Annotated in this window: 53 protein-coding genes (1 of these 53 running past the window's edge); 16 read left to right on the top strand and 37 right to left on the bottom strand. The window is 69.0% G+C overall.

From position 1 onward, the window contains the following. A protein-coding gene (locus G1H10_RS03375) for an SIS domain-containing protein (protein ID WP_163733307.1) crosses the window boundary here: on the top strand, window positions 1-987 show its 3' portion. It extends 63 nt beyond the left edge of the window; only the last 987 of its 1,050 coding nucleotides appear in the window; the start codon falls outside the window, past its left edge; its stop codon occupies window positions 985-987. 30 nt (window positions 988-1,017) lie between these two features. Here the strand turns inward: G1H10_RS03375 and G1H10_RS03370 are convergent, their stop codons facing one another. The 3 genes from G1H10_RS03370 to G1H10_RS03360 form a co-directional block, all read right to left on the bottom strand. After that, complete coding sequence (locus G1H10_RS03370) at window positions 1,018-1,704, bottom strand: TrmH family RNA methyltransferase (RefSeq protein ID WP_163732683.1); 687 nt, start codon at window positions 1,702-1,704, stop codon at window positions 1,018-1,020. A 119-nt stretch (window positions 1,705-1,823) separates the two neighbouring features. Continuing rightward, window positions 1,824-2,258 carry a hypothetical protein gene (locus G1H10_RS03365; protein WP_163732680.1) on the bottom strand — a complete coding sequence of 145 codons (435 nt, stop codon included), beginning with the start codon at window positions 2,256-2,258 and terminating at the stop codon, window positions 1,824-1,826. After that, on the bottom strand, window positions 2,255-4,030 hold the full coding sequence (locus tag G1H10_RS03360) for a carbon starvation CstA family protein (protein ID WP_163732675.1): 1,776 nt from the start codon (window positions 4,028-4,030) through the stop codon (window positions 2,255-2,257). Before G1H10_RS03360 ends, G1H10_RS03365 begins: the two co-directional genes overlap by 4 nt. A gap of 107 nt (window positions 4,031-4,137) precedes the next feature. Between G1H10_RS03360 and G1H10_RS03355 the strand changes: the two genes are divergently transcribed. After that, window positions 4,138-5,106, top strand: coding sequence for a pyridoxamine 5'-phosphate oxidase family protein (locus G1H10_RS03355; RefSeq protein WP_216852855.1), 969 nt, complete (start codon window positions 4,138-4,140; stop codon window positions 5,104-5,106). Between the two features lie 28 nt (window positions 5,107-5,134). On the opposite strand, the gene pyrE is transcribed toward G1H10_RS03355, so the two are convergent. Next, complete coding sequence (gene pyrE / locus G1H10_RS03350) at window positions 5,135-5,674, bottom strand: orotate phosphoribosyltransferase (protein ID WP_163732672.1); 540 nt, start codon at window positions 5,672-5,674, stop codon at window positions 5,135-5,137. Between the two features lie 204 nt (window positions 5,675-5,878). Between pyrE and G1H10_RS03345 the strand changes: the two genes are divergently transcribed. Both G1H10_RS03345 and G1H10_RS03340 read left to right on the top strand, forming a co-directional pair. Further along, a complete protein-coding gene (locus tag G1H10_RS03345) occupies window positions 5,879-6,805 on the top strand; it encodes a pyridoxamine 5'-phosphate oxidase family protein (protein WP_163732670.1) in 927 nt (308 codons plus the stop codon). A 59-nt stretch (window positions 6,806-6,864) separates the two neighbouring features. Next, a complete protein-coding gene (locus G1H10_RS03340) occupies window positions 6,865-7,548 on the top strand; it encodes a hypothetical protein (protein ID WP_163732167.1) in 684 nt (227 codons plus the stop codon). 28 nt (window positions 7,549-7,576) lie between these two features. Here G1H10_RS03340 and G1H10_RS03335 read toward each other — a convergent pair whose 3' ends face one another. Further along, entirely contained in the window at window positions 7,577-8,344 is a 768-nt protein-coding gene (locus G1H10_RS03335; protein ID WP_163732667.1) for an SDR family NAD(P)-dependent oxidoreductase, read from the bottom strand. Window positions 8,345-8,443: 99 nt separating this feature from the next. Here G1H10_RS03335 and G1H10_RS03330 point away from each other — a divergent pair, with 99 nt between their 5' ends. After that, complete coding sequence (locus G1H10_RS03330; RefSeq protein ID WP_163732664.1) at window positions 8,444-9,859, top strand: serine hydrolase domain-containing protein; 1,416 nt, start codon at window positions 8,444-8,446, stop codon at window positions 9,857-9,859. Between the two features lie 68 nt (window positions 9,860-9,927). After that, the gene (locus G1H10_RS03325) at window positions 9,928-10,683 is read left to right on the top strand and encodes a siderophore-interacting protein (RefSeq protein WP_246219138.1); all 756 of its coding nucleotides are present in this window, start codon (window positions 9,928-9,930) and stop codon (window positions 10,681-10,683) included. 64 nt (window positions 10,684-10,747) lie between these two features. Here G1H10_RS03325 and G1H10_RS03320 read toward each other — a convergent pair whose 3' ends face one another. After that, window positions 10,748-11,296, bottom strand: a complete 549-nt coding sequence (locus G1H10_RS03320; RefSeq protein ID WP_163732658.1) for a CGNR zinc finger domain-containing protein — start codon at window positions 11,294-11,296, stop codon at window positions 10,748-10,750. 87 nt (window positions 11,297-11,383) lie between these two features. On the opposite strand from G1H10_RS03320, the gene G1H10_RS03315 reads away from it, so the two are divergent. Further along, window positions 11,384-12,298: an alpha/beta fold hydrolase gene (locus G1H10_RS03315; RefSeq protein WP_163732655.1), complete on the top strand. Its 915-nt coding sequence runs from the start codon at window positions 11,384-11,386 to the stop codon at window positions 12,296-12,298. Here G1H10_RS03315 and clpB read toward each other — a convergent pair. Beyond that, window positions 12,295-14,880 (bottom strand): ATP-dependent chaperone ClpB, encoded by a 2,586-nt coding sequence (gene clpB, locus G1H10_RS03310; protein WP_163732652.1) that lies wholly within the window; start codon window positions 14,878-14,880, stop codon window positions 12,295-12,297. The genes G1H10_RS03315 and clpB overlap by 4 nt on opposite strands. A gap of 253 nt (window positions 14,881-15,133) precedes the next feature. Here clpB and G1H10_RS03305 point away from each other — a divergent pair, with 253 nt between their 5' ends. Further along, window positions 15,134-15,625: a hypothetical protein gene (locus G1H10_RS03305; protein WP_163732649.1), complete on the top strand. Its 492-nt coding sequence runs from the start codon at window positions 15,134-15,136 to the stop codon at window positions 15,623-15,625. Here the strand turns inward: G1H10_RS03305 and G1H10_RS34395 are convergent. Continuing rightward, the gene (locus G1H10_RS34395; RefSeq protein ID WP_163732647.1) at window positions 15,616-16,257 is read right to left on the bottom strand and encodes a TetR/AcrR family transcriptional regulator; all 642 of its coding nucleotides are present in this window, start codon (window positions 16,255-16,257) and stop codon (window positions 15,616-15,618) included. The genes G1H10_RS03305 and G1H10_RS34395 overlap by 10 nt on opposite strands. 45 nt (window positions 16,258-16,302) lie before the next feature. On the opposite strand from G1H10_RS34395, the gene G1H10_RS03295 reads away from it, so the two are divergent. Continuing rightward, window positions 16,303-17,880 (top strand): serine hydrolase domain-containing protein, encoded by a 1,578-nt coding sequence (locus G1H10_RS03295; protein WP_216852854.1) that lies wholly within the window; start codon window positions 16,303-16,305, stop codon window positions 17,878-17,880. Window positions 17,881-17,928: 48 nt separating this feature from the next. On the opposite strand, the gene G1H10_RS03290 is transcribed toward G1H10_RS03295, so the two are convergent. After that, the gene (locus G1H10_RS03290; protein WP_163732641.1) at window positions 17,929-20,076 is read right to left on the bottom strand and encodes an MMPL family transporter; all 2,148 of its coding nucleotides are present in this window, start codon (window positions 20,074-20,076) and stop codon (window positions 17,929-17,931) included. A gap of 138 nt (window positions 20,077-20,214) precedes the next feature. Between G1H10_RS03290 and G1H10_RS03285 the strand changes: the two genes are divergently transcribed. Then, the gene (locus G1H10_RS03285) at window positions 20,215-20,829 is read left to right on the top strand and encodes a TetR/AcrR family transcriptional regulator (RefSeq protein ID WP_163733301.1); all 615 of its coding nucleotides are present in this window, start codon (window positions 20,215-20,217) and stop codon (window positions 20,827-20,829) included. Window positions 20,830-20,839: 10 nt separating this feature from the next. Then, window positions 20,840-21,250: a hypothetical protein gene (locus tag G1H10_RS03280; protein WP_163732638.1), complete on the top strand. Its 411-nt coding sequence runs from the start codon at window positions 20,840-20,842 to the stop codon at window positions 21,248-21,250. 7 nt (window positions 21,251-21,257) lie between these two features. Here the strand turns inward: G1H10_RS03280 and G1H10_RS03275 are convergent, their stop codons facing one another. From G1H10_RS03275 to G1H10_RS03260, 4 genes are all read right to left on the bottom strand, one after another. Then, window positions 21,258-22,730, bottom strand: a complete 1,473-nt coding sequence (locus tag G1H10_RS03275) for an alpha/beta hydrolase family protein (RefSeq protein ID WP_163732635.1) — start codon at window positions 22,728-22,730, stop codon at window positions 21,258-21,260. A 3-nt stretch (window positions 22,731-22,733) separates the two neighbouring features. Next, complete coding sequence (locus G1H10_RS03270; RefSeq protein ID WP_163732632.1) at window positions 22,734-23,018, bottom strand: hypothetical protein; 285 nt, start codon at window positions 23,016-23,018, stop codon at window positions 22,734-22,736. A gap of 79 nt (window positions 23,019-23,097) precedes the next feature. Then, window positions 23,098-23,724, bottom strand: coding sequence for a TetR/AcrR family transcriptional regulator (locus tag G1H10_RS03265; RefSeq protein WP_163732629.1), 627 nt, complete (start codon window positions 23,722-23,724; stop codon window positions 23,098-23,100). 19 nt (window positions 23,725-23,743) lie between these two features. Then, on the bottom strand, window positions 23,744-24,604 hold the full coding sequence (locus G1H10_RS03260) for an SDR family oxidoreductase (protein WP_163732626.1): 861 nt from the start codon (window positions 24,602-24,604) through the stop codon (window positions 23,744-23,746). Between the two features lie 123 nt (window positions 24,605-24,727). Here G1H10_RS03260 and G1H10_RS03255 point away from each other — a divergent pair, with 123 nt between their 5' ends. Next, window positions 24,728-25,120, top strand: a complete 393-nt coding sequence (locus tag G1H10_RS03255; RefSeq protein ID WP_163732623.1) for a winged helix-turn-helix transcriptional regulator — start codon at window positions 24,728-24,730, stop codon at window positions 25,118-25,120. Here the strand turns inward: G1H10_RS03255 and G1H10_RS03250 are convergent. The 16 genes from G1H10_RS03250 to G1H10_RS03175 form a co-directional block, all read right to left on the bottom strand. Beyond that, the gene (locus G1H10_RS03250; protein WP_163732620.1) at window positions 25,117-26,523 is read right to left on the bottom strand and encodes an HNH endonuclease signature motif containing protein; all 1,407 of its coding nucleotides are present in this window, start codon (window positions 26,521-26,523) and stop codon (window positions 25,117-25,119) included. The genes G1H10_RS03255 and G1H10_RS03250 overlap by 4 nt on opposite strands. A 178-nt stretch (window positions 26,524-26,701) precedes the next feature. Continuing rightward, a complete protein-coding gene (locus tag G1H10_RS03245; protein ID WP_163732617.1) occupies window positions 26,702-28,192 on the bottom strand; it encodes a DHA2 family efflux MFS transporter permease subunit in 1,491 nt (496 codons plus the stop codon). Next, the gene (locus G1H10_RS03240; protein ID WP_163732614.1) at window positions 28,189-29,241 is read right to left on the bottom strand and encodes an ACP S-malonyltransferase; all 1,053 of its coding nucleotides are present in this window, start codon (window positions 29,239-29,241) and stop codon (window positions 28,189-28,191) included. The genes G1H10_RS03245 and G1H10_RS03240 overlap by 4 nt, the downstream gene beginning before the upstream one ends. A gap of 12 nt (window positions 29,242-29,253) precedes the next feature. Next, window positions 29,254-30,600: an acetyl-CoA carboxylase biotin carboxylase subunit gene (gene accC / locus G1H10_RS03235; protein ID WP_163732611.1), complete on the bottom strand. Its 1,347-nt coding sequence runs from the start codon at window positions 30,598-30,600 to the stop codon at window positions 29,254-29,256. A gap of 11 nt (window positions 30,601-30,611) precedes the next feature. After that, the gene (gene accB, locus G1H10_RS03230) at window positions 30,612-31,118 is read right to left on the bottom strand and encodes an acetyl-CoA carboxylase biotin carboxyl carrier protein (protein WP_163732608.1); all 507 of its coding nucleotides are present in this window, start codon (window positions 31,116-31,118) and stop codon (window positions 30,612-30,614) included. After that, window positions 31,115-32,884, bottom strand: coding sequence for an acetyl-CoA carboxylase carboxyltransferase subunit alpha (locus tag G1H10_RS03225; protein ID WP_163732605.1), 1,770 nt, complete (start codon window positions 32,882-32,884; stop codon window positions 31,115-31,117). The genes accB and G1H10_RS03225 overlap by 4 nt, the downstream gene beginning before the upstream one ends. 4 nt (window positions 32,885-32,888) lie before the next feature. Further along, on the bottom strand, window positions 32,889-34,472 hold the full coding sequence (locus G1H10_RS03220) for a phytoene desaturase family protein (RefSeq protein WP_163732602.1): 1,584 nt from the start codon (window positions 34,470-34,472) through the stop codon (window positions 32,889-32,891). Next, entirely contained in the window at window positions 34,469-35,578 is a 1,110-nt protein-coding gene (locus G1H10_RS03215; protein ID WP_163732599.1) for a 3-oxoacyl-ACP synthase III family protein, read from the bottom strand. Before G1H10_RS03215 ends, G1H10_RS03220 begins: the two co-directional genes overlap by 4 nt. Window positions 35,579-35,592: 14 nt before the next feature. Next, window positions 35,593-36,414 carry an SDR family NAD(P)-dependent oxidoreductase gene (locus G1H10_RS03210; protein WP_163732596.1) on the bottom strand — a complete coding sequence of 274 codons (822 nt, stop codon included), beginning with the start codon at window positions 36,412-36,414 and terminating at the stop codon, window positions 35,593-35,595. Window positions 36,415-36,421: 7 nt separating this feature from the next. Next, window positions 36,422-38,776, bottom strand: coding sequence for a beta-ketoacyl-[acyl-carrier-protein] synthase family protein (locus tag G1H10_RS34390; RefSeq protein WP_216852852.1), 2,355 nt, complete (start codon window positions 38,774-38,776; stop codon window positions 36,422-36,424). 202 nt (window positions 38,777-38,978) lie between these two features. Then, window positions 38,979-40,268, bottom strand: a complete 1,290-nt coding sequence (locus tag G1H10_RS03200; RefSeq protein ID WP_163732592.1) for a beta-ketoacyl-[acyl-carrier-protein] synthase family protein — start codon at window positions 40,266-40,268, stop codon at window positions 38,979-38,981. Beyond that, window positions 40,265-40,687: a 3-hydroxyacyl-ACP dehydratase FabZ family protein gene (locus tag G1H10_RS03195; protein WP_216852851.1), complete on the bottom strand. Its 423-nt coding sequence runs from the start codon at window positions 40,685-40,687 to the stop codon at window positions 40,265-40,267. Before G1H10_RS03195 ends, G1H10_RS03200 begins: the two co-directional genes overlap by 4 nt. A 1-nt stretch (window position 40,688) precedes the next feature. Next, window positions 40,689-41,966, bottom strand: coding sequence for a beta-ketoacyl-[acyl-carrier-protein] synthase family protein (locus G1H10_RS03190; RefSeq protein WP_163732589.1), 1,278 nt, complete (start codon window positions 41,964-41,966; stop codon window positions 40,689-40,691). Beyond that, a complete protein-coding gene (locus G1H10_RS03185; RefSeq protein WP_163732587.1) occupies window positions 41,963-42,439 on the bottom strand; it encodes a hotdog family protein in 477 nt (158 codons plus the stop codon). Before G1H10_RS03185 ends, G1H10_RS03190 begins: the two co-directional genes overlap by 4 nt. A gap of 11 nt (window positions 42,440-42,450) precedes the next feature. Continuing rightward, window positions 42,451-42,846 carry a holo-ACP synthase gene (gene acpS / locus G1H10_RS03180; RefSeq protein WP_163732584.1) on the bottom strand — a complete coding sequence of 132 codons (396 nt, stop codon included), beginning with the start codon at window positions 42,844-42,846 and terminating at the stop codon, window positions 42,451-42,453. Between the two features lie 31 nt (window positions 42,847-42,877). After that, entirely contained in the window at window positions 42,878-43,285 is a 408-nt protein-coding gene (locus tag G1H10_RS03175) for an acyl carrier protein (RefSeq protein WP_163732581.1), read from the bottom strand. Between the two features lie 377 nt (window positions 43,286-43,662). On the opposite strand from G1H10_RS03175, the gene G1H10_RS03170 reads away from it, so the two are divergent. Continuing rightward, window positions 43,663-43,836 (top strand): hypothetical protein, encoded by a 174-nt coding sequence (locus G1H10_RS03170; RefSeq protein ID WP_163732579.1) that lies wholly within the window; start codon window positions 43,663-43,665, stop codon window positions 43,834-43,836. A gap of 35 nt (window positions 43,837-43,871) precedes the next feature. Here G1H10_RS03170 and G1H10_RS03165 read toward each other — a convergent pair whose 3' ends face one another. The 5 genes from G1H10_RS03165 to dnaK all read right to left on the bottom strand — a co-directional run bounded on the left by G1H10_RS03165 (window position 43,872) and on the right by dnaK (window position 49,206). Beyond that, entirely contained in the window at window positions 43,872-44,477 is a 606-nt protein-coding gene (locus G1H10_RS03165) for an RNA polymerase sigma factor (RefSeq protein ID WP_163732576.1), read from the bottom strand. A gap of 470 nt (window positions 44,478-44,947) precedes the next feature. Continuing rightward, window positions 44,948-45,388, bottom strand: a complete 441-nt coding sequence (locus G1H10_RS03160; RefSeq protein WP_163732574.1) for a heat shock protein transcriptional repressor HspR — start codon at window positions 45,386-45,388, stop codon at window positions 44,948-44,950. Between the two features lies 1 nt (window position 45,389). Continuing rightward, on the bottom strand, window positions 45,390-46,544 hold the full coding sequence (dnaJ, locus tag G1H10_RS03155) for a molecular chaperone DnaJ (RefSeq protein ID WP_163732572.1): 1,155 nt from the start codon (window positions 46,542-46,544) through the stop codon (window positions 45,390-45,392). Window positions 46,545-46,639: 95 nt separating this feature from the next. After that, window positions 46,640-47,329, bottom strand: coding sequence for a nucleotide exchange factor GrpE (gene grpE / locus G1H10_RS03150; RefSeq protein WP_163732569.1), 690 nt, complete (start codon window positions 47,327-47,329; stop codon window positions 46,640-46,642). After that, window positions 47,326-49,206 carry a molecular chaperone DnaK gene (gene dnaK, locus G1H10_RS03145; protein ID WP_163732566.1) on the bottom strand — a complete coding sequence of 627 codons (1,881 nt, stop codon included), beginning with the start codon at window positions 49,204-49,206 and terminating at the stop codon, window positions 47,326-47,328. Before dnaK ends, grpE begins: the two co-directional genes overlap by 4 nt. Window positions 49,207-49,587: 381 nt before the next feature. Here dnaK and G1H10_RS03140 point away from each other — a divergent pair, with 381 nt between their 5' ends. After that, on the top strand, window positions 49,588-50,757 hold the full coding sequence (locus G1H10_RS03140; protein WP_163732563.1) for a heparan-alpha-glucosaminide N-acetyltransferase domain-containing protein: 1,170 nt from the start codon (window positions 49,588-49,590) through the stop codon (window positions 50,755-50,757). A gap of 9 nt (window positions 50,758-50,766) precedes the next feature. Here the strand turns inward: G1H10_RS03140 and G1H10_RS03135 are convergent, their stop codons facing one another. Next, window positions 50,767-51,273: a ferritin gene (locus G1H10_RS03135; RefSeq protein ID WP_163732560.1), complete on the bottom strand. Its 507-nt coding sequence runs from the start codon at window positions 51,271-51,273 to the stop codon at window positions 50,767-50,769. A gap of 73 nt (window positions 51,274-51,346) precedes the next feature. Then, on the bottom strand, window positions 51,347-52,048 hold the full coding sequence (locus G1H10_RS03130; protein WP_174264022.1) for a nucleotidyltransferase family protein: 702 nt from the start codon (window positions 52,046-52,048) through the stop codon (window positions 51,347-51,349). 127 nt (window positions 52,049-52,175) lie between these two features. Here G1H10_RS03130 and G1H10_RS03125 point away from each other — a divergent pair, with 127 nt between their 5' ends. Then, window positions 52,176-53,204 carry a lactonase family protein gene (locus G1H10_RS03125; RefSeq protein ID WP_163732557.1) on the top strand — a complete coding sequence of 343 codons (1,029 nt, stop codon included), beginning with the start codon at window positions 52,176-52,178 and terminating at the stop codon, window positions 53,202-53,204. 20 nt (window positions 53,205-53,224) lie between these two features. Here G1H10_RS03125 and G1H10_RS03120 read toward each other — a convergent pair whose 3' ends face one another. After that, entirely contained in the window at window positions 53,225-56,008 is a 2,784-nt protein-coding gene (locus tag G1H10_RS03120; RefSeq protein ID WP_163732554.1) for a LuxR family transcriptional regulator, read from the bottom strand. 169 nt (window positions 56,009-56,177) lie between these two features. Here G1H10_RS03120 and G1H10_RS03115 point away from each other — a divergent pair, with 169 nt between their 5' ends. Then, window positions 56,178-57,104, top strand: coding sequence for an NAD-dependent epimerase/dehydratase family protein (locus G1H10_RS03115; RefSeq protein WP_163732552.1), 927 nt, complete (start codon window positions 56,178-56,180; stop codon window positions 57,102-57,104). Window positions 57,105-57,123: the final 19 nt, after the last annotated feature.

Raw genomic sequence — 57,123 nt, 5'->3', positions numbered from 1 at the left:
GAACGGACGGCGCTACGCAAGCTGGCCGCCGACCGACGGATGGTGCTCTTCGTCGCCCGCGGATCATCGGACAACGCCGCCATCTACGGCCGCTATCTGCTCGAGGTGCATGCCGGCATCGCCAGCGGCTTGGCCGCGCCGAGCGTGGCCACGCACTACCACGCACAGCTCGACCTGTCCGAGGCGTTGGTGGTCTGTGTCTCACAGTCCGGCGAGACCCAGGAGATCGTCGAGACCCAAGCATGGGCCGCCGAACGCGGCGCGCGTACGGTCGCGGTCACCAACGACGGCGGCAGCTCGCTGGCCGGTGCCGCGGACGTCGCTCTGGTCACCCAGGCCGGTACCGAGATCGCCGTTCCGGCCACCAAGTCCTACACCGCGCAGCTGGCGGCGATGGCGGTGCTGGCCGGGGCGCTGGCACCGGAACCTGAGGCGCTGGACCGCGATCTGGACCAGGTACCGGACGAGGTGGAGCGACTGATCACGCAGCGCGCCGGCGTGGAGGATGCAGCGGAGCAGCTGGCCTCGACCGCCGAAGCTCTGGTCAGTGGGCGCGGCATCGTGTTCGGCACCGCGCTGGAGGCCGCGCTGAAGATCGAGGAGACCTGCCTACGGCCGGTGCGCGGCCTTTCCTACGCCGACCTCCGGCACGGCCCGATCGCGGTGGTGGATGCCGAACACGTCGCGCTGCTGCTGTCCGCGGCCGACGGCCCGATGGTGTCCGGTATGACCGATCTCGCGCACGACCTTGATAACCGCGGTGCGGCCTCGGTCATCGGCATCGGCGGGGACGACGGCTTCGCCGACGCCGTGGACGTGCATGTGGCGGGCCCGGCGCTGCCGGAGCTCATCGCCCCGCTGGCGCTCATCGTGCCGGCGCAGCTGATCGTCGAGACGCTGGCGCGCCGACTGGGACTCAACCCGGACGCGCCGCGCGGCCTGAACAAGGTCACCCAGACCGACCCCTCCGATGATCATGAACACTAACCGTGCCATGTGAACGGTTAGTGTTCATGATCATGGTTCGGCGTGCTGGACGATCCACGTGTGCATCGCGATCGCGGCGGCCGCACCCGCGTTGATCGAGCGCGTGGAGCCGAACTGAGCGATCGACAGGCAGACGTCGACGTGCTTCCGAGCCGCCTCGGAGAGTCCCGGCCCCTCCTGTCCGAACAACAGCACACAGGCACGCGGTAGCCGGTAGGTCTCCAGCGGCACCGATCCGGGCAGGTTGTCGATGCCCAGCACGGGCAGGTCGCGGGTGTGCGCCCACGTCGCCAGTTCCGCCAGGTCGGGGTGGTGTCGGACGTGCTGATACCGGTCGGTCACCATCGCACCCCGCCGGTTCCACCGTCGCCGCCCGACGATATGCACCTCGGCCGCGAGAAACGCGTTGGCCGTCCGGACTACCGATCCGATGTTGAAGTCGTGCTGCCAGTTCTCGATCGCGACGTGGAACGGGTGCCGCCGCCGATCCAGATCCTCGACGATCGCCTCGTGCCGCCAGTAGCGGTACTCATCGACGACGTTGCGCCGGTCACCGTGCTCGAGCAGCTCGGGATCAAGCCGCGGATCGTCGGGCCAGGGCCCTGCCCACGGCCCCACGCCCAGGCTCAGGTTCTCGTCACCGTTCTGGTCCTCCGGATCCCGGCGCTCCGGGCCACTCTGCTCCACGACAGACCACCGTAGCGCCAGCGGAGCCATATGCTTCCTTGGTGCTGTCCGGCCTCGGCCGCAAGGAGGCATGGTGCTGTCGTGGTGGCAGCAAGGAAGCTTGGTGTCGCCGCCGAGCAGTGGGAGCAACGCATACGTGGTGCGGAAGGCTACACCCGCTCGCCGTCTGGGGCGGCTGCCGCACGAACCACACGCAACGCCTCGTCCCGGCTCGGTAACTCCCCGGAACTCACCACGACGCCGTCGACGATGATCGCCGCATACGCGGGGGCACGGATCGCGGCGCGCAAGGCACTCCACCAGCCGATGCCACGTCGCCGGAGATCCCGGACGAGCACCGGCAGCAGGAAGGAGTGATTGCGCGGGTCGACGATCTCCACCTCCGCGTCGGCGGGCAGGCCGTCGCGCAACGCCCGGTATACCTCAGCCAGCGGCGCCCAACCGGTCCGCTCGATATTGCGGGTCCCACCGCGCGGCGGGTGGTGCTCCGGCTCGATGCACAGGCCCTTCGCCGATCCGCCGCTGCAGCATCCCGCACCGACCCCGTCGGACATGTCCCATGGCCGGATCAGCAGAACCCTCACTGCCCGTCCTCCCGCGGGCGCTGCTCTGTCTCGGCGACCGCCTGGCCCGTACCGCCGTCGCTGTCCGCGTCACCGATCGGCGTGGCGGCACGACGCTCGGCCACGGTCCGGCGCATCGCGCCGATCGCCTCGACGATCAGCCAGACGGCGAGGACGAAGATGATCGCGTCCAGCGGCGCCAGCACCCACTCGCCCTCGTCGATGAACTCGAAGAACTGGATGAACAACGCCCAGCTGGTCATGATCAGCAAGAACGCGAGCGGGATGACGGCCGCCAGCGGGTTGCGGCGGTTCCGCGTCACCCACACCGCGATCACAGCCAGTGCCAGGCCGGCGGTGAGCTGGTTGGTGGTGCCGAACAGCCGCCACAGCGTGCCGAACGTGTACCCCGCGTCACCGTCGCCCGGCACGAGAGCCAGGGCCAACGGGACGACGACCGCGACAAGCCCGGCCAGAGTCAGACTGCGGGCCAGCCTCGTCCAGCCCAGCATCGTGGAGATCTCCTGCACGATGTACCGCTGCAGTCGGATACCGGTGTCCATCGTCGTCGCCGCGAAAGACACCACCACCACCGCAGCGAACACGGTGGCCAGCTGGAACTCCACCCCGAGGTTGTTCGCGAACTGCGCGATCCCGTTGACGAAGTTGCCGGTGGCCCCACCCGAGGCGTCGGCGTGCGTGGCGTAGAGCTCGTCCCACTCCACACGCGTGGCGGCCACGCCCGCGCTCACCGCCAGCACCGACGCCAGTGCCAGGCTTCCTTCGCCGAGCGCCCCGAGGTACCCGACGTGCCGGGCGTCGCGCTCGTTGGCGAGCTGTTTCGACGTCGTACCGGATGATACGAGGGAGTGGAAACCCGAGATCGCCCCGCACGCGATCGTGATGAACAGGAACGGGAAGATGCTCGGCGAGCCATCCGGGACGTCGTTCAGCGCGGGCGCCACCATGGTGTCCCACCCGACCAGCACGCCCACGAAGGTGACCGCCAACGCGATGAACAACTGGTGCGAGTTGATGTAGTCGCGCGGCTGCAGCAACAGCCACACCGGCAGCCGGGACGCGATGAACGTGTACACGAACATGATCACGACCCACAGGTCGCGGGTCTGGCCGAAGCCGAGCGCGTCGGCGAGGCCGTCGATCTCGATCGGGACCTCGCTGCCGACCCAGATCAGGAAATACAGCAGGATGACGCCGACGATCGACGGCACCAGCGCCGGACTGCGCGTGCGATAGATGTACTGCCCGATGGCGATGGCCAGCGGGATCTCGACGAAGATCGGGATCACCGCGCCCGGATTCGCCACGAACAGGTTCCCGATGACGACCGCGAAGACGGCATTTACCAGGGTCAGCAAGAAGAAGATCACGCACAGGAAGAGCACCCTGGATCGCTTGCTGATCACATCGGCGGTCAGAGTGCCGATGTTGCGCGCCTTGTGCCGGACCGAGACGACCAGCGCACCGAAGTCGTGCACCCCGGCAGCGAAGATGGTTCCGAGCACGATCCAGGCGAGCGCCGGACCCCAGCCCCAGAACACCGCGATAGCCGGGCCGACGATCGGTGCCGCACCGGCGATCGAGGTGAAATGGTGCCCGAAGAGCACGTGTTTGTTGGTCGGGACGAAGTCCACCCCGTCGGCGAACTCGTGCGCGGGGGTGGTGCGTTCCGGATCGAGGGCGTATACCTTGTCCGCCAGGTACCTCGAGTAATAGATGAACCCGAGTGCGAACAGTGCGAAGACCGCGACGGCGACGACGACGGCGGGCATCAGTCCTCCTTGACTGGCCTCGGCCTCCCCCAATGACCGGGTGACATGTGCCTTGACCGCACTATGGCGTACGTCACCTTCACGGTCAATAGCAACTTCGGTCGCGGATGGACGCTCAGCGGGCGTACCCCTGTTCACCATCCACGCGATCGTCGCCGATCAAGGAATCGTCCTATGATGCTGGGACTCGCGCATCCTGGAGACACGCCCTGACAAGCGACGACGAGACCCGCAAAGCCGTCCAGGCTGCCTCGGTCGCCGAGCTCGCCTGGCTGGGGCCGGCCGGGCAGCCCGGTGCGCGGCCGGTGACGCCGTTATGGCTCGATACGGCGCCGGCCGTCGCGTACACGTACGCCGAACACGAGCTGGCGCGCACGCTGGCGGCTGCGTCCCGCGTGTGCCTGGTGCTCTCCGATACTCGCATGGCCGGCTCCCACTGGCGCCCGCTGGCCTTGAGTGGCCGGTTCCGGCTGGTCGAAGACCGTTCCGGCGAGCTCTTCGTCGACCGGCTACTCGCTCAGGAGCTGCGGAAATATCCGCCCTCGCGCACATACGCCGATTCGCCGCTGCTCCGCCGGGAGCACTGGTGGTTCCTGCCGCGGCTGATCCTCGTTCTCGAGGTCATGGACGCGACGCCGGTCGCCGCGCGCGCCGACGGTACCGGCCACGTCCTCGCCGTCGCGCCGCGGCAGGCCAACCACACAGGCCTCATGGTGGACACGGTCAGAGTCGGCGACGACGACCCTGAAGCGGCCGACGGCGCTGAGGTGGCTGGCCATGGCCTCGTACACACCAGCACCCCCGCCGAACAGGGGCGTCCCGGCATTCTGCGCATCGTCAGCTTGGCCGGAAACGCGCTGCCCGACGGCCCGGCGACCCTGCTGGGGCACGATTTCTCCGTGCCCGATCTGGAGCGCTGGACACCGTGGCTCACACGGGGCGCGATGATCCACGATGCGTTGCACGTCGAGGAGTGGCCGCATCGCACGTCGTTGGAAGCGTCGCCGGGCGTGTGGCGGCGATTCCAGCGTCATCGCCGACTGGAGAGGGCCTGCCGCACCGGGCTGACTGACTGACCCACTGACGCGCGACCACGTTCCACTACTAGAGGTCGAGGTCGGCGACGCCGTAGGCGGCGCGATACTCCAGTTCTTCCGCTTCGATCCGCTCGCGTGCGCCGGTGTCGCGGTCGACGATCACGGCCACAGCGACCACGTCCGCCCCTGCTTTGCGCAGCGCCTCGACAGCCGTCAGTACGCTGCCGCCCGTCGTGGACGTATCTTCGACGGCCAGCACGCGCCGGCCTTCGACTCCCGGCCCCTCGATCTGACGGCGCAGGCCGTGCTGCTTCTCACCTTTGCGGACGACGAACGTGTCCAGACGCTGTCCGCGCCGGTGAGCGGCGTGCATCATGGCCGTCGCCACCGGGTCTGCGCCCAGAGTAAGGCCGCCCACGGCGTCGTACGCCAAACCGTCGGTGAGGTCGAGCATCACTTCGCCGACCAGCGGGGCCGCCGCTCCGTCGAGCGTGATGCGGCGCATATCGACGTAGTAGTCCGCCTCCTTGCCGGAGGAGAGCACAACGGCGCCGCGCACGATCGCCTTCTGATTGATGTGCTGTCTGAGTTCGTCCCGCGCATTCACATCCCTGAGCGTAGTCGCGACCCGTCGTCAGGGCCTCGACCGTCACCACCGGCGGCAGCTCCACAAGCCGCACCTACCACAAAAACGCAGGTAGAGCGTGCACTACGAAGACTTTACCTCAAGATTAGTTGAGGTTCTAACGTTACGAGTGCGAGTGGCCGCTCGCTGTGATGACGACAGACCTACCTAGATGGAGGATGTTCTATGCCGATGGATCCGGACCTGGTGAGGGTTCTGAAGGACGTGCGCGTGCTCGAGTTGAGCACGATCACCAAGGACGGCGGGGTGAACACCAGGCCGATGGCGGCGACGTGGATGCCGGGAACCGGACGTGTCTTCCTCACCACGCCGCTGGCCACCCCGCAGAAGGTGTTCAACATCCGGCGCGACGCCAGGGTGGCGCTGTTCTACTCGGACTTCACCGGTAGCGGCCTCTCCGGGGCTCCTGCCGTTCTGGTGCAGGGAACCGCGGAGGCGCCCGACGTCGTCGCAGCACCGCACGACATCCCCGACTACTGGGGAGAGCTGTTCCGCAAGTACCCGAAGCTGGTCGATGATTTCGCCGACGACGAAGCCCGGAAGGCGATGGACTGGTACTACTGGCGGTTGCCGATCTCAGTTGGCCCGGATCACGTCCACACATTCGACGCGGCCGAGTTCGGCGGCGCCTGGGAGCCGTTCCCACCCGAGAACGCCACGATGAACGAACAGATCGCCGATGCCATCCAGCGTTATCCGACCGCCGTCCTGTGCTCGCGAGACGAGCGAGGGTATCCATTCTCGACCCGCGCGATCGTGACGGGCGACCCGGGGTCGGGCAATCTCCGGGTACAGCCCACGCAGCCGTTCGCCGGCAGGCCCGGGCAGGCGAACCTGTTGTGGCACCGCCACAACGGCCATTCAGGAGAGATGCACTCACTGCTCGTGGCTGGCCGTGTCACGAACGGCGACGGCACGTGGACGTTCGTGCCCGAGCGGCTTCCCGGAGAAGCCGAGTCGGGTCACGAGACGAACTCGTACGAGGCATGGATCGCCGATGCACGCACGCGCTCCCAGCGCTATCTCGAGCGTCGCGGGCTCGAACCGCCGGAGATCGACTGGAAGGCGTTCGCCGGCTACGCCCCTTCCTGAGGCATCCCGGATGGCGACCGCTCTGCCGTCACCGATCGGGCCTGCGGCAGAGTGGAGGGGTGAGACCCGGCGCACTGGTACTGGCAAGCGGACCGCTCGACCCGCCCGATTGGTGGGTGCCCGTCGTACCCGCGCTCCGCGATGCGGGTTTCACGGCGACGGCACCGGTCGACGCCGCCGACACGCCGCCGTTCAGCGTCGGTTGGCTCGCCTCCATCGCGCAGCAGCTGAACACCTCACAGCTCGAGGATCCGCTGGTCATCGTGGGACACGGATCGGCCGGACCGCTCCTTCCCGCGCTGGCTCGCGCTCAGCGTGCAGGCGGCCGGCGCATCGGCGGGTACGTCTTCGTCGACGCCACCCTGCCCCGTCCCGGACAGGCAAGCCACCTCGATCTGCTCGAGGCCGCCGCACCGGACGAGGCGGACATGGCCCATCAGCGGCTACATGCACCCGGCGGCCTGTGGCCCGAGCCGGAGCAGGTCGCCATGGTGGCGGATGCCGGCGGCGCGGAGCGGCCGCCGCCCAGGTCCCGGGATCACCAGTTCTGGACCGAGACCTTGCCGCCGGCGATCGACTGGCCCGATGCCCCGTGCGCGTACGTGCACCTCGGATACCCGGCGGCGGGCTGCGGTGACACCGGGTTCTGGGCGCGCTCGGCCCGATCGCGCGGGTGGACCGTGCACGAGGGTGCCGATCCGGCCGACGGTATCCGCGACGCCGTCTCCCAGCTACCGGGTTAGGCCAGCACCGGACGAGACCAGCACCGGATCAGGCCCGGCGTCGCTGGTCAGGATGGCGGCGACCGGCGGCCCGGACCACTTGTCGGGGAAGCCTCGGCAGCATCGCGGCGGCCACGTTGTACAACGGGCCGGGTACCGAGACGGTCTTGCCGCGGCGCAGATCCCGCAGGGCGACGTCGACCAACCTGTCCGCGTCGAGCCACAGCCACGACGGCAGGCTGCTCATGTCCATCGCGGCCCGGTCGTGAAACTCGGTGCGGGTGAACCCCGGCGCAAGCACCATGGCGCGGACGCCGGTTCCGTTCAGCTGGGCGGCGAGGCCCTCGGTGAACGACGTCGTCCACGCCTTGGCCGCGCTGTACGTGCCCCGCGGCGTCCAGGCGGCGACCGAGCTGACATTGACCACGGCGCCCCGTCCGCGTTCGATCATCGGCGGGAGCGCCGCGTGGGTGAGCCGCAGCACCGCGCGTACATGCACATTGAGCAGTTGTTCCTCATCGGCGATGTCGTTGGCGAGAAACGGCTTGCGTAGCGCGTGCCCGGCGTTGTTGACCAGCAGATCGATGGGCCGAACGGCGTCGGAGAGCCGGAGCTCCACGTCTTCGGTCTGCTGCGCCAGATCCGCGGGCAGCACCTCGACGTCGACACCGTGCGCCGCCCGGAGCTCGTCCGCGGTCGCCTCGAGCCGTCCCTGGTCGCGTGCGACCAGGACCAGATCGAACCGCTGCTCCGCGAGCTTGCGCGCGAACGCCAGCCCGATTCCCGCGGTCGGGCCGGTGACCAGTGCCGTAGGCATACCTCGCACCCTACCGACCCGCATTGTGCCGCGTCCGGCAAGGTCAGCGCCGTGGGCCTCGATCCGAGGTACGCAAACGGATCGATAGGGTGAGCAACCGTGACTGATCTTTCCCGTGCCGCCGTCCGCGATGCTGTCGGCTACTTCGATTCCTGGCTGGCCTTCCGGCAGCGGTACTCGCGCATCCCCGGGGTCCAGGCGGCCGTGCTGCACGGCGACGAGATCCTGCTGTCCGCGGCGTACGGGCACGCCGACGTGGAGGCGGGTGTCGAGCTGACGCCGCGGCACCTGTTCCGGATCGCCTCGCATTCCAAGACGTTCACCGCCACCGCTGTCCTGCAATTGGCGGAGCAGGGCACTCTCCGGCTCGACGACGCCGCTCGCCGCTGGCTGCCGTTCCTGGATGGCGCCCCGCTGAGCAGCGTGACCGTGCGGGAGTTGCTCGGCCACAGCGGCGGCGTCGTCCGGGACGGCCACGACGGCGACTTCTGGCAGCTGTACCGTGAGTTCCCCGACGAGGCGACGCTGCGGAAGATCGCGACCGACGGGGCGGACATCATCCCGCCGAACGAACGCTTCAAGTACTCCAACATCGGCTACTCGCTGCTCGGCTCGATCATCGCCGCCGCATCCGGACAGGACTACAACACCTACGTCCGCCGACACATCGTCGACCGGCTCTCGCTAGCCGACACCGGACCGGAGTACGACCCGGCACGCGCCGGCGAGTACGCCCGCGGCTACACCTCCCTGGCGTATGCCGACCGGCGCATCCCTGTGGACCACGTCGACACCGCGGCCATGTCCGCCGCTACCGGCTTCTACAGCACCGCGCAAGACGCTGTCCGGTACTTCTCCGCCCATTTCCACGGCGACGACCGCCTTCTGTCCGATGCGTCCAAGCGGCTGATGCAGCGCGCCGAGTGGCAGGTCGACGGTTCAGACGGGGAATATGGGCTAGGCCTGGACCGAGCCGAGATCGGCGGCCGGCGGGTCTTCGGCCACGGCGGCGGCTATCCGGGCCACATCACCAAGACCTACTTCGATCCGGAGGCCAAGCTGGCCGTCTCGGTGCTGACCAACGCGATCGACGGCCCGGCCGAGCCGCTGGCATCCGGTCTGATCCGGATGGTGAACCTGGCCGTGGAGAGCTCGGGCGGGAACGGCGACGAGCGCCGGTCCGACGTCGATCTCGACCGGTTCACCGGCCGGTTCGCCACCATGTGGGGCGTACAGGACGTGGTCAGGCTGGGCCGGCGGCTTTACCTGTTCCGGCCGGTGGCCGACGATCCCACGCAGCCGACCACCAAGCTGGACGTCGTGGACGACAGCACGCTGCGCGTCGTCGGCGGGATCGGCTTCGGCTCCTACGGAGAGACGGTGCGCTACGAATTCTCCGGCGCCGAGGTCGTCTCCGTCCGGGGCGGCAGCGCCACGACGGCGTACCCGATCGAGCGGATCACGGCGGCCGTCGCCACTCAGGAACGCGTCTCGGTCGGCGACCCGCTCCGCTGACGCCCTTGAAGGGTGCCACACCTGGGACGGTTTACTCCCCAGTGGCTATGCTCCAATGCGTGGTGCAGATGCGACAGGCGACCGGGACCGACACCCGGCAGACCAGCGGGCTCCTACGCGTGATCGGCAAAGAGCCGGTGACCCCGAAGATGCTCCGGCTCACCGCCGAGATCGACGTCCCGCATCTCCCCGTCGATCCGGACTGCCCGAACCAGGTCGTACGACTCAGCCCGCCTGCCGACGTCGCCACCGGTGCCACCAGCGGCGCCCGCCCGCCGAGCCGCACTTACACCATTCGCCGGTACGACGACGAGAGCGGCCGACTGGACATCGACGTCGTCCTGCACGGTGACGGGCCGTTCGTGCGGTGGGCGATGGCCGCCGCACCCGGCGCCACCATCCCGTTCACCGGCCCGCGGCCGCATGCCGTTCCGTCGTTCGACGGCGACGCTTTGGTGATCGCCAGCGACGAGACCGGGCTGCCTGCCGTCGCGGCGCTTCTTGAGGTCGCACCGGCCGGCCTACGCGTGCACGCGTTCGTCGAGGTGGCCGACGCCGGGGAGCAGCAACCGCTGCGCACCGAAGCCGACCTCCATCTGCACTGGCTACATCGGGACGGCACGCCCGCCGGCAGCACCGGTGCGCTCGAACGGTCCGTCCGCGAACTGACCTGGCCGGACGGCCGGGTGGAGGTGTGGGTGGCCGGCGAGACTTCGGAGGTGCGGGCCATCCGCCGGCTCGCCGGGTCGGAGCGCGGCGTCGCACGATCCGACATCCACGCCTACGGCTACTGGCGCCTCGGCCGCTCCGGGTCACCCTCTTAAGGCCCATGATCATCGACTTTTCAGACCGGTCATGGTGCGGCCGGCCGTCCGGTGCTCACCGGGCTCAGCCCTTGTGACGTTGGTAGTACCGGGCGACCCGGACCCGGTTCCCGCACAGCTCAGGTGAACACCAGCGTCGTCTGGGGTGCGCCGGTAGGAAGATCATGCGGCATCCCGGCCCCTCGCAGGTGCGGATCGTGCCCGCCTTGGGGTCGGCGAGCAGGCTGACCGCAGCCTCGGCCAGCTGCGCGACGATTTTGTCGAGCTCGTTGCCGGCTCGTGCGGTCCCTGCGGTCGGCTTGCCGTCCTTCAGCGTCAGCTGCACGAATGACGGTGCGCGCTGAGCGGCGTCGTTGATCGCCTCCAGCACGCCTGCCGATACATTCCGGCCGTGCCGGACGTCGTCGATCGCCGTCTCGATGTGACGCCGCAGCTCCCGCACAGCGGCCAGCTCCGGCATCGTCAGCGGCGCCTTCGGCGGCACGAGCCGATCTGACTCCGCGGCCAGCCATCCCTCGAATTCCTGTGCCGACGCGAGGACGTCGTGTTCTCCATCGGGCGTCGATGACCTGGTATTCACCAGATCGATTGCGAGGTGCTCACCGGTCAGCATCACCGCTAATGATACATCGCCATCTTGACGCATTAGGCATGGCAACTCTAGCCTCTAATGCATCTTCCTTGACGAAAGGCATGTGACATGACGGCTCCTGCCATCGCACACCGCTACGTGAACGTCGACGGCGTCCGGGTCTTCTACCGGGAAACCGGGCCTGCCGGCGGCCTGCCGCTGCTCCTGCTGCACGGCTTCCCGACCGGATCGCACCAGTACCGACGGCTGATGGACGCCTTAGGCGACCGATACCGGATGATCGCGCCGGATTATCCCGGGTTCGGCCACACCGAGACTCCCGACGGATTCAGTTACACGTTCGACCGGCTCGCCGACGTGACGGAAGGGTTCACCCGAGAGCTGGGCCTGGACAGGTTCGTGCTCTACATGTTCGACTTCGGCGCGCCGGTCGGCTTCCGCCTGGCCACCCGCGATCCCGACCGGATCGCGGGCCTGATCGTGCAGAACGCCAACGCCTACGACGACGGCCTTTCCGACCTGGCCCGCACGACCATCCACACCGCCACGGCCGACGAGATCCGGACCACCCTCTTGGCGGAGTCCACCACGCGCAGCCAGTACGAGGAGGGCACCGCGGATCCGTCGCTCGTCGATCCCAGCGCGTGGACGCTCGACCAGCACTTTCTCGACCGGCCGGGACGGGCGGACGCCCAGGTGGCCCTAGCGCTCGACTACCGGACCAACGTGGCCCTGTACCCGCAGTGGCAAGCCTGGCTCCGCGAGCACCGTCCGCCCACGCTCATCGTGTGGGGCAGCCGCGACCCGTTCTTCACCGCCGACGGCGCCCGCGCCTACCTGCGCGACCTTCCCGGTGCCGAACTGCACCTGTTCGAGACCGGTCATTTCGCACTCGAGGAACACCTGGCCGATATCGCCACGCTCGTCTCGGGCTTCATGGACCGGATCACGGCGACCGCGCCGGCCGACGGCTCCGGCGTCGCCCACCAGCCGAGCGTCGCCGGAGCTCCAGTTGCGCGCTAGGCGGGCCTGACGGTGAGTTGGTCCGCGCCTTCATCCAGGTCGACGTCGACGGTGTCGCCGTCGCGGATGTCACCGGCAAGGATCGCGCGGGCCAGCCGATCCCCGATCGCCGTCTCGACCAGCCGGCGCAGCGGTCGCGCGCCGTAGACCGGGTCGTAGCCGGTAAGCGCGAGCCATTCCCTGGCACCGTCGCTGACCTGCAGGACCAGCCTCCGGTCGGCAAGTCGATCGGCGAGCTTGTCCACCAGCAGGTCGACGATCCGGGACAGCTCCGTGCTGCCGAGCGGAGCGAACATGACGATGTCGTCCAGCCGGTTGAGGAACTCAGGCTTGAACGAGCTCCGCACGACTTCCATGACCGCCTTCTCCTTGGCCTCCTCCTCCAGCGCCGGATCGGCCAGGTACGCCGAACCCAGGTTGGAGGTGAGGATCAGAATGGTGTTCCGGAAGTCCACCGTGTGCCCCTGCCCATCGGTGAGCCGACCGTCGTCGAACACCTGGAGCAGGATGTCGAAGACCTCGGGATGGGCCTTCTCCACCTCATCGAACAGGATGACCGAGTACGGGCGGCGTCGCACCGACTCGGTGAGCTGGCCACCCTCCTCGTATCCGACGTATCCCGGAGGGGCACCGACCAGCCGGGCCACGCTGTGCTTCTCGCTGTACTCGCTCATGTCGATACGGACCATCGCCCGCTCGTCGTCGAAGAGGAAGTCGGCCAGCGCCTTGGCCAGCTCCGTCTTCCCCACGCCCGTCGGCCCAAGGAAGAGGAACGTTCCGGTCGGCCGGTCCGGGTCGGACACTCCGGCCCGGGCGCGGCGCACCGCATCCGACACCGCGGAGACGGCCTTCTCCTGCCCGACGACGCGACGGCCGAGCTCCTCCTCCATGCGCAGCAGCTTCCCGGTCTCCCCCTCGAGCAGCCGCCCGGCCGGGATACCCGTCCATGCGGCCACCACGTCGGCGATGTCGTCCGGGCCGACCTCTTCCTTCACCATCGTCTCTGCGGTCGGGCTCTCCGCCACCTCGGTCGCGGCGGCCAGCTCCTTCTCCAGCTGAGGGATGCGGCCGTAGAGGATCTCGCTGGCGCCGGCGAGGTCACCCTCGCGCTGGGATCGTTCGGCCTGGCCGCGCAGCTCGTCGATCTGTTCCTTCAGCGCGCCGACCCGGTTCAGGCTGCCCTTCTCCTGCTCCCATCGGGCCTCCAGGCCGCGCAGCTCCTCCTCGCGGTCGGCCAGTTCGGCCCGCAGTGCCGCCAGGCGCTCCTTGGACGGCTGGTCCGCCTCCTTCTCCAGCGCCAGCTCTTCCATCTTCAGCCGGTCGACCTGACGCCGCAGCGAGTCGATCTCGACCGGCGACGAGTCGATCTCCATCCGTAGCCGGGACGCGGCCTCATCCACCAGGTCGATCGCCTTGTCCGGAAGCTGCCGGCCGGTGATGTACCGGTTGGACAGCGTCGCGGCGGCGACCAGACCGGCGTCCGCGATCTGCACCTTGTGGTGCGCCTCGTAGCGCTCCTTGAGCCCGCGCAGGATGGCCACCGTGTCCTCGACGCTGGGCTCTCCGACGTAGACCTGCTGGAAGCGGCGCTCGAGGGCCGGGTCCTTCTCCACCCGCTCGCGGTACTCGTCCAGAGTGGTGGCGCCGACCATACGCAGCTCACCACGGGCCAGCATCGGCTTGAGCATGTTGCCGGCGTCCATCGCGGAGTCACCGCCGGCGCCTGCCCCCACCACGGTGTGCAGCTCGTCGATGAACGTCACGATCTGCCCGTCACTCGCCTTGATCTCGTCCAGGACGGCCTTGAGCCGCTCCTCGAACTCGCCGCGGTACTTCGCGCCGGCCAGCATCGCGCCGATGTCGAGCGCCACCAGGCGCTTCCCGCGCAGCGACTCCGGCACGTCACCGGCGACGATGCGCTGCGCCAGACCCTCGACGACGGCGGTCTTACCGACACCGGGCTCACCGATGAGCACCGGGTTGTTCTTGGTCCGCCGGGAGAGCACCTGGACGACACGGCGGATCTCCGAGTCACGCCCGATGACCGGGTCGATCTTGCCGTCCCGGGCACGTTCGGTCAGATCGACGCCGTACTTGTTCAGCGCGTCGTACGTGCCCTCTGGATCGGGGGTGGTGACGCGGGCGGACCCCCGTACCTCGGTGAAGGCCGCGCGGATCTTCTCCGCCGTGGCGCCGTGCTTGTTCAGCAGCTCACGCACCGGCGACTCGACATGCGCCAGCCCCACCAGCAGATGCTCGGTGGAGATGTACTGGTCTTCCAGCTCCCGCGCCACCTCACCGGCGTGGGACAGCACCGCGTACGTGGACCGGCCGAGATTGGGCGAGGCGACGGTGGAGCCGGAGGCGGACGGCAGCGCGGCGAAGGCGGCGTCCACGTCGGAGCGCAGCGCCGTGAGATCCACGTCGACCGCTTCGAGCAGCGGACCCGTCAGACCCTCGGACTGGATCAGGAGCGCACGCAGCAGATGGATCGGCTCGACCGCAGGGTTGCCTGCGGTTGCGGCCGTGCGCACGGCCACCGACAGGGCTTCCTGTGCCTTTGTAGTGAGCTGGTCGTTCATTCCTCTCCCAGTTCTCCCCAGAGCCTCTCCCGGCATCGGTGATGAGCAGGGACGAGGCTGCACTCCTCAGGTTCTACCGTTCACCTCAACGAGGGCAAAGTTGAGTCTATTCCACTCAAGTATGCCTCATGCCGCAGATCACCACCACCGGCCCCAGCGGTTTGCTTCACCTCGGCGCGGGTACTGCGTCGCTATATCGCTGACACGGGATCCGCGAGATCGATGGGCGCGGCGACACGGAAGGTTGGCGACGATGGCGACACGAGGGTCAACACAGGGCAGCCGATCGCGAAAGCCGTTCGGCCGCCTCTACACCAGCGAGTTACGACTCTCCCTGCGCATCAACGCCGGCGCCTACGGCTACTCGGTGATGATCACCAGCACGCTGGCGATGGTCTCCGCGATCCACGCACAACCCGAACCGGAGCAGGTCTTGCTCTTCATCGTCGGCGCGGTCGGCAGCTTCGCCGTGATCGAGACCGCGATCACACGCGGGTTCAAGCGCAAGCCAAGCGATCAAGAAAGCGCGGAGGTGGTGGCGCTGGGCAGCTCCCTGAGCCTCGTCTCCATCGCATCCGCCGTCGGCGTCACCTGGCTCGCGGCGGCCGCGTTGCCCGAGGGAGCCGCCTGGATACTCTGCCCGTTCGCCGCGTCTCTCACCTACATCGGCTTACTGGGCGTGGAGATGTCCATGGCGCGCCGCATCGAAGAATCGCGACACCGCGAGGGACGCGCTCAGCCGTAGTGCCGGCATTCACCGGTGAAGATGCCGTCCAGGCAGAATCGGAGCAGTTCGACGGCCGCGTCCGGCAACGGGCGAGCACCCACCAACCGATCCGGTTCCTGGTAATACTGGGCGGCCAGCCCGTCCACCAGCGCCGCGATACGCAGCGCCGCCAGGCTCTCGTCCACGGCCGGCTCCACTTCGCCACACTCCTTGCCGTTGCGGACAGCCGTGGCCAGCTCTGCGTGGATCATGCGCACGGTTTCCCCCGCAATCGCCGACATCGCCGGATTGTCGACTGAGCGCCCGAGGAAGGCCCGGATCACCCGGTACTCGCCCCTCCGGCGGTGGTCGAGCGGCAGCAGCTCCATCATGCTGGCGAACACCACGGCCGAGATCGTCCGCCGCGCTCTCTCTCCGTCTGCGAGGCATCCGGCGACCCGCTCATTGATGTCGGTCACCACCTGGCGATACGCGAACAGGAGCAGGTCGTCCTTGCTACGGAAGTAGTGCTGGACCAACCCGACAGACACGCCGGCCTCGCGCGAGACCCGGGCCACCGTTGCGGCGTCGAATCCTGAGTGTGCGATTAGCCCGATCACCGCGTCCGCGATCTGACGCCGACGCGCGTCGTGATCCGCTACCCGAGGCACGCGATAACCATATCAGTGTATGGTCTCCTTAAACCGTACAACCATATGGTTACCTACGATCCGATTCCGGAGCTTGCCATCGTGAGAACCCAGGCCCGCGCTCTCAGCGCCGTCATGCTCGCGCTCGGCGTCGTACTCACCACGGCGATCGGCGCCACGCCCACCGGCCGCGTCGCACACGCCGATCCGGCCCGCGCGGCGCTCGACGCCGCCATCGCGGAGGTCGAGGCCTACATGAACGAGCGCATGGAAGCCACGAAGACGCCCGGGATGGCTTACGCGGTCGTCACGCCGGAAGCGATCGTGCGCATGGGCGCATGGGGGGAGGACGGCGACGGCCAGCCGATCTCCACCGACACCCCGTTCCTCTGGGGCTCCGTGGCCAAACCCGTGACGGCGACCGCCGTGATGATGCTCGTCGAAGGCGGCGAGATCGATCTCGACGAGCCGGTCCGCACATATCTGCCGGAATTCAGCCTCGCCGACGACGACGCCGCCGAACGGGTCACGGTTCGGGATCTGCTCCAGCAGACCAGCGGCATCCCGGAAGGCACCGGCACCACCGACCGATTCGACCACCGCGACGATTCCTATGGCCACGCCATCGCGGACCTCGGTGACGTCGCACCCCGGTCGGCGCCCGGCGAGGAGTTCGAGTACGCCAGCGAGAACTACCTGGTCCTCGGTGCGGTGGTCGAGGCCGTCACCGACCGCCCCTTCGCCGAGTACCTGCGCACGCACGTCGTACGCCCGCTTCAGATGTCCGGTGCCATCACGACATCCGACGACGCCGCCGAGCGACTCGCCGACGGGCACAGCTACGCGTTCGGACAACCCGTCCGTGTGCCCGCACACTACGATCCAGCCGGGCAGAGCTACGGCTATCTCGGCGGCAATGTCGAGGATCTGGCGCACTTCGCCATGGTTCATCTGAACGACGGCGTGTACCGCTCAGTTCAGGTACTCGAACCGGAGTCCGTCGAAACCATGCGCACCGGCGCTGCCCGGGTCAGCGACACCATCGACTACGGGCTGGGGTGGCGCGTCGACACCCGCAACGACGACCTCGGCACCAGCACCGTCTGGCACAGCGGTGCCGTGCACGGGTTCCAGGCCACATTGGTCCTGCTCCCCGAGTTGGAACTCGGCATCGTCGTGCTGCAGAACATCTACGGCTTCTTCCAGGACTGGCCCCTGGTCGCGACCGGGCTCCACGCCGCCCGGATCCTCGCCGGCGGTGAGCCGGCGCCTATCTCTGCCGACCCCGCCTACGCGTTCACTCTCAGCGGCCTGGTCGCCGTGCTGGCGGTGATCATCGGTGCGATCGGACGACCGGTCTATCAGGTACTACGGGGGCGGAATCCAGCTGGAGCACGGCGCGGTCTCGTGATCGCGACCGCCTGCTGGACTATGGGCGGCCTGGCGCTCGCCTACCTCGTGGGCGTCGCGCTTCCCGACTCATTCGGTGCGAGCCTGAGGCTGATCAGGCTCTGGGCACCGGATGTCGGCTGGCTGGCGACCGGCGTCGTCGTCGGAGCACTCGCGCTGGTCGTCACGCACCTGACCATCGGCATGCTCCGCTACCGGTGGATGTCCACTGACCGGACCGAGTCCGCCCCGTGACCTCACAGCTCGCGCCCCAGGCCGGCATGAGCCGGCCTGGGGCGCGAGTCACGCCTCGCTGAGTCCGATGCGGTCGTGCACGCGCTTGAGCACACCGGGCGAGTACCAGGACCACTGCCCGAGCAGGCGCATCGACGCCGGCACCAGCACTCCGCGGACCAGCGTCGCATCGATCAGGATCGCCACCCCGGCACCCAGGCCGAACAGCTGGAGGAAGCTGACCTGGCTGGTGAGGAAGGAGAAGAAGACGATGGCGATGAGGGCCGCGGCGACGGTGACGATGCGCCCGGTATGGGTGAGCCCGTACGCCGTCGCCTCCTCCACCGAGGCGCCGGCGTCTCGCCGCTCCTTGATCCGGCTCATCATGAACACCTCGTAGTCCGTGGACAGGCCGAAGACGATGCAGAACAGCAGCACGATCATCGCCATGTCCAGCGGCACCGGGGTGAATCCGAGCAGCGACGAGCCGTACCCCTCCTGGAACACCAGGACAAGCAAGCCCAGCGTGGCGCCGAGCGTCAGCACGTTGCTGATCACCGCCCGTATGGGCTGCACGATGCTACCGGTGAACAGGAACAGGATGACGACGGTTGTCAGCACGATCAACGCCGCCGCAAGCGGCAACCGGTCACTCACCGCGCGCAGGCTGTCGACCAAGGTGGCCGTCTCGCCACCCACCAGCGTCGTCACACCCGCCGGCGGCGTCACGCCGCGCACGTCGTCGACGATGGCGCGCGCCTCCTCGGACCTCGGATCGACGTCGGCCACCACCGAGAGCCGCTCGGCCGTGCCGGCGCTGAGCCCCGGGACCACCGGCGCGTCCGGCACCAGCGCGCCGTCGACGAACGTGCCCACGCTGGTGTCCACCCGCTCCACCGCGGACAGGTTGGACAGCTGCTCGCCGTAGCCGGCGAGCGCATCCTCGGCGACGGGTTCCTCGGTCACCACCTCGATCGCCGCCGTGTCATTGGTGGCGAAGTCAGTGCGTAGCGCGTCGCCCACCTGGCGGCTCGCGGTGCTCTCCGGCAGCACCCGATCATCCGGGGTTCCGAAACTGATCTGCAACAAGGGGGTAGCGGCCGCCACGAGGAGCAATGTCACCGCGCCTCCGGCCGCGATCGGCCGTCGCATGACCCGTTCGGCCAGCCGACCCCAGAACGGCGCCTCGCTCCCCCGGGTCACCGAGCGCGCCCAGGGCAGCCGCAGCGCATTCACGCGCGTGCCCAGCAGGGCCAGCAGCGCCGGGAGCACGACGACGGCACCGACGACGGAGATCACCACCACGCCGATGCCGGCATAGCCGAAGGAACGCAGGAAATACAGCGGGAACATCAACAGCACCGCCAGCGCGGCGGTGACGGCCAGCCCGCTGAAGACGATGGTGCGCCCGGCCGTGGCGACCGTCCGGACGACCGCATCGTGCACGGCCAATCCGCGTCCGAGCTCTTCGCGATACCGGCTGACCATCAGCAGCGCGTAGTCGATGCCGAGCGCGAGGCCGAGCGCGGTGGTCAGGTTGATGGCGAACACGGACACGTCGGTGACCCCACCCAGGATGGACAGCTCCCCGAACGTGCCCATGATGGCGATCGCCCCCACGACCAGCGGAAGGACCGCCGCGGCCACGGTACCGAACGCCAAGACCAGGCAGAAGAGAATCAGCGGCACAGCGATCATCTCGGCCGTCAGCAGATCCTGTCCGACCTGCTCGGGTGTGTCCTCGCCGAGCACGGCCCGGCCCCCGACGGTGACCTGAAGCGGACCGTTGGCGCCGGAGTACTCGTCGATGTAGGTCGCCGCCTCACCGTCGGCCAGACTGGCGACGATCATCGCCTTCGAGCCGTCGGTCGATCGCATTGACGGGGCACCCGTCTGCCAATACGACGTCACCCAGCCGAGTCCGGGGTCGGCGGCGAGTTGCTCGGTCAGTTCACCCCCGGCGGCCTGCACGTCCGGATCGTCCACGGTCCCGGCTCCGGCATCGAGCACGAAGACCAGGTCGGCGGAACCGCCGAACCGCTCGTCGATGACATCCGCAGCGAGCGACGACTCTGCGGCGGGATCGTTGAAACCCTCGGTCTGCAGCTTCCCGAACGCCCCCATACCCAGGACGACGGCCCCGGCGAGGGCCGCGGCACCGAGCAGGAGCACGAGTCGGGCGCGACGTACGACGCCGGAAGCAAGCCTGGTCAGCATGGGCATTCCTTCGATGTGAGCGACCGTAAACTTTACAGACGTAAACATTGCACATAATGTTGGCGCATGTCAACATCCGAGCGTCCGGGACCGTCGGGCGTCCGAGACCATGCATCGATACGGTGAGCTGAGGTGACCATGCGCGCCACGTACCACCACGGCGACCTCCGCAATGCGTTGATCGAAGCGGGCATCCAGCTCGCCGCAGACGGCGGACCGGACGCCGTCGGAATCCGGCCGGCCGCGCGGCTCGTCGGCGTGACGCATACCGCCGCCTATCGCCATTTCGGCGACGGTGGCGAACTCCTGGAGGCCGTCCGCGATCATCTGCTCGACCACCTGGCGTCCGCGATGCGGGAGAGCATCTCCCGCATCCCGAGCACCGGCGATCCGGCGACCCGAGCCGTGCAGCGCCTGGAGGCCATCGCTCGCGCGTACATCGAGGTCGCACCGTCGAGTCCCGGACTCTTCCGCACAGCCACCAGCCACGCGGGACTCCCGCCGATGGTGACCACTGATGCCAGGCCATCAGGATTCGGCATGCTCGTTCACGTCCTCGACGATCTGGTGGACACCGGGGTGCTCGCGGCGGAACGCCGCCCGCAAGCCGAAGTGGTGACGTGGTCGGCGGTACACGGTTTCGCCAGGCTGCTCGCGGATGGACCCCTGCACGAACTCCCGCCCGCGGACCGGGAGGTCGCCGCGGCTCGGCTCATCGAGATGATCAGCCACACCTACGCCCGTCTGACCTAGGAGTCACTCCATGTTCGAGCTCAGCACCGAAGCCAGCCGGCTGATCGGGATCCTGCTGCTGGCACTGGTCACCGTCGAGTCCGGCGGCTGGTATCTGACCCGGATCGCTCGGGGCCTGCAGCCCGCGACGGACTTCCAGCGCTCGTTCGCCCGCGCCGGTCACGGCCATGCGGGAGTGTTCCTCACACTCGGAATCGTCGCCGCCGTGCTCACCGACGCCACCGACCTGGAGGGGTTCGCCGCCTGGGTCGCGCGCACCGGCGTCGCCCTCGCTGCGATCCTGATGCCCGCCGGCTTCTTCTTCTCGTCGCTGGGAGCAGGACGCACCAAGCCGAACGCTCTCATCGTCCTGGTGTGGATCGGAGCCGTCGTCCTGGCCGCCGGCCTGATCACGGTCGCCATCGGATTGCTGACGGTCTGATCCGTCGTCACCACTGCGGTGCGAAGATCCCCCAGTACGCCAGGTTGAGCAGCAAGAGGACGACCACCCCGGACCGGCTCGCGAGCACCACGCGGTGAGCTCGGCCGAGCCCGGACCCGCCACGTACCGCACGGATGAGCATGACGGCAGCCAGCACCACGGCCGCGAGCGAGGCGGCGCGGACCAGTCCCCAGCCGAGCTGGTAGACCACGGTGGCACCGTTGCGCGTATAACCCAGGCCGATCAGCACACCGATGTATGCCCATAGGGTGGCGAATGCGCCCACGGCCGCCCGTGTCGCCCACCGTGCCGAGCGATCGGTCATGGACCACCCTGGGGCCGAGGCAGCACGGATGCGCCGACGCATCACCGCGGGGATCGCGGCAGCGCCGACCACGGTCAACACGACCGTGGCAGCCAGCGCGTAGACGCCGCCGTACCAGGGGGCTTTCGGCACCACCGTGGATGCGTATCGCTGCACCGGCAAGGCACCGGCGACGGTCTCCGCCGCGGCCGATGTGTCTGGCAGCCGGGTGATCCAGTCCGTCATCGTGTGCACGTATCCGGGCGCGGGACCGCCGTCCTGGCGCAGGCCGTGATCTGCGTCTGCGAAGAACCGGACCGCATACTCGGTGTTGCCGCCGGCCCGGAGATCGTCGACGATGACGCGCGAGCTCTCGGCCGGCGGAACGAGGTAATCGTCGTTGCCGTAGATGACCAGCGCCGGCTGATGCACGCGACTCCACACGCCCGGCGGCGGGTCCAAGTGCAGGGTGAACAGGTAACCGCCCCCGAGCACGTGCACCGCCAAGCTGCGCGCGCCCTCGGGCGCGTCGTCCGCGGCCAGACCCTCATGAACCGACCATGCCGTATTGCGCAACGGCCCGTTCACGGCGCCGCCGACGGTGATGACGAATCCGACGTCGTCGCTGCGGGAGGCCGCCAGTGGCACCACCCGTCCGCCCTCGCTGAGCCCCCACAAGCCGGCGCGCTCCGGATCCACGTCGGACCGGGCGCGCATCATGTTCACCACCGCGATGGCGTCTTCGGCCAGCTGATCGAAGTCGCGATTCCAGAAATAGGAATAATCGTCGCGCTTGTCATACGCGACGGCGACGATTCCGGCACGCGCGAACTGTTCGCCCAGCCAGAAATGGCTCTCACCATGCCCGGCGCCGGCACCGTGCACGAACGCGACCGCCGGAAAGCGTCCCGGAGCGTCCGGCGAGAATACGGTCGCCGACAATTCCCCGCCTACGACATCGACCGTCGTCTCTTCGCGGTGTACGTCGTACTGGCGTGCCGGCTCCGTTTCTTCCACCGCGTCCGCCACAGCGATGGAGTCGGTCAGCGGTGGCAGGGCGTATGGCCGCGGCTGCCACGAGGGTTTGGGCGCGAGCAGGTCGCCGAGCAGACTCAGTACCGCCACACCCGCCGCCGATACGGAGGCCACGACCAGGGCCTGCTTCCAGCGCGCCATGGATCAGCCGACGTTTCGGTCGCCCGAGGCGGCGACGTCGCGGCGTGGCGCATCCGCGGCGCGGTTTCCGCTCGGGCCACGCCGGCGCCCGAGTGCGCGGCGAAACCAGGCCTGCTTCCATAGAAACAACCCCGTGAGTACGGCCAGCGGAATTCCGACGAACATCAGGAACGGCCGCAATCCGTCGGCAATATGATCCGGGGCGTAAACGTAGGTTCCCAACGTAGCGGCTACAACGAGATGAACAGTGCGTGAAGCATTTCTTTGCATGCGCGGCGTGACATCCATCAGAACTCCATTACACACGATGTAAGTACGACTAACATAGTCGAATCGAAAGGACGCACGCAAGCAATTCTGTTTCACGTCAGCCGTGCCGCATGATCCCGGTGAAGGCGGCACGCAGAACCTCGGCGACATGCTCCGGGCGTTCGGACCGGAACGTCGCCATGTCTCCGATCTTGAGCATGGCGACGCCGTGGGCCAGGCCCCAAGTGACCCGCAGGGCGAGATCAACGTCGACCGAGATCTCGCCCGCGGCATCCGCACGTTCCAGTGCCCGCTGCAGAACCCCCAGCGCGTCCCTACCCGCATCGGCCGCCGGCGCCCGCTCCTCGAGCGAGAACATCAACTGAAAGACCCGCGGGTCCCGCTCCGCGAACCGGATGTAGGCCAGGCCGAGTGCAACCAGGCCGCCGACCGGATCATCGGCTTCGGCCGGCACCGCGTCGAGGGCGTCCCGCAGCTGTTCGTAGCCCCAGTGCGCCACCTCGGCCAGCAGCGCCTCGCGGTCGTCGAAGTGACGGTAGGGCGCGGCCACACTCACACCCACCCGCCGGGCCGCCTCGGCCAGGTTGAAATCGTACGGGCCTTTCTCCCGGACCAAACCGACCGCCGCCTGGACCAGAGCAGACCGGAGGTTGCCGTGGTGATAGCCGGACCTGGCCGGAAGCGGACGACCACCTCCGGCGCGCGGCGATAGTTGAGACGTCATCAATGGGCAGTGTAGGCGCTCATTCCTTGAGCGCCACCGCAACCGCGTCGGCCAGCGGCGTGCTCGGCCGACCGATCAGCCGGGAGAGGTCAACGCTGTCGGTGTCGAGATGGCCGCGGGCGACGTTGACGTCCGAATCGGCGAGGATCTCCGCGAAGCCCTCCGGCAGGCCGGCATCGACTAGTGCCTTCACGTACTCGCTCGGAGGCAGATCACGGTAGACGACCTCCCGGCCACTCTGCCGTGACACCTCGGCGGCGACGTCAGACATGGTGAACGGCACCGATCCACCCAACTCGTAGACGGCGTTCTCGTGCCCTTCGCCGGCGATCACCGCGGCGGCGGCCTCGGCATAGTCAGCCCGGGTCGCGGCCGCGATCCTGCCGTCGCCGGCGCTGCCCAGGATGGCGCCGAACTGCAAGGCGGGCGCGAGGTTCTCCGTGTAGTTCTCGACATACCAGCCGTTCCGCAAGAAGGTATACGTCAGGCCGGATTCCTCGATCGCCTCCTCAGTGGCCTTGTGCTCGGCGGCCAGTTTCATCGGGGACGTCCGCGCACGCAGGATGCTGGTGTACGCGATCAGGTCGACCCCGGCCGCCTTGGCGGCGTCGATCGCATTCTTGTGCTGCGCCAGCCGTTGACCGACCTCGGACGACGAGATCAGCAGTAGTCTGCGCACCCCGGAGAACGCCGTCGCGAGTGTGTCCGGCTTGGTGTAGTCCGCCTCGCGCACCTGTACACCGCGCGCGGAGAGATCCGCGGCCTTCTCCGGGCTCCGTACTGCCGCGACGATGTCGCCGGCTGCCACGCCGCGCGTCAGCAGCGCTTCGACGGCGAGACGGCCGAGGTGGCCGGTGGCTCCGGTAACGGCGATGGTCATGTTCGACTCCCATGTAGACGGCTAAGTACCAACCCAAAGTATAGCACTAACTTTTCGAAAGTACTAGACGAATGTGAGTGCTATCACGCTAACTGGCGCCTGCATCCAGGTATCGTTGATGCCATGAGCAGTGACGTTGTCGACGACAGGGCCGACGCACTGGTCGCCGACGTCTTCAATCGGGACTGCCCGTCACGGCCCGTGCTGGCCGACATCACCGGCAAGTGGGGCGTACTGGCGATGGCAGCGCTGCAGGAGGGACCACATCGCTTCAATGCGCTGCGCCGCCGGGTGGAGGGCGTCAGCGAGAAGATGCTGTCTCAGACGCTGCACGCCCTCGAGCGCGACGGCATGGTCAGCCGAGACGTGCAGACCACCATCCCGCCACACGTCGAGTACAGCCTCACCCCGCTCGGTCAACAGGTCGCCACCCGGCTGATCGGCCTCATCGAACTCCTCGAAGGCGAGTTCGACCAGATCAAAGCAGCCCAGGCCGAGTACGACCAGCGCAGCTAGGGACCGGCCCGATTGTCGGCGCGGTTCCTTCTCCCGGCGCGGCGTCGCTTCCCGGGAGCGCGCGGCGGTGCTGATCGGTAGGTGTGTCCGGTGGGCGTGGTGGTGTCGACGATGTGGCGCTGGGCGTCGACCACGCGGACGTTCCAGCCGGGGATTTGGCGGGTGTGGTTGCCGCGTTGGCATACGCCGCGTCCGTTGGCCGGTATGGTGTCTCCGCCGTCGGCGTAGGGGTGCACGTGGTCGTACTCGCGGATGTCGGCGTCGCAGTACGGATCCCGGCAGACGCCGCCATCACGGTAGTGCAACAGCTTGGCGAGCACGCCGTCGAAGCGGCGCCGGCGGGGGTCGCAGTCACGCACGATGCCGGTGGCGGGGTCGGTGTAGAGCCGCCGGATCCAGATCCGCGCCCGCTCCACGCCGTCGCCCTCGCCCACGCCGTCGCCCACGCCGTCGCCATTGGCGCGGGGGTCGCCGTCGTCGACGTGGGGGTCGCCGTCGTTGGCACGGGCGTGGGCGGTGTGGGCGGCTTGCGCGGCGAGGTTGCGCGCGATCTGGGCCGGGACGGGTCCGTAGCCGGGGATCTCCGCGGGCGTCTCATCGCCGCCGAGCAGGGACGTGTCGGTCATCACCAGCCCGATCTCGGCGGACACCGCGTCGGCTTGTCCGCTCACCCGCGCGATCAACTCGTCGGCCATGATCTGGTGGCGCGAACGCTCATCCCCGGACGACACGGCCGCGTCGGCGTGCCGGCGCAGCGAGGCATACGCCTTCACCCCCTGCTCCACCGGCACCAGCGCGGTCAGGATGGTCATGGTGTCCGGAGCCGGGCGCAGACTCACCCGCCGATCCTTGCGCGCGTTCGACGCCCGCGCGACCGCGGCGGCGGGGTCGGCCTCGATCGCCAACCGCCGCGCCATGCCCGCGGCCTTCTTCGGCCCCAACCCCGCCAACTCTCCCGCCAGCTGGGCGTCGACCGCACGGCGCTCGTCCGCACCCAAATGGGAGGTCTCGTTCACCACCAGGGTGGCCACGAACTCCGAGACCTCACCCCGGCGCAGCAGCGCCAGAGTCTGCGGCATGTCCCGGCTGAGCACCCTCGCGTGGGTCAGCTGCCGGGCCGCCGACGCCGGTGAAAGCCCGCGGGCGAGCCCGATCTGTTCGGCGATCCCGCGCCTGGCCCGCTCCCCACGCAGCCCTCTCGCCTGGTTCGCCGCCTGCTGCGAGGCGTCGAAGTCGACCTGCTCACCCACCTGTGCCGCATACACCGCGGCCTTGAGCTTCTCCAGCGCCGCGATCCGGTCGATACGTTCCGCATCGTCCACCGCACCAGGCAGCCCGGCCAGCCGGTCGATCAGACCGGCCAGCTCGGCAACCACCCCAGCGGGCGACACAGAATCGTTCATACGTTCGAGTGTAGACGATCCGCAGGCGTCTAGCAGCTATCGCGAGTAGTGTTCGCTTTACGAGTACAACTCGAATCAATTGGATGCTGTCGCGCGCCACTGCGCCGGCCAGGAGGAGAGTTCATACGGAACGTCACGCACCTTGTTCATCAGCACCTCAGCAGAGCCCCGATGCGGCCTAGCTGCGCGGCACCTGAACGCCTCGAGGGGGCGGTGCGCTGCCGGACCCGGGTCGGGCCGGGTCCGGGCCACTGTTTTCCTCCCCGCCGCCCGCGGAACCCACCGCCTGGACCCGGCCGGCATCGCGCGGAATGAGCAACGCCACAACCGCACCGGCCAGCACCACAGGCACGGCGACGTGCAACGCATCCACGACGCCATCCGTGAAAGCCTGCGCGTCGCCGTAGCTCCCACGCATCTGGAACACGCTGGTAAGCACCGCGATGCCGAGCGCGCCGCCGAACTCGCGCACAGTCGTGTTGGCACCGGACGCCTTACCGTGCTCCTCCGGGCGCGCCACCGCCAGGACCGTCGTCGCTGTCGGTGCGAACACCAGGCCCATCCCCGCGCCGGCGATCATCATCGGCGCCACGATCTCGCCGAACGCCTGGCCAGGCGCAGCCACAACCGCGATCCACCACAGTCCGACTCCCTGCAACGCCAGCCCTGCGGCCATCAGCCGTCCCCCACCGATGCGTGGAGTCAGGATGCCGGCGAACGGGGACACCAGCATGGGCATCACCGTCCACACCATGGTGCGCAGGCCGGCCTCGAACGGGTCATAGCCGTACGCGACCTGCAACAGCTGTGCCAACAGGAAGATCGAACCGAACACGCCGAAATGCATGCACAGGCAGGCCACATTGGTCAGGGTGAACGCCCGGATACGCAGTAACCGGCCCGGTATCAGCGGGTATCGGACCCGCGACTGCCACGCTACCGCCGCCGCGGTCAGCAACGCGCAGAGACCGAAGGACGTCAGGATGCCCGGTGCCGTCCACCCCTCCTCCGGGGCGTTCACCAGGCCCCAGATGCCTGCGACGATCGCCGCAGAGATGAGCACCATGCCGGCCACATCGACCGGCACGTCGGCTCCGCGGCTCTCGGTGAGCAGCCGGCGTGCGAGCACCAGGGCGATGGCGCCGATCGGGACGTTGATCCAGAACACCCACCGCCACTCGAGCCCGGAAGCGACGGCACCGCCGACCACCGGCCCGAGGGAGATCGCGGCACCGTTGGCCGCACTCCACAGGCCGATCGCGAGTCCGCGACGTCGCTCGGGCACGGCGGCCGCCAGCAGGGTCAGCGACAGCGGAGTGAGAGTTGCCGCGCCGGCTCCCTGCGCCGCCCGCGCCGCGATCAGCTGCGCCGGGGTCTCGGCGAACCCGCACAGCAGCGACGCCACCGTGAACAGCCCGATCCCGACCGTGAACACGGCGCGCCGGCCCAGCCGGTCCCCGAAGCCCGCCGCCACCAGCAGCAATCCGGCGAACGCCACGATGTAGGCGCTGGAGAACCACTGCAGCTCCGCGATGCTCGCGCCGAGATCCTCCCGGATCACGTTGAGCGACGTCACGACCACGAGGTTGTCGAGCGCCGCCATGAACATCGGCACGGAACACGCCAGGAAGACGGCTCCGACCGACCGGCGCGCGACCTGCGAGCTCATGGACGTACCGCCGCACCCACGAACTCGCCGGCGCCCAGCTCGCCGATCGCCTTCTCCATCCGACGGACGTCCGACGTGGGATGGCAGGGCACCTCCGGGTGGCTCCGCCGAGCCAGCCCGGACAGCACCCGGCCGGGTCCTAACTCGACGAACGTCTCCACACCAAGGTCGACCAGGGTACGCATGCTCTGCCGCCACCGCACCGACCCGGCCAGCTGAGCCTGCAGCGCCGCGCGGGCGGCGGCACCGGTCCATACCGGGGCCGCGGTCACGTTCGCCACCACCGGCACGCTGGGGTCGGCGAACGCGGCAGCGTCCAGATCCGCGGAGAACTGCTCCTCGACCGGACGCATCAGCGAGCAGTGAAACGGTGCTCCCACGTCGAGCCGGACCACCTTCACGGCCGGGTCGGCCTTCTTCCGCACGGCCCGCGACAAGGCCTCCACGCCGCCGACCGTGCCAGAGACGACGGTCTGCTCGTCGTCGTTGTAGTTCGCCACCTCGACCACGTCGACACCGTCACCCCCGTCGCCACCGGGGCCGCCGTCACCACCGGGGCCGACGTCACCACCGGGGCCGACGTCGACGACCGCCCCGGACAGGTCCGAGCACAACGCTTCGACGCTCTCCGCGGCGAGCCCCATGACGGCCGCCATCGCACCCGGCGTCGTCTCGTTCACCCTGGCCATGAGTTCCCCGCGACGACGAACCAGGCCCAGGGCGACGGTCCAGTCCAGCACCCCGGCGGCAACGAGCGCCGCATACTCACCCAGGCTGTGCCCGGCCACCGCCACTGGGCGCGGCGCGTGTGCGGCCCATACCCGATAGGCCGCCATACTGGTCACAAAGATCGCCGGCTGGGTGATGTCCGTCCGGCGCAACTCGTCGGCCGGTCCCTCCCAGCACAGCCGGGAGAGCTCGAATCCGAGCAGCTCGTCGGCGGCGCGGAAGACGGATCCGGCCAGCTCGGGATAGCGCTCGGCCAGGTCCCGGCCCATGCCCACCCGTTGCGAGCCCTGGCCGGGAAAGATGAAGGCGGTTCTGGTCATCGCGACGCTCCTCTAGGGCGTGTTGTGAATCAGGAAGTCGGTTCGGACATCGCCGGACCGGAACGTCGGGTGCTCCACCACCCGGCGATGGAAATCCTTGGTGGTGTGCAGACCGGGCCCGGAGACCTCGAACTCGTCCAGCGCCCGGGCCAGCCGGTCGAGCGCGGCCCGCCGGTCCGGGCCCCAGACAATGAGCTTGGCGATCATCGAGTCGTAGAACGGCGGGATCACGTCCCCGCTCCGGCAGTAGGTATCGACCCGCGTCCATGGGCCTCCGGGCAGCTGGAACACCTCGAGCCGCCCGGGTGCCGGCGCGAAGTCGCGAGCAGGGTCCTCGGCGTTGATCCGGCACTCGACGGCATGGCCGGCCACCACCACGTCCTCCTGCTTGATCGACAACGGCGATCCGGCCGCCACCCGGATCTGCTCCGCGATCAGATCTATCCCGGTCACCAGCTCGGTCACCGGATGCTCGACCTGGATGCGCGCGTTCATCTCCATGAACCAGAACCGGCCGTCGTCGTCGAGCAGGAACTCCATCGTTCCGGCGCCCCGGTAGCCCGCCGCCCGGGCACCGGCCAGCGCCGACTCGCCGATCTCCGCCCGCAATCGGCCGTCGACCGCCGGCGACGGCGACTCCTCGATGAGCTTCTGGTGCCGCCGCTGTACGGAACAGTCCCGCTCGCCGAGATGGACCGCCCCGCCATGGGCGTCGCACAGGATCTGGACCTCGACGTGCCGGGCCCGCTCCAGATACCGCTCCACATAGACGTCCCGGTTACCGAAGACCGCCTGCGCCGTGGCCCGGGTGCTCTGATACGCATGCCGCAACTCATCCGAGCGGTGGACGACGGTGATGCCACGTCCGCCGCCACCGGCGGTGGCCTTGATCACGACCGGGTAGCCGATCTCGTCGGCGATCGCCCGCGCCTGCTCGAAGGTGTGTACCGGTTCGACGGTGCCGGGCAGCAGCGGCAGACCGGCGCCCTCCATCAGCCGGCGCGCCACCGACTTGTCACCGACCGACTCCATCACCTCCGGCGGCGGACCGATGAAGGTGATGTCGTGGTCAGCGCAGATCTCGGCGAAGTACGGATCCTCGGAGAGAAACCCGTACCCGGGGTGGATCGCGTCGGCACCGGCCTTCAGGGCGGCACCGATGATGTTCGGGATGTGCAGATAGCTGGCGGCAGGCCGGGACGGGCCGATGCGGACCGCCTCGTCGGCCAGCCGTACCGGCAGGGAGTCCGCGTCCGCGTCGGAGTAGACCGCCACCGTCCGCACGCCGAGTTCCCGGCATGCGCGCACGACTCGGACCGCGATCTCTCCCCGGTTGGCGATGAGAACCTTCTCGAACACCGTCCGACACCTCAGTCCGTCGAGAGTTCGACCAGGACCTGGCCGAATTCGACCATGTCGCCGTCCTCCGGCCCGATCGCACTGACCCGGCCCGGGCGGTCGGCCTTGATCTCGTTCATCAGCTTCATCGCCTCGACGATCGCCAGCGTCTGCCCGGCTTCGACCACGTCGCCGAGCTCGACGAACGGCTCGGCCTCCGGTGACGGCCGACGGTAGAAGGTGCCGACCAGCGGCGCGCTGACGGCATGCGTCGTCGCCGTGCCGGCGTCCGTCCGGCCGGTGTCCGCGACGGCACGATCGCCCGCCTCAGGCTGGACAACGACGGACCCGGCCGGGGAGTCCGCAGCGACCACGGTGGCCCGCGGCTCGGTCCACTCCACCCGGACCGCGCAGTCACCGGCGTCCACCTGCACCGATCGCACTCGTCCGTCCAGCTCGGAGATCAGCTTCGACGCCTCCTCGCGAAGGTGTGTGACCAGCCCGGCCCGGGTGTCCAGCTCAGCTTCCCCGGCCGTCATGCCGCAGTCTCCTGCAGCACGTGCCAGGTCTGATCGATCCGGCCGAAGGCACGGAACCGGTTGTACCGCTGCTCGACGAGATCGGCCGAGCCGAGGTCGCTGAGCTCGGCGAGACCGGCGGAGATCGCCGCGGCCACGTTGTCGACGGTGGCGATCGGATCGGTGTGCGCCCCTCCGGCCGGTTCCGCCACCACGTCGTCGATGACGCCCAGCTCGAGAAGGTCGTCGGCGGTCAACCGAAGCGCCTCCGCGGCGGTCGACGCCTGCGCCGCGCTTCCCCACAGGATCGTCGAGCAACCCTCCGGCGAGATCACCGAGTAGTAGCTGTTCTCCAGCATCAGCACCCGGTTGGCCGCGGCGAGGGCAAGAGCACCGCCGCTGCCGCCTTCGCCGGTGATGACCGTGACGACCGGCACTCGCAGCCGGGACATCGCCGTGATGCACTCGGCGATGGCCAGGCCCTGCCCACGTTCCTCGGCGGCGAGGCCCGGGTATGCGCCCGCTGTGTCCACCAGGGTCACGACGGGCAGGCCGAACCGCTCCGCGTGCCGCATCAGACGGATCGCCTTGCGGTAACCCTCCGGATGCGGCATGCCGAAGTTGCGGCTCACCATCTCCGCGGTGTCATGCCCTTTCTGATGGCCGATGAGCACGATGTTCTGTCCGTCGAAGCGGCCCACGCCGGCGACGATCGCGGGGTCGTCGCCGTGCACCCGATCACCGTGCAGCTCGACGAAGTCCTCGCACATCTGGCGCACATAGTCCAGCGTCGTGGGGCGCCCCACCTGGCGGGCCCGGGTCACCACCGTCCACGCGCGAGAATCGCTCGCGTCGGCGCCGGGAGCGCCGTCGCCGTGGGCACCGCCGTCACCCCGGGCCTGGACACCATGCACGGGCGCGTCGCCCGGACGCACCCGGGGCTCCGGGATCCAGGACGGCGGCTCGTGCAGCATCAGCAGCCGGTGGATGGTCTCCTTGAGGCTCTGCCGATGCACCACCAGGTCGGTCATGCCGTGTTCATGCAGGAACTCCGCGGTCTGAAAACCCCGGGGCAGATCTTCACGGATGGTCTGCTTGATGACCTGCGGGCCGGCGAATCCAATCAGGCTTCCGGGCTCGGCCAGCACCACGTCACCCAGCGACGAGAACGAGGCCGTCGCCCCGCCGAACGTCGGGTGCGTGTTGAGGTTGATCACCAGCACGCCCGCCTCTCGCAGCCGTGCGATCTCCTGCGACGTCCGCGCCAGCTGCATCAGGGACAGGCATCCCTGCTGCATCCGCGCGCCGCCCGACGCGGAGATCAGCAGCAGCGGAACGCGTCGATCCAGCGCACGAGCGGCGGCCGCGACGACGACGTCGCCCACGACGGTGCCGATACTGCCGCCCATGAAGGCGAAGTCGAGCGCCGCCACCACCAACGGCCGTCCGCCGATCTCAGCGTCGCCGGCCACCGCCGCCTCGTCTCGCCCGGTGCGCTTCCGGGCCGAGCCGAGGCGTTCGAGGTAGGGCTTGGTATCCACGAATCCGAGCGGGTCGTCGGCTCGCTGCGGACCGGAGATATCCGCGCCACCGGGGGCGAACATCCGGAACGTCCCCGGATCCAGTGTCAGGTCCAGCCGCTCGTCCAGAGTCAGCCGCATGTGATGCTGGCACTCCGGACAGACCTTGAGGTTGCGATCGAGGCGCTTGGCGTACAGGAACGCCGAGCAGTGCGGGCAGCGGCTCCAGCCGGTGGCTTCTGCCGCAGTGGTCAGGGTCTCCGTCATCGGGTCAGGTACCTTCCGTTGTCTCGACAGGTGTGCTGCTACGTCGTCGGGCCGGCGGTACCGGCCCGGTGCGCTCGCGGAACGAGCGCGGGAGGGTGGCCCCGACGTCGTTGCCGAGCCAGGAGAGGACGAGCTTGGAGCTGGAGATCCCGGACGAGACCGCCCGGAACGACGACGAGCCGGACTCGGTCCAGTGCCCGGACAGATAGAGCCCGTCCAGCGGCGTCTGATGCGCCAGCCGCTTGTTGGCGAACTGGTTGGGGGTGTTCTCCCAGCCATAGGTGGCACCCTGGTAGCCGCGAGTGAAGCGGTGCATGGCCAGCGGGGTGGCCACCTCCCGGTAGGTCAGGTGCGCGGAGAGGCCGGGGATGACCTGCTCGAACAGGTCGATCATGGCGTCACCGGCCGGCTCTTTCAGCTCCGGCCACGGGCGGTCCAGCTCCCACGGCGCCATGCAGGTCATGATCACCGTGTGCTCACCGTCCGGGGCCAGGCTCGGATCCATCAGTGTGGTGTTCGACATCCAGGCACTGGCCGGCCGCCCAGCCAGCACGTCCGCCCAGTTCGCCGAGTGATCCAGGTGCGGGTGGACGAACGTCTCGTGGGCCAGCCCGTACTGGGTCAGATCCAGATCGGTGGCGGCGAAGACGGTCAGCACCGACAGCGACGGCCGCATCCGGTTCACTCGCTTCAGGTACGACTCGGGCAGATGCTCCGGGCCGACCAGGTCGTTCAGGGTGTGCCGCGCGTCGGCGTTGGCCACCACCGCGCGGGCGCTGAACTCGGCACCGCTCTCGGTGCGGACCCCGGCCACGGCACCGTCGGCGACGAGCACCTTCGCCGCTGGGCTGCGCACCAGGATGTCGCCGCCGCATCCCCGCACTGCTTTCGCGAACGCGTCCACCATCCGCTGGTACGACCCGAGCGGGTAACGCGGGCCTTCCAGATGGGTGTCCAACAGCTGGATGTAGTTGAGGAAGGACAGCCGGGACGGCGGCGAGCCGATGAACGGCCAGGCCGCTCCCGCCAGTGCCCGCGGCCGCAGGCTCGGGACATGGTCGGTGAAAACGTCCTCGACGGTCGCCATCCGGTAGGCGGCGAAGTTCGGCTTCTCCTCCATGATCGCCGCCAGGTTCCGGGCATCCATCCGGTACGGCATCCAGGCCATCTCGTCCAGCACGGTGCGGCAGACCCGATGGAACTCGCGGATCTCGTCGCCCTCGTTCTTCGGCAGCGGTGCGGCCAGCGACTCGACGTAGGCGTCCCATCCGGTCGGGGCGAGCACCCGCAAGCCGTCGCCGAAATACGCGCCGTGCGAGTGCGGGGAGACCACGTACGGGACGTCACCGTCGACGCCCAGGTACTCCAGGAAGTTCCAGACGATCTCGCCGGCGCTGGTGCTGTGTACGGCCGGGTCGAAGACGTAGTCACCGCCGTTGCGGACGAATGCGTGCGCCACGCCGCCGATGTCATCGCCCTGTTCCAGAACCAGCACCCGCTCACCGCTGTGCGCCAGCAGCGCGGCCGCGGACAGTCCGCCCAGCCCGCTGCCGACGACGATGACGTCGTAATCGGTCCGATCACTCATCGGTTCGCCTCCTTCGTCCAGTCGACGAGGACGCCGGCGTGGACCCACTTGCTGCTCTCGATGCCGACCAGCAGGACGCGCTGACCAGCCTGGATGTCGCCGTCCCGGACCGCGTCGTCGAGGCAGACCAGCGGGCCGGCACAGCCCAGAGCGCCGCGGCGGGCGAGGCTGTCGGTGAACTCGCCGGGGATCTTGGTCCACTCGTCGCGGTTGACGGCACCCTCGTCGCTGGCCGCGCGCATCCATCCAGAGTTGCCCTCCGGGACGACGCACACGTCCACACCGGTGGGGTCGGCGTCACAGGCGGCCAGCGTGTCGCCGATGGCGTGAGCGACGAGCGACGGCGCGACGTGGCCTGCCGACACCACGTCCACCTTGAGCGTGACCAGCCGTTTGGCGGCGAGCTGGTCGCGGATCGGAGCGTGCGTGCCGCCGCCGATCACCTGGATGCCGGGCGCCCGGTCCGGGTCGATGGCGGCGGATGCTCCGCCGACGACGCCGCCGGCTGCGGCCCCGCCCGCTTCCTCGTCCTCGCCCACGGCACGCAGCACGACCGCACCGGCTCCGTCCCCGAACATGTACATCGGGATGCGGTCCCGGATCCGGACCTTGCCGGCCGGTACGTCCAGGAAGATGGGCGCGAGCGCCGGCGACGTGGCCTCGCTGCCGATCACCACGGCCGTGCGGTGACCACCGGCCAGCATCTGCAGGCGGGCCAGCTCGATCGCCTGCGCGGTGCCGGCACCGCCGGAGCGCAGCTCCAGCGTGGTGCATGGACCGGTACCCAGCCGTTCCTGGACCAGGTTGACCGTGGGCGGCAACGGGTACTCTGGCGTGGCGGTGGCCAGGATGAGCAGATCGACCTCGGCCGGCTCGATGCCGGCGTCCGCCAGCGCCGCCCGGGCCGCCCGTTCGGCCATCCCGGTGTTGCTGTCGCGATGCTCGCCGGTGGCCGGGTCGATGATCCAGTGCCGGTACTCGATGCCGATGTCGGCGCCGACGTCCTCCGGCAGCGAGCCCGCAAGGCTCTCGATGGTGTCGTTGCCGATCGGTTCGCCCGGAAGGTCACTGCCGGTGCCGACCACCTGTACGGCGTGCGTGCGCATCGCGTTCCGTCCCCTCACCACTTCAGCCGTCCGAGGCCCAGCCCGGCCATGCCGCCGCCGTCGATGTTGAGCAGCACCCCGGTCATGTACTCCGACTCCGGACCGGCGAGGAATCGGATCGCGGACGCCACTTGCTCGACGGTGGCGAAGTCGCGCATCGGGATCTGCCGCTTCAGGTGTTTGGCGACCTCGCCGGTGGAGAGCTCGGACACCAGCTCGGTAGGCGCGAATCCCGGCAGGACGGCGTTCACCCGGATGCCGAACCGGGCCAGCTCGATGGCGGCGCTGCGGGTGAACGCGTCGACCGCGCCCTTGGAGGCGGCATAGTTCGATTCCCCGGTCCATCCGCGCTCACCCATCACCGAGGAGACGTTCACGATCACCGCGTCCCGGGTCACCATCGCGTGGTCGAGGATGGCCTTGGTGCAGTTGAAGACGCCGCCGAAGTTGACCTTCATCACGTCCAGCCAGTCCTGCGGGTCCATGGCATAGATGAGGTTGTCCTTCGAGATGCCGGCGTTGTTCACCAGAATGTGCAGCTCGCTATGGACGGCGAGCACCTCGTCGACGAGCCCGCGGGCCTGCTCGTAGTCGGAGACGTCGGCACCGAACGCGGCGGCTGTGCCGCCGGCCTCCTCGATCTCCGCGACGACCTGTAGCGCTTCGTCCTTGCCCGAGCGGTAGTTCACCGCCACGGTCGCGCCGTCGGCCGCCAACGCCATGGCGGTGGCACGGCCGATGCCGCGCGAGCCGCCGGTCACCAGCGCGACCCGGCCATGGAGTGGTCCCGGAGGGACAGTCCGCGGCAGTGGGTCAGTGGATGTCTGCTCTTCCATAGCTTCCTCACTCGGTGTCGTGGTCGGATCGCATGACGACGGACAGGGCCGTGCCACCCAGCGAGACCGCGTTGACCAGCGCCACACCGGCCGCCCGGTCGGCGAGGTCGTGGGCGGCGAGCGCGGCCAGCAGGGTCCCGGCCGCACCGGTCGGTTCACCCAGAACCGTCTTCGGCTGGTGGAGCCGGGGCCGCGCACCCCCTGACGACGGAAACAGCCGATCGATGGCCGCGCGTTCGCCTCTGTCGACCATCTCGAGGCCGCACGCCACAGACCAGATGTCCGTGACGTCGCCCGGCTCGATGCCCGCCGTCTCGATGGCCTGGCGGGATGCGCGCTCCGTCGCCGAGCCACGGACGTCACTCGGCACGCCTCCGGGGCGCACCCGGGACGCGCACCCGTAGCCGGTGACCTCGGCCAGCGCTCGCCTGCGCCGGGCGGCCGCCCCGCTCGCCGACTCCAGCACGACGGCCACGGCCGCATCGGCGAGGGCGAACCGGCCGTCGCCGGAACGGTGGGAGAGCAGGCCGAGGTCGTCGTAGGCCTTGACCACCAGTTCGTCGATGACGTCCACGGCCAGGCAGACGATCGACGACGCCCGGCCGGTGCGGATCAGCTCGTAGCCGTACAAAAGGGCGGCCGCGCCGGACGCATGCCCGACGGAGACGGTCGACGTCGGCCCGTGCAGGTGAAGGTGCTGCGCCACCTGCCCCGCGGGCTGGTTGTAGACGGTGTTCGGGAAGACCGCGGGGTCGGCGCCGGCGGCGCCGTCGCAGAGCACACCGCGGGTGAACCGCGCCATCGACTCGACCGGGCCGGCGGAGGTACCGACGATGACGCCGGTCTGCTTCGCGTCCTCACTCCCCGCCTCCAGCCCGGCGTCGTTCATCGCCTTCGCCGCCGCGACGATCGCCGCCACCGTCATCCGGTCCATCCGGCGACGCGCTTTGCGGGTGAGGTACGGCTCGGGGTCGACCTCCATCGTCGCCACCCGTCCATCCGGCCCCTCTGGGACGGACGCTCCCTCCGCCACCGCCGCCTCCGCCGCTTCGGCGCCCTCTCCGAACGGGCCGAGCACCGCCATGCCGCTGACCACGACGTCATGCAGCTGCGGGCGCGGTGGCCGGTGGTCCGACCCGGCGCGGACGAATGCCACACTCGCGTTCGACCCGCCGAAGGCGAAGTTGTTCGACACCGCCACGTCACTCCGCATCGGGCGGGGATCGAGCGGCACATAATCCAGGTCGCAATCCGGATCTGCACCGCTGTACGACGCCGTGGGCGGAACCACCTGCTCCTCCAGCGCTCGCACGGTCACCACGGCCTCGGCCGCGCCGGCCGCGCCCAGTAGATGCCCGATCACCGACTTGGTGCTGCTCACCGGAACCGTGTCGGCATGCTCACCGAGCGCACTGCGAATGGCTCGCGTCTCGGCGGCGTCGTTCTTCTCCGTTCCGGTGCCGTGTCCGTTGACGTAACCGACGTCCTCCGGAACCAGTCCGGACGTCCGCAGCGCTTGGGCGATCGCCCGGCTCGCGCCCGACCCGTCGGGCCGTGGCGCCGTCGGGTGATATCCGTCCGCGGACAACCCATACCCGCCCACCCAGGCGCGGACGTCCTGCACACCGATCACCGCTTCGCTCGCCAACACCAGGAACGCCGCCCCCTCGCCGAGTGAGAGCCCTTGCCGCTCCGCCGAATACGGCCGGGCGGGAACCGGCGACAGCGCCTCCAGCGAGTGGAAACCCGCGTACAGCACGTCCGAGAACGCGTCCGCACCGCCCGCCAGCACGACGTCCGCCCGCCCGGACCGGATCAGATCGGTGGCCCACCCGATCGCGTTCGCCCCGGACGCGCACGCCGTGTTCACCGACAGCACCGGGCCGCCCCAACCGAGCGCTCCGGCGATCGCTTCCGCCTGGGCCTGCGGCGGCATCATCGCCGCCAGCCGCGGGTCCGGATCCCGACCCGCGTCAAGCCGCGCCAGCCACTCCCGCCCAGACAACAGCCCCGCATTACACGTCCCATACACGACCCCACACCGCTCAGTGCCGACGGCTTCGACCACCGCGCCGGTCCCCGCCACCGCCTCGTCCGCCGCGTGCAGCGCCAACTCGAACACCCGATCCCGAAAATCGCCGGGCCGCAGGTATCGATGACCCGCCTCCGGCAGGTCCCGTACCTCCGCACCGACCTTCGTGGAGAAGTCCGTCAAGTCCAGTCCCTGCACCGGCCCGATCGCCACCCGGCCGTCCCGGGCACCGGACCACAGGTCGTCGGCGGTCGGCCCCAGACCGGTCACCGCCCCGACGCCCACCACCGCCACCCGCGTGACGGCTCCATCGTTGACTGTCGCGTTCACGTCATACCTCTTCCTTCTTGCCGGGTGGGATGAGTCGTCGAATCGCCGTTCGCGTCCGGCCGAAGTGACCACAGAAGGTGGGGAGGGAGGGATTCCCGGTCAGGGTAGGCTCGGGCATCGACGTGGGAGGAGCCCCTGGGCGACGACCTCGTCGCGGGCGCGACCGGGAATTCCTCCCTCCCCACCTCAACCGCCACCGCGCTCACACCGCCCGCAACGCAAGCGCGACGTTCTGCCCCTCAAGCCCACGCGCCAACGCCAGCGCCGTGGTCACCGGAACCTCCCGTGCCTCGCCCGGTACCCAGTCGAAGTCGCACTCGGGATCCGGCGCGTGCAGGTTCAGCGTCGGCGGAACCACACCGTGATGGATCGCCAGCGCACAGACCGCCGCGTTCAGCGCCCCGGCCGCCGCGACCAGATGGCCTGTGGCCGGCTTCACGCTGCTGGCCATCACCCGGTCGCCGGCGCCGCCCAGGGCCGCCCGGATGCCGACGCATTCGCTGGTGTCGCCGAGCCGGGTGGCGCATCCGTGCGTCGCGATGTAGTCCGGTCCGTCGCCGTCCACGCCGGCCTCGCGCAGCGCCGCCGTGATCGAGGCGGTGAGCGCACCCCCCGACGGCTCCGGCGTCACCATCGCTCCGACGTCGAACGCCGAGCCCACGCCGCCGATCTCGGCATACACCGTGGCGCTCCGGGCCGCTGCCGCCTCGGCGTCCTCCAGCACCACCACGGCCGCGCCCTCACCGAGCACGGAGCCGGTGCGCTCCTTGTCGTACGGCTGGAACGCGCCGGTCCCGAGCTCGTTCCGGTCGCTGAGCACGCCGAGGCCGTCCATCTTCGACATCACCCAGAACGAGACCGCGGCGTCGAAGCCACCCGCCACGGCGACGTCGGACTCGCCGCGGCGGATGGAGCGATACGCCCGGCCGATCGCGGTGGCGCCCGAATCGGCGGTGCCGTGGAAGTAGGCGTTGGCGCCCTTGGCCCCGTACCGCTGGGAGACGTAGAACAACGCCGCCGCCTGCAGCCCGTCGACATAGAACAGCGGGTAGAAACTGGACTCCATCCGCTCGCCGAGCACTCGTTCGCTGGCCTGGCCGTTCTCGTCGCGCACGGCGAGGGCGCCGTCGATCAGGTGCTGCGGCTTGGAGATCTCCTTGTTGCCGCCGAGGAAGACGGCGAGCCGCTCCGGCTCGACCCGGTCCAGGTCGAGCCCGCTGTCCTCGACCGCGAGCGAGACACCGGCGAGTGCCAGTTGATCCTCGCGGGTGGTGCTGCGCAGCGTGCGGCGGGCGGCGTAGAGCGACGGGTCGAAGTCGACGATCTCGGCGCCGATCCGGGTCCGCAGCGAGCTCGGGTCGAAGCCGCGCAGCGGCCCGATCGCGGTGTCGCCGGCGGTCATCCGCCGCCAGTTCTCCGCCTGGCCCGCGCCAAGGCCGGTCAGCAGCCCGATGCCCGTGACCACCACCCGGCGGCCGGTCTGCGTCGTCATGGGGCCTCCTCGGCTCGGACCATCGTCAGCTCCGCCACCGTGGTGACCGTGCGGCCCTCCACGCGGACCGTCCCGGAGAATCGCGCGGTCCCGTCTGCCGGTGCGCCGTTCGTACGCTCCTGCCGGGTGACGGCGAGTTCCGCGGAGTCGCCGGGGCGGACGAAGTGCCGGTACCGGGCACGGGCCGCTCCCGCGAGCTCCCACCGCCGATCCGGCCCGGTCTCCGCGGCGAGGACCAGGGCCGCCACCGCTGCCAGGTCATCCAGGATCAGCACCCCCGGCAGCACGGGGAACCGGGGAAAGTGCGTCGCCAGCAGGGGAAGCGTCGACGGCACGTTGCGGATGGCACGTGCGGCGTGCCCGGGCTCCAGCTCAAGCAGCCGGTCCAGCCCGAACACCTCGGCCAGTTCTGTCGTCACGTCAGTCACTCCTCGTATGCGCCGTCACCACGAAGCAGGCGTTGGTCCCGCCGAATGCGAACGCGTTGACCAGTACGGCTCTGACGTCGCGACGGCGCGCCGCACCAGGGACGTAGTCGAGGTCGAGTTTGGGATCGGGCTGGGCCAGGTTGATCGTCGGCGGCACCACGCCGTGCTCGATGGCGCCCAGTGCGGCGAGCAGATTCAGCCCCGCGGCCGCCGACGTCAGGTGACCCGCCATCGACTTGGGCGAGCTCACCAGGAGGTCATAGGCGTGGGCGCCGAACACCTCTTTGATCGCGACGGTCTCGCTGGCGTCGTTGCCAGGCGTGCCGGTGCCGTGCGCCACGATGTAGTCGACCCCGTCCGGGCCGACGCCCGACGCGGCGACCGCATCACGCATGGCGGAGATCGCGCCGCCACCGTCCGGCGGCGAGTCGGTGATCCGATAGGCGTTCAGACTGGACGCGTATCCGGCCAGCTCGGCCAGGATCGGCGCGTTCCGGGCCAGAGCGTGTTCGCGCTCTTCGAGCACGGCCATCACCGCTCCCTCGCCGAGGACGAAGCCGTTGCGCCGCGCGTCGAACGGTTTGCAGGCGCGTCCGGGCTGGTCGGCGTCGTCGGTGGTGAGTGCTCCCAGCAGGGCGAATCCGAGGACGTCCATCCAGGTGGTGAGGGCGTCGTGACCGCCGGCCAGCATGAGATCCGCGTCGCCCTCCTCGATCCGCCGGTACGCCTCGCCGATGGCGTGCGCGGAGCCGGCACACGCGGTGCTGACGGCGATGAACGGTCCGCGCAGGTCACCGATCTCGGCGATGACCGCCGGCGCCACGTTCTGGTCGCGGGTGAGAACCTCGGCCGGTGATTGGCGGTAGATCGATGCGTGGCCGGTCGATTCCAGCTGCCAGGACATGTCGGCCAGCTCTTGCAGCCCGACCCGTCCCACGGTGCCGCCGACCGAGACCCCACGCCGGTACGGGTCCGTGCCGGCGAGCGCACCGGCCTGCTGCAGCGCCTCGACGGCGGCTGCGACGCCGTAGCCCGCGCCGCGGGACAAGTACCGGCGATGCCGGCGATCGGGGATCGCCGCCTTCACATCGAAACCGGTCACCTGACCGGCGATACGCACCGGAAAAGTGCTCGCGTCGAAGGTCGTGATCTCCCGGACGCCGCTGCGTCCGGCCAACAACGACGTCCAGGTCTGCGGTGCGTCGTTGCCCAGCGGCGTCACCGCTCCGATGCCCGTGACGACCACTCGGCGTCGCGTCGCCGCGCTCATCCCGGCCGCCCGGATACCGGCTCGGCGGTGCGGAGCCGATCGGTGCGCGCGGCCAGCTGGCGACGAGTGATCTCCGGATCATCGAGCTCCGCCGGTTCGATCAGTGCGCACATCAGGTCGGACGCGGTCATCACCGGGTGCGAGTCGACCGACACCTGGCCGGACAACACCGCCATCTCATCCGACGACGCTTCAACCGTGGCGTCGGCCACCAGCACGTCACCCGGGCGCACGTCCCGGATGAACCGGACCTCGCCGACGGACAGCAACGCCGCACGGCGGACCAGGTCGGTCTGGAGCATCACCAGCCAGGCGCCCGCCTGGCACAACGTCTCCAGAACGAGCGGCCGGGGCATGCTCATCCCCGAGGGTGTCTCGCGCCAGTAGGTCTCCAGCCGGGATGTCACCTTGCAGGCGCGGATCGAACGCCCGGGTTCATAGTCGAGGATGCGATCGGTCAGGTGGAAGAGCATGTCTCTCCTCATCAGCGGGATGGCCGGGCGGCGACCGGGCGCGGGCGCATCACGATCACGGCGTGTGCCAACGCGACGTCGCCGGTGTGCGACATCGAGATCTCGGGTGCGCCGGTCAGCCGGTCGGCCAGGGACCGCATGCGTTCTCCATGCAGGATCACCACGGGTCTGCCCCACGGCTCGTTGACGATCTCGACGTCATGCCACGCCATCCGCGGCCCGAGCCCGGTGCCGAACGCCTTGAGCACCGCTTCCTTCGCCGCGAATCGTGCGGCGAGCCGGGCGTACCGGCTGCGCGCCGTGCCACAGGCGGCGAGCTCCCGCGGGGTGAACAGCTCGGCTTGCGCCGCGGGTTGTTCGTCGAGCAGCCGTCGCATCCGGGACACCTGGACCAGGTCCACGCCCACGCGCACATCCATCGCCTCGGCCGTGGGCACGTTATGCGGCGACCGCGGCGCTGCGGACGAGCACCAGCTCGACCAGGTTATCCACCGTGAACAGCTGCATGACCTCCTCGGCCGGCAGCTTGCCGCGCAGCGCCTCGACGTCGAGCTGCGGCATGACCTTCGCCAACTGCGCCAGGCCGACGTCCGACACGACGCCTTCCTCGGTGCCGAACTCCTCCTCGGAGATCCCACCCTGGACGTGTTCGGCCAGCTCGGCAGCGGTGATCTTGACGCCCAGGGACCGCTCCAGCCGGAACAGGATGTCCAACAGATCGATGGACTCCGCCTCGAGGTCACCCATCAAGGTGGCTCCGGGGGTCACCTCGTCCTCTTCCACACCGAGCGCATCGACCAGCGCGTCCCGCACGGCGTCGCGCACGTCGTCTCGGGTCTTCGTCATCTTCTTCCCCTCCAGGGCGTTGACATGGCCTTCACGGGCCTCATGCGTCGCGGGAGACATCCGTCGTGGAATCGCCCCGCGGCGAGCGGACACAGTCAAGACCCGACAGATGGGCGGATTCGTACACGAAAGATCAGAAAAGTAATGTGGGCCGCGTCACATAGTCGGCGCGACCGCGTTCGTGAGACGAGGACGGCCGCTTATATCCAACGTCGGTGAATATCCGATGACCGAAAATCGACAATAGCCTTGCGCCCCACAGCGCATTCACAGCCGAAGGCGGGTATTCTATATGCTCGCTGTATTCGGCTGAAGCGAGCAGACGAAGCGAAGCGGCCAGCCAACGCTTCATCTCAACGCGAAAGAGGTACTCGGTCGTGAGCTCCGACGAGACCGAAGACACACGCGCCGACGAGCTCGAGCTCGACGCCCTCGTCCGAGAGCTGCGGCAGGTGCTCGGCACGACCCCGGACGAGGCGTTCGGGCACGCCGAGCACGCGGCGCACACACATCCGCCACAGCACCAGGACGACCAGACCGACGACGAGTGACGCCGGTACCCGAGCCGGTTCTCGGCGGACGGGCGCTACGGCACGGCACCCAATCGGCAGCCGGTGGTGTCGCGGCGGCCACGTTCCTCCAGCCGCCGGTCCGCCTCGATGGCCCGGCGCAGATGCTGCAGGCAGCGGCGCCGGATCGGACCGACCGACCCGGGAGCGAGATCCAGCGCGGCCGCGATCTGCTCATAGCTGCGGCCGTCGACCAGCAACGCGATCATGTGCTGGCAGCGCGGCGGTAGCTGCAGCAGAGCCCGGGTCAACTCCGCCGCACGCTCTTTGGAGACCAGCGCTGTCTCCGCGGAGGGCTCGGCGTCCGCCACGTCGGCCGCGACGTCATGATCCCGCCCCGGCCGCAATCGCGCCACCGCGTCGAGATGGCGCAGCGCCTCCCGCTTGGCGATCACCGACAGGTACTCGCCGAGCCGATCCGGCTCGCGCAGGCGGTTGAGCGTACGCCAGAGACGCACCCACGTGGCTTGGCTGACATCGTCGCAGTCCGCCGGGCTGAGCCGATGTGCGCGAGCGATCGACCACACCAGTGGAGCGAATCGATGCACCAGGTCTCGCCATGCTTGCTCGTCTCCGCCGAGACAGGCCTCAACCAGATCGTGTGTCGTCGGATATCTGTCCACGGCCCCGCCCCCCATGAGCGTCCCTACCCCTACAGCCACCTGCCCGATGGGCACTGGACAGCGAAACCCCCGACCCCGTCCGCGGCATGCGATAGCGCTGGAGATGGCCGGCCTTTCCGCCGGAACGAAAAACTCAGTGGCGCATGAATTCGACCACCGAGACTTTGTCCGCAGGACATTCCAACCAACGTCACTTAACCAGCCTTTGTCACAAAACCGCGTATTCGCCGTCTCGCTCAGTCAACCGGCAATGAGGCGTCGCGTCAACCAACGGTCATGTTAAGGCTGCGTGACATATTCCGAGGAAAAGGTTGCTGATCAGCGGGTTTGCGCACCACCGGGCAATTCATGTGAAATTCATTAACATCACATGAACGCCCGGTGCCGCGTCGAATTGGGAGCGTTTCCGGTACGTTGGCAGGCCGAGACCAGACATCCGCAGCCACGCATTCGCAGCCGCGCGCTCGGCGCTATCGAGAGCGCCGCGTGCGGTAGATCGCCAGCGCGCTACCGCCGAACGACGGGACCGGCAGGTAATCCGACCGCCGGTGACTCTGCGCCAGATACTCCGACTGCTGCTGCGCCTCGACCACAAGCTCCAACTGTGCCCGGAGCGCCTCGACCTCCGCCTCGAGCTCCATGATCCGCTTGACCCCGACCAGGTTGACGCCCTCCTCCTGGGACAGGCGCTGAACCTCGCGGAGGCGCTCCACGTCCCGCAGCGAGTAGCGGCGTCCACCGCCGTCCGTGCGCCGCGGCGACACCAGGCCCAGCCGGTCGTATTGCCGGAGCGTCTGCGGATGCATTCCAGCCATCTCCGCGGCCACCGAGATCACATACAGCGGTTCATCGTCGCGAACTCGCCGGGCTGCGCCGGACATTGCGACCACGAACCTCGTCCGTTCGTCCATGTCAGCCTCCCTGTGCCGCCTGTCGCATCAACTCCGCGCGGATGTCGTCGCCGGAGGTCGCCGACTGGAACGCCTCGAGCGCCTCCTTGGCGGAACTGTCCACCCGGTGCGGAACGACTACCTCTACAGTAACCAGGAGATCGCCACGGGTCCCGTCTCTGCGCGGCGCACCGCGGCCGCGCACTCTGAACGTCCTTCCGTTCGGCGTTCCGGCCGGAATACGCAGCGTGACGGGGATGCCGTTCAACGTCGGCACCTTGATCTCCGCACCGAGCGTCAACTCCGGGAAAGTGACCGGCACGGTCACGGTCAGGTGCTCCCCCTTGCGTCCGAACACCGGATGCGTGCCGACATGCACGGTGACGTAGAGATCTCCTGAGCGACCCCCACGCTCCCCCGGCGCGCCCTTGCCACGGAGCCGGATGCGCTGGCCGTCCACCACGCCCGCGGGAATCCGAACATGCATCATGCTGCTGGTCGTGCCGCGCCCGGATCCGCTACAGACCGGGCACGGATCGTCCACCACGAGTCCACGGCCCTTGCAGTCCCGGCATGGCTCGGCCATGCCGAAGCCACCCGAGTCAGTGCTGGTGTATCCGGTTCCGGTGCAGGTCGGGCAGACTCGCGGCACGGTGCCGGCCTTCGCACCGGTGCCGGCGCACGCCGTACACGCCGACGAGCTCGTCATCCGCAGCGGGACGGTCTTGCCCTCCACGGCCTCTTCGAAGTCGATCGAGACATCCGTCTCGACATCCGCGCCGCGGCGCGCGCCGGTTCCACGCGGACGTGTGCGCTGGCCGAAGATCCCACCGAAGACGTCGCCTAGGCCGCCGCCGGCGGTCGACCCGCCACTGGAGAACAGATCGCCGAGGTCGAAATTGAACGATCCTCCGCCGCCTCCCGGCACGCGCACACCGCCACCGAAGAGAGTCCGCGCCTCGTCGTACTGTTTGCGCTTCTCCGGATCGGAGAGCACCGAGTACGCCTCAGATACGTCCTTGAAACGACTCTCGGCGGCCTTGTCGCCCTTGTTGCGGTCAGGGTGCAGCTCGCGAGCCAGGTTACGGTACGCCTTCTTCACCGCCGCGGCATCGGCATCCGCCGGCACACCGAGGATCTTGTAATAGTCCTTCTCGATCCAGTCCTTGGTGCTCACGTGCTGCGACCCTCCCTTCTACCGCTGTCCACAAGTCCGTCGCCCGGGTGTCCTCCGCGGAATTACCAGCGTAGGACACCCGGGCCCGAATCTTCTCAGTTGTCCGGTTCCGCGCTGTCGACCTCGTCGTCCGAGGCGGCGTCGGCGCTCTGCTGATCGGTCAGCGCCTCGGTGGGTTCCGCCACCGCCACCCGGGCGGCACGGAGGATACGGTCGCCGACGCGGTATCCGGGCTGCAGGATCTGGGTGCACGTGACGACGTCGACGGTGTCGTCGTAGCTGTGCATCAGCGCCTCATGGATGGTCGGATCGAACTCGTCGCCCGGTTCCCCGTACTGCTCAAGGCCGGCCTTGTTGACCGCGGCCTCCAGTGCTTCGCCGACGGCACGGAACGCGCCGGTCAGATCGCCGTGCTCGCGCGCGCGCCCGATGTCGTCCAACACGTCGAGGAGGCCGGTCAGCACCTCGGCCTTCGCCGCCTCGCGGACGGTTTCCCGGTCCCGCTCGACGCGCCTGCGGTAGTTGACGTACTCGGCCTGCAACCGCCTCAGATCGTCAAGCCGCTCGGCCGCCTCCGCACGCGCCTGGGCCAGCGCGTCGTCGGCTCCGTCCGACCCGGTTCCTTCCGACGCCAGCCCTTCCGCGGCAGGCGCGTCGGACTCAGCCACGGGAACCGGCTCCGCGTCCGGCTCCCGCAGCTCGCCCGTCTCCGGATCGATGCGCCGCCGATCCCGCACCACCGGTGTCTCGACGGAGCCCTCCGGTTCGTGCTGTTCGTCGGTCACTTGTCGTCCTTCTCCTCGTCAACGATCTCGGCTTCGACGACGTCCTCATCCGCCGACGCACCGGCGCCGGCCTCTTCCTGCGCGCCACCCGCGTCGGCCCCGGCCTGAGCACCGGCGTCACCGGACGGCTGCGCCTGCGCGTAGATCGCCGCACCCAGCGACTGGAACGCCGTCTGCAGCCGCTCCGAGCTGGACTTGATCGCCGCGTCGTCGTCGCCTTCCAGCGCCTTCTTCGCCTCATCCAGCGCCGAGGTCACGTCGTCGCGGACCTCGGCGGAGAGGGTGTCCACCTTCTCCTTGTTGTCCGCGAGGAACTTCTCGGTCTGGTAGACCAGCGACTCGGCCTGGTTGCGGTTCTCCGCGGCCTCACGGCGCTTGCGGTCCTCCTCCGCGTACTGCTCGGCGTCCTTGATCATCTGGTCGATGTCTTCCTTCGGAAGCGCCGAACCACCGGTGATAGTCATCGACTGTTCCTTGCCGGTGCCGAGGTCCTTGGCGGAGACATGCACGATGCCGTTGGCGTCGATATCGAAGGTGACCTCGATCTGCGGCACCCCGCGCGGCGCCGGTGGGAGTCCGGTCAGGTCGAACGTGCCAAGCTTCTTGTTGTAAGCCGCGATCTCGCGCTCGCCCTGGTAGACCTGGATGCCCACGGTGGGCTGGTTGTCCTCTGCGGTGGTGAAGATCTCCGAGCGCTTGGTCGGGATCGTGGTGTTCCGCTCGATGAGCTTGGTCATCACGCCACCCTTGGTCTCGATGCCCAGAGACAGCGGCGTGACATCCAGCAGCAGGACGTCCTTGACCTCACCCTTGAGCACACCGGCCTGCAGGCTCGCGCCGACGGCGACGACCTCGTCCGGGTTGACGCCCTTGTGCGGCTCCTTGCCACCGGCGAGTTCCTTGACCAGGTTGTACACGGCCGGCATCCGGGTGGAGCCACCCACCAGCACGACGTGGTCGATCTGGCTGACCGAGATACCGGCGTCGCGGATGACCGCCTCGAACGGCGACCTGGTGCGCTCGAGCAGGTCGTTCGTCATCTGCTCGAACTGCGCCCGGGTGAGCGACTCGTCGACGTGCACCGGGTTCTTCTCGGCGTCCTGCGCGATGTACGGCAGCGAGATCGAGGTCTGCGTGCTGGACGACAGCTCGATCTTGGCGCGCTCGGCCGCCTCGCGGACCCGCTGCATCGCGATCTTGTCCTTGGACAGGTCCAGACCGTGCGTGCCCTTCACCCGATCGACCAGCCAGTCGACGATCTTCTGGTCCCAGTCGTCACCACCGAGGTGGTTGTCACCGCTGGTGGCCTTCACCTCGACGACACCCTCGCCGATCTCGAGCAGCGAGACGTCGAACGTACCGCCACCGAGGTCGAAGACGAGAATGGTCTGGTCGTCCTCCTTGTCGAGGCCGTAGGCGAGCGCGGCCGACGTCGGCTCGTTGACGATCCGCAGGACGTTCAGCCCGGCGATCTCGCCGGCCTCCTTGGTGGCCTGACGCTGCGCGTCGCTGAAGTAGGCCGGAACGGTGACGACGGCGTCCGTGATCGTCTCGCCGAGATAGGACTCCGCGTCGCGCTTGAGCTTCTGCAGCACAAAGGCGGAGATCTGCTGCGGCGTGAACGTCTTGTCGTCGATCTCGGTCTTCCAGTCGGTACCCATGTGCCGCTTGACCGAGCGGATGGTGCGCTCGACGTTGGTGACCGCCTGGCGCTTCGCTACCTCGCCGACCAGTACCTCACCGTTCTTCGCGAACGCCACCACCGACGGGGTGGTCCGGGCTCCTTCGGCGTTGGCGATGACCGTGGGCTCGCCACCTTCCAGGACCGCCACGACGGAGTTGGTGGTCCCGAGGTCAATGCCGACAGCTCGTGCCATGGCGTTTCCTCCTCAGTTGCGTATGATCAATGACGTGAGACTCTTGAGTCATCCAGACTCAAGTATGACTCACCACAATTCGTTGTCAAACCCAGCTTGAGCCTGGCCGACTCAAGTTGTTCGCACCCACATAACGCCCACCTCCGGCCCTGATGTTCCCAAGCCCATACGGGCGCATTCCCGTCCTGCTCAGCCGGGCCGGTGGGCACGTCCACCCGGGTCTGGAACGCGTACGCTGGACGCCATGGATGAGACAGACGACACACCGCGCCGCACCGACCCCCGGAAGCGCCTGGTAGCGATCGTCTTGGTTGGGTGCCTGGTGCTGACCATGGCGCCGTTCCTGGCCACGGTGATCTTCTGACCCAGACCGGCCGCACGGTGAACGGCCGCGAGACGACGGCACATCGCCTGGTCGGCGTCGACATGGCACGTGGCCTGGCGCTGCTGGGCATGATGGGGGTGCACATCGTCCCGGCCGTCGGAGACGACGGCCAGACCACCGCGATCTATCTGCTCGCCAGCGGACGGGCATCGGCGCTGTTCGCGGTGCTCGCCGGGGTGGGCCTGGCGCTCGCCAGCGGCGGCGCCAGGCCGCCGACCGGCCGGGCCCTGCACGGCGCCTGGGCGGCGACGGCGTCACGCGCCCTGCTGCTGGTCGCCGTAGGTCTGGTGATCGGCAGCCTCGACTCCGGCGTGGCGGTCATCCTCGTCTATTACGGACTGCTCTTCCTGCTCGCCCTGCCGTTTCTCGGCCTGCCGGCCACCGTTCTGCTGCCGCTGGGCGCCCTGTGGGCTGTCGCCATGCCGATACTCAGCCACGCGATCCGGCTCGATGCGCCGTTGAGCAGCGGCGGCAACATCGCCCCGGAGTCGTTCGCCGACCCGGCCCAGATGCTGTGGCAGCTGACCCTGACCGGCTATTACCCGGTGCTGCCCTGGATGGCGTACATGCTGGTCGGTCTCGGAATCGGAAGACTCGCGCTGGCTGCCACGCCCGTCGTCATCCGGCTGTTGATCGGCGGTGCCTCGCTCGCCGTGGGCACGTATCTGGTCTCCTGGATCTGGCTGGAGACGGGCGGACTGGAGCGGCTCACCGCGGCCGGGACCGGGATGCACCCGTTCAGCCGGCCGTTCGACGACGCCGGGGAACTGCTGAACACGTCCTTCTACGGCACCACGCCGACCACCAGCGGATGGTGGCTGATGGTGGCCTCGCAACACACCGCGACGCCGTTCGACCTGCTGCACACCATCGGCTCCTCGGCGGCCGTGCTCGGTGTCATGCTGCTGCTGGCCCGGCGGTTCAGCACCGCGCTCTACCCGCTCGGCGCGATCGGGAGCATGACGTTCACGCTGTACACACTGCACGTGATCCTGCTCGCCAGCCTGCTGCCGCGGACGGTCGAGCACGCCCTGCTGGTGCATGTGGCCGTCGCGTTCATCATCGCAGTGCCATGGCGACGCTCGATCGGCCGAGGGCCACTGGAGGCACTCGCGGCGCGCATCGCCGCATCGGCGCGCGCCGCCGTGGCGGGCGCGCGCCGCTGAACATCTGCCTTACTCGCCGGAGTCCGCGCTGCGGCCACCGAGCTCCGCGTCCAGCCGGAGCAGGCCCGGGCCGTCGTCGCCGATCAGGTGCAGCCGACCCAGGATCTCCGAAACCGTCGACTCCTCTTCGATCTGCTCTTCGATGAACCAACTGAGCAGCGGAAGGCTGTCGATGTCGCCCTCGGCGTTGGCCAGCCGGTACAGCGCTCGGATCGACTCGGAGACCTTCTGCTCATGCGCCAGCGCGGCCTCGAACGCGGTCACCACCTTGTCACCGGGGTCGGTGGGCGCGGCGATATCGCCGATCTGCGGCCGGTTCCCCCGGTCGGTCACGTGCGCGATGAACTTCGCCGCGTGTCCGCGTTCCTCGTCGGACTGGATGCGCATCCAGGACGCCATGCCGGGCAGGTTGGCGTCGTCCAGGGCGATCGCCAGCTGCAGGTAGGCGATGGACGACTCGATCTCCAGGGTGATCTGCTCAGAGAAGGCCTTGGCCAGTGTGTCGTTCAACTTCATACGCACGACGTTATCCCAGCTCAGAGCGGATTTCCACGAAGATGTGGCTATCCTTGCCAAGGCTTGGCACGCCTTAGCCTTCCAACTCCTTGGCCGCCTCGGAGACGTCTTTGGCGGTGTCGATGGCGCGCCAGTACCCCTCGATCGGGAATCCGGCCAGCTGCCGCTGCTTGGCCAGCAGCGGGAATGTCGACCGCTCGTGGTCTCCCACCGCAGGCAGCAGGTCCAGGATCCGGGGCGAGAAGACGTAGATCCCGCCGTTGACCGGATACGGCGACGGCGGAGCCTCGACGAAGTCGATCACCCGGCCGAACTCGTCCACGTCGACCACGCCCCACGGTATTCTCGGCCGCGCCAGACCGATGGTGGCCACGGCGTCCCGCTCCACGTGGTACGCCGCCATCTCGCGCAGGTCGAACCGGGTCCAGATGTCGGCGTTCAGCGCGTACCAGGCCTCACCCGGCTGCGGGAGGTGCTTCCCCGCGTACTTCAGCCCGCCGCCGCGCCCGAGCGGCTCATCCTCGACGACGGTGTGTACCCGCACCGGCTGCGCGTGCCCCTGCAGATGCTCGGTGAGCACCTCGTGCAGATAACCCGCGGACACCACCACGTCGGAGACACCCGACTGGGCCAGCCACTCGATCTGATGGTCGATGATGCAGCGCCCGGCGATCTCGATCATCGCCTTCGGCACCGAGTCGGTCAGCGGCCGCAGCCGGGAGCCCTTGCCGCCGGCCAGGATCACTGCCTGCCGAATCACCTGTCCATCGACCATGGTCACAGACCCTAACGCAGCCCGGAAGCCCCGGGCGGCCCGCATCCGGCACGGCACCGGGTGCCTCACCTCCGCAAGGGTGGCCCGGTGGCCGTGGCACGCTCTGCCCTCCGGCAGGATACGGAGTATGCGCGCATACCTCGGAGCAGCCACCAGCGGAACGCAAGGAACCCCAGCCACCGGTATCACCGTGCTCGACGTCGACGGCGCGTCGTTCACGCCCGTGTCGGACGCCGATGCGCCGGATCCGCGCTACCTCGCGTTGTCGAGCGACGGATCGGTCCTCTACGCCATCGGCGAGCGTCAGCACGGAGACGTCCGCGCCTTCCGCGTCCACGGCGCGGAGCTGGCACCGCTCGGGCAGCCGCAGAGCGTCGACGGCTCCGGCCCGTGTCACCTGTCGATCCATCCGAGCGGCCGATACGTTCTCAGCGCCTGTTACGGATCGGGCACGCTGGCCGTCAACCCGATCAACGACGACGGCTCACTCGGCGCGCCGACGTCGACCGTGCAGCATGCCGGCAACGGTCCTGACTCCGCGCGTCAGGAGGGCCCGCACGCGCACATGATCGTCACCGATCCAGGCGACGGTCCCGGGCGCGGCCACGTGCTCGCCGTCGACCTCGGCACCGACACCGTCTACCGGTACGCGCTCGACGAAACGAGCGGGGTCCTGACGCTCGTCGACGAACTGCGCACCCCGGCCGGCGCCGGTCCACGCCACCTGGTTGTGCACGGTCGCTACGCCTACGTCGCCAACGAGCTCGCCTCCACCGTCACCGTGCTGGATCTGGACGCCGGCTCCGCACTGTCCACCGTGTCCACCCGGCCCGCCGGCACGAACGAGATCAGTCAACCGTCCGCCGTCCGGCTCTCAGACGACGGGCGCTTCCTGTACGTGGCCAACCGCTTCGTCGACGAGATCGCGGTGCTCTCCGTCGACGGCGCCGACGTCGAACTGGTCACCGCCGTGCCCTGCGGCGGCGACCATCCACGCGACATGGTGCTCTCACCGGACGGCGCGTACCTATACTCCGCCAACCAGTTCGGCGACACGATCACCACGTTCCGCGTCGACGCCGACACCGGTATCCCCGAACCCGTCGGGGAGCCGTTCAGCACACCGAGTCCCACCTGCATCAGCTGGGCCCGATAACACGTCACACCGGCAGCGGGTCAAACAGAGTCGGCGAAGTCCAGCCTGGCCAGCTCGATCCGCTTGGTGACCCCGAGCTTGGGATACGCCTTGTACAGGTGGTACCCCACTGTGCGGGGACTCAGGGACATCCGCGACGCGATCTCCTGGTTACTCAATCCGGCGGCCGCGAGCTGGGCGACCTGACGCTCCTGGGTGGTGAGCGCGTTCACGCCCGACGTGACCGCTCCTGACGGCTTCCGCGCCCGAGACTCGCCCGCGGCACGCAATTCCGTCCGGGCCCGGTCGGCCCAGGGTGCCGCGCCGATCCAGTCGAAGATCCCCAGTGCGGAACGGAGATGTGTGCGCGCATCCGCACGCCGGCGGTTGCGCCTGAGCCACTGCCCATACGCCAGCTCCGTCCGTGCCCGATCGAACGGCCGGGCGGTTTCCTGCTGATGTAGCCGGACGGCTTCGGCATAGAGTTCACCGGCCGCGTCGTCGTCCGTCATCGCGCGGCAACGTAATTCCACCGCTCTGGCCCATGACGCGCCGGAGTGCCGGGCGAACTCCGCCATACGCTCCAGCGGTAGCCGGGCCGCATGTCGGTCACCGGTCCTCGCCGTGGTCTCGACCAGGTCGGGGAGCGCAGCGGTCCCGACAACGGTGGGGTGTGCGCAGGCGCCCGCGTTGTCCCAGTGCATGGCCACCTCAGCCCGGCCGAGACCGAGGTCGATCAGTGTCCAGGAGGCAGCGGCCCATTGCCGGGCGGCCAGGTCCCCCGCGGCCAGGGCATGCTCCCGCATCTCCCGGCAGCGTTCCTCGTCGCCCGCGATGGCGAAGAGTCTGGACAGCGTCGCGTGGGCCTGCCCGACGACCCGGGAGTTGCCGGTACCGCGCGCGGCATCGGCCGCGTGTTCGCCGCTGATGCGTGCCTCGTCGTGGAGTCCGAGGAACAGCTGCGCCTGGGCGAGCAGGTTGAGCGCGTCCGGCAACATGTCGGCCCGCCCACGCGCCCGACACGTCGAGGCGAGCCGCGACGCGAGCTCGCGCGCGGCCGCGTCGGCGCCCACGAGCAGCGCGGCCTCGGCCGCCTGCAATCGGACCTCCAGCGGGAGACCCGTATGGCCGCCCTCCGCGACGACGACGAGCTGGCGCAGCGATGCCAGGCCCCGTTCGAGGTCATGGTGCGCGAGCCCGGCGATGCCGCGTACACCTGCCGCACAGGCCCGGACGATCTCCGAGCTTCGCAGCACGGCGATGTCGGCCTTCGCCAGCCCTAGAGCTTCGCGGTAGTCGCAGGTCCACGCGTACCGGGCTGCGACCACCAGCATCGCCGCGGAGACATCGGGAGCGTGCTCTGCCACGAGTGCCGCACCTTGCAGCAGGCTCCATACGGCGTCCCGTAGCCGGCCGCGTTCAGCCTCGGCCGCAGCCCGGATCGAGGCCAATCGCGCGAGCAGCCGGACGTCGTCGGTCATCGACAACGCATCGTCGGCCAGCGCGGCGGCCCGCCTGATGTCGCCCGACCACGCCGCGTGGCCCGCGGCGGCGGACAACCTGCGGCCCCGGCCCGCCACGGTGGAGCTGAGCTGGGCGGCGCTCTGGTAGGCGGTCACAGCGAGAGTCCACCTGCGGTCGACCGGTCTGCTCTCAGCAAGTCGCTCGAGGCGTTCGGCGATTCCCTCATCCGGCCCTGTCGCGGCGGCCGCCCGGTGCCAGACCGCCCCGGCGCGGTCGCCGAACGCCTCGTAGGCGCTCGCGAGCGCCGCGTGCACGCCGACCCGCCCGGTGATGGCCCCGTGGTGGTACGCGGCTTGCCGGATCAACGGATGACGGAAGGTGACCCGGCCGTCGGCGACGCCGAGCAGCCCGGCTTGTTCGGCCACGGCCAGGTCATCGATCGACGTGTCGAGGATCTCGGCCGCGTGCAGGATGACGGCCAGCTCACCTCTGCCATCGGATGCGACGACGCCGAGCACGACGCGGGCGGTCACGGGCAGCCGCGTGATCTGAGCGGTGAACACGGCATATACATCGCCGCGGACCGGAACCGCCCCCAGCCCGAGGATCTCCGGCGGGAGCTGGCCGAGCCGCTGGCGTGGCGACAGAGCCGCGGCAAGCTCGCGGAGGACCATCGGATTGCCGCCGGACTCCTCGACGATCCGGTCACGGGTGTATGTGCTGATCTCTTCCGGCCATCCGACGAGTAACTCGTGCGCGACGCCCCGGTCGAGTCGCGCCAGCCGCAGTTCGCTCAATCCGCCGGCGGGAAAGTCGCGCCGGTCCGCGCCGGCGGCGAAGATCATGGCGACCCGGTCTTCGCGCAGCCGGCGTGCGACGAAGATCAGCGCGTCAGCCGATGCCCGGTCCAACTCGTGCGCGTCGTCGATCAGACACACCACCGGGCTCTCGGCAGCCAGCGCGGACAGCAGAGCAAGCGTGGCATGTGCGACCAGCCGCTGGTCCGGTATCGCTGCGACGGTGAGTCCGAACGCGGCACGCAGCGATACCGCCTGCGGTGCAGGCAGTGCATCGAGGCGGTCCAGGGCCGGCCGGAGCAATTGATGCAGCGCCCCGAACGGCAACCCCGCCTCCGCGTCGACGCCGTCGGACCGCAGGACACAAAGGTGCGCAGCAGACTCTGCGGTGTGGCGGAGCAACGCGCTCTTACCCACCCCCAGCTCGCCTCGGATCACCACCGCGGCGCCGCGGCCGGAGACGGCCGTGGCCAGCACCCCGTCGATCTCGGCCAGCTCACTCACTCGTCCGCGAAGCGCCACGCCGCTCAGTGTCGGCAGCCAGACCACGGACACGGTAGACACAAATGTCCTGCAGCGGCGATGACGAACATCATCGGCCCAGGTCAGGAGCGAGCTCGCCGGCACGATCCGCGGCCGCCCGGCGGCGGTTCCAGTCGCGTGACGGATTCGCTCCTTTCCGCCGCATCCCTAGGGTCGATGCACCGGATCGGACTATCGAGGGGAAACCGACATGCGTGTTCTTGTCGCCGGAGCCACCGGCGTGATTGGACGCCAGCTGCTTCCGCTGCTCATCCAGGCCGGCCATGACGTGGTCGCACTGGCCCGCACGCCGATGCGTCCGGACATGGGTTACGACGTTGTCCTGGCCGACGCACTGGACCGCAAGGCGACGGCATCAGCGGTGGACAAGGCCGAGCCTGACGCCGTCGTACATCTGCTGACGGCCATTCCGAAACAGCTCAATCCCAAGCGGCTCGCCAGCGAGTTCGCGGTGACCAACCGGTTGCGGACGGAGGGCACCGCGAACCTGGTCGACGCCGCGCGGGCGGCCGGGGACACGCGCGTGATCGCACAAGGACTGGCGTACGCCTACCGGCCGTCCGGCGCTCAGCCGGCCGACGAGGACACCGCGTTCTGGACCGACGGTCCGAAGCAGTTCCGTCCAGTCGTCGAGGCCCTGATCGAACACGAGCGGATCACTCGTGATGCGGACGGCCTCGTCCTTCGGTTCGGCCACCTGTACGGCCCGGGGAGTGCGTACGCGCCGGACGGCCACTTCACCCGGCAGGTCCGGGCTGGGAAAGTGCCCATCGTGGGTGGCGGGGACTCGGTGTTCTCGTTCACGCATGCGCGCGACGCCGCGACCGCCGTGGTGGCCGCCCTCGCCAGCCCGCTCACCGGAGCCCTCAACATCGTGGACGACAACCCGACGCCGATACGGACATGGCTGCCTGAGATGGCGGCGCTGCTGGGTTCAGCCGCACCCAAGAAGGCGCCCGCCTGGCTCGCCCGCACGGCGGTCGGCAGTTGGGGCGTGGCGTTCATGACGAGCCTGTCCGGAGCCGACAATGCTCGGGCCCGCGCTCAGCTCGGCTGGTCCCCGGATTACCCCTCCTGGCAGCAGGGGTTCACCGCGGGTCTGGCGGATCGAGGCTGACGAAGAGGGCAGCAGACGA

Source organism: Phytoactinopolyspora halotolerans (assembly GCF_010550675.1).
GTDB classification, from domain to species: Bacteria; Actinomycetota; Actinomycetes; order Jiangellales; family Jiangellaceae; genus Phytoactinopolyspora; species Phytoactinopolyspora halotolerans.
Note: the sequence above shows the minus strand (reverse complement) of the source record. Positions and strands in the feature narration are given on the sequence as shown.

Bases quoted from the DNA above. Each gene is read 5' to 3' on its own strand.
- G1H10_RS03360 (WP_163732675.1), bottom strand. From the start codon at position 4,030: ATGCCCGCCGTCGTCGTCGCCGTCGCGGTCTTCGCACTGTTCGCACTC.
- G1H10_RS03185 (WP_163732587.1), bottom strand. From the start codon at position 42,439: ATGCTCTTCCACCTGACCGATCGCATCCTCGACTATGAACCCGGGCGT.
- G1H10_RS03305 (WP_163732649.1), top strand. From the start codon at position 15,134: ATGGCGACACGAGGGTCAACACAGGGCAGCCGATCGCGAAAGCCGTTC.
- G1H10_RS03225 (WP_163732605.1), bottom strand. From the start codon at position 32,884: ATGACGGAGACCCTGACCACTGCGGCAGAAGCCACCGGCTGGAGCCGC.
- G1H10_RS03250 (WP_163732620.1), bottom strand. From the start codon at position 26,523: ATGAACGATTCTGTGTCGCCCGCTGGGGTGGTTGCCGAGCTGGCCGGT.
- dnaK (WP_163732566.1), bottom strand. From the start codon at position 49,206: ATGGCACGAGCTGTCGGCATTGACCTCGGGACCACCAACTCCGTCGTG.
- G1H10_RS03285 (WP_163733301.1), top strand. From the start codon at position 20,215: ATGCGCGCCACGTACCACCACGGCGACCTCCGCAATGCGTTGATCGAA.
- G1H10_RS03320 (WP_163732658.1), bottom strand. From the start codon at position 11,296: ATGCTGACCGGTGAGCACCTCGCAATCGATCTGGTGAATACCAGGTCA.
- G1H10_RS03295 (WP_216852854.1), top strand. From the start codon at position 16,303: ATGGTTACCTACGATCCGATTCCGGAGCTTGCCATCGTGAGAACCCAG.
- G1H10_RS03275 (WP_163732635.1), bottom strand. From the start codon at position 22,730: ATGGCGCGCTGGAAGCAGGCCCTGGTCGTGGCCTCCGTATCGGCGGCG.
- G1H10_RS03335 (WP_163732667.1), bottom strand. From the start codon at position 8,344: ATGCCTACGGCACTGGTCACCGGCCCGACCGCGGGAATCGGGCTGGCG.
- G1H10_RS03325 (WP_246219138.1), top strand. From the start codon at position 9,928: ATGCGACAGGCGACCGGGACCGACACCCGGCAGACCAGCGGGCTCCTA.
- G1H10_RS03115 (WP_163732552.1), top strand. From the start codon at position 56,178: ATGCGTGTTCTTGTCGCCGGAGCCACCGGCGTGATTGGACGCCAGCTG.
- G1H10_RS03125 (WP_163732557.1), top strand. From the start codon at position 52,176: ATGCGCGCATACCTCGGAGCAGCCACCAGCGGAACGCAAGGAACCCCA.
- G1H10_RS03255 (WP_163732623.1), top strand. From the start codon at position 24,728: ATGAGCAGTGACGTTGTCGACGACAGGGCCGACGCACTGGTCGCCGAC.
- G1H10_RS03130 (WP_174264022.1), bottom strand. From the start codon at position 52,048: ATGGTCGATGGACAGGTGATTCGGCAGGCAGTGATCCTGGCCGGCGGC.
- G1H10_RS03270 (WP_163732632.1), bottom strand. From the start codon at position 23,018: ATGGATGTCACGCCGCGCATGCAAAGAAATGCTTCACGCACTGTTCAT.
- G1H10_RS03315 (WP_163732655.1), top strand. From the start codon at position 11,384: ATGACGGCTCCTGCCATCGCACACCGCTACGTGAACGTCGACGGCGTC.
- clpB (WP_163732652.1), bottom strand. From the start codon at position 14,880: ATGAACGACCAGCTCACTACAAAGGCACAGGAAGCCCTGTCGGTGGCC.
- G1H10_RS03265 (WP_163732629.1), bottom strand. From the start codon at position 23,724: ATGACGTCTCAACTATCGCCGCGCGCCGGAGGTGGTCGTCCGCTTCCG.
- G1H10_RS03190 (WP_163732589.1), bottom strand. From the start codon at position 41,966: ATGAGCGCGGCGACGCGACGCCGAGTGGTCGTCACGGGCATCGGAGCG.
- G1H10_RS03175 (WP_163732581.1), bottom strand. From the start codon at position 43,285: ATGACGAAGACCCGAGACGACGTGCGCGACGCCGTGCGGGACGCGCTG.
- G1H10_RS03135 (WP_163732560.1), bottom strand. From the start codon at position 51,273: ATGAAGTTGAACGACACACTGGCCAAGGCCTTCTCTGAGCAGATCACC.
- G1H10_RS03210 (WP_163732596.1), bottom strand. From the start codon at position 36,414: ATGGAAGAGCAGACATCCACTGACCCACTGCCGCGGACTGTCCCTCCG.
- G1H10_RS03245 (WP_163732617.1), bottom strand. From the start codon at position 28,192: ATGAGCTCGCAGGTCGCGCGCCGGTCGGTCGGAGCCGTCTTCCTGGCG.
- G1H10_RS03200 (WP_163732592.1), bottom strand. From the start codon at position 40,268: ATGACGACGCAGACCGGCCGCCGGGTGGTGGTCACGGGCATCGGGCTG.
- G1H10_RS03345 (WP_163732670.1), top strand. From the start codon at position 5,879: ATGCCGATGGATCCGGACCTGGTGAGGGTTCTGAAGGACGTGCGCGTG.
- G1H10_RS03280 (WP_163732638.1), top strand. From the start codon at position 20,840: ATGTTCGAGCTCAGCACCGAAGCCAGCCGGCTGATCGGGATCCTGCTG.
- G1H10_RS03220 (WP_163732602.1), bottom strand. From the start codon at position 34,472: ATGAGTGATCGGACCGATTACGACGTCATCGTCGTCGGCAGCGGGCTG.
- G1H10_RS03370 (WP_163732683.1), bottom strand. From the start codon at position 1,704: ATGGCTCCGCTGGCGCTACGGTGGTCTGTCGTGGAGCAGAGTGGCCCG.
- accB (WP_163732608.1), bottom strand. From the start codon at position 31,118: ATGACGGCCGGGGAAGCTGAGCTGGACACCCGGGCCGGGCTGGTCACA.
- G1H10_RS03215 (WP_163732599.1), bottom strand. From the start codon at position 35,578: ATGCGCACGCACGCCGTACAGGTGGTCGGCACCGGCAGTGACCTTCCG.
- G1H10_RS03240 (WP_163732614.1), bottom strand. From the start codon at position 29,241: ATGACCAGAACCGCCTTCATCTTTCCCGGCCAGGGCTCGCAACGGGTG.
- G1H10_RS03160 (WP_163732574.1), bottom strand. From the start codon at position 45,388: ATGGACGAACGGACGAGGTTCGTGGTCGCAATGTCCGGCGCAGCCCGG.
- G1H10_RS03290 (WP_163732641.1), bottom strand. From the start codon at position 20,076: ATGCTGACCAGGCTTGCTTCCGGCGTCGTACGTCGCGCCCGACTCGTG.
- G1H10_RS03355 (WP_216852855.1), top strand. From the start codon at position 4,138: ATGGACGCTCAGCGGGCGTACCCCTGTTCACCATCCACGCGATCGTCG.
- G1H10_RS03260 (WP_163732626.1), bottom strand. From the start codon at position 24,604: ATGACCATCGCCGTTACCGGAGCCACCGGCCACCTCGGCCGTCTCGCC.